Consider the following 56098-nt stretch of genomic DNA (forward strand, 5'->3'; position numbering starts at 1 on the left):
CGTCTCGATGGCCGCATGCCACATCGGCTGCAACTCGCGCGGCGGACCGGGCAACACGATCACCGCCGGATTGCCCGGCACGACGACGCCGGGAGCGGTCCCCACCGGGTCGAGCACCTGCGCCCCGGCCGGCACCATGGCCTGCTTGCGATTGGCGGCCCGCAGCGACTCGAAAGTGCCGGGGTCCAAAGCGGATTGGAATGCGGGGTTGCGCGCCATCAACTTCTTGAGGATGTTGGCGATCTTCTCCTCGACCTCGGCGTCCAACACCAACTCGCGTTCGCAGAACCGGGCCACCACCTCGACGGTCATGTCGTCGGCCGTCGGACCCAGGCCGCCGCTGGTGACGATCAGGTCCACACCCTGATCGGCGAGGAACCGAAGCTGCGCTTCGATGTCCGCGGGCCGGTCGCCGCAGATCGTGATGTGGGCCAACTCGACGCCCAGCTCCAGGAGACGGTCGGCGATCCAGGGGCCGTTCGCATCCTGGACCCGTCCGGTGAGGACCTCTGTTCCGGTGACAACGATTCCTGCGCGTGCGCTCACCGCCCCGAGCCTACTGGCAGTGTCACCCTTGCCGGGCCGCCTCCCCAGCCGGTTGAAGCCGCGATTTCAGCGACGCCCAGCCGTTTCGATCGGCGCTGCCGAGCTAGCTCTCGGCGAGGTAGCGCTCGACGGTGGCGACCTTCTGCGTCATCGCGTCGCTGGTTCCGGCGCGCCAATCCGCCTTGATCACCGTGCTGACCCTGGGCGCGCGGGCGGCCACCGCCTCGACCGCGCGCTGCACCACGGCCATCACCTCCGCCCAGGTTTCGCCCTCGATCACGGTGAACATCGCATCCGTCTTGTTGGGCAGCCCGGCGTCGCGAACCACTCGGACCGCTTCGGCGACAATCTCGCCGACGCCCTCGCCCACCCCCATCGGGGTGACGGAAAACGCGACGAGCACGGACACCCAACGAGCGTACCCAACCTCGGCAGCGCCAATCTGGCACCATCGACGCCCATGCGGGTATTGGTGCAGCGGGTCTCGTCGGCAACGGTCTCGGTCGCGGGCGCTGTGGTCGGCGCCATCCGTCCCGAAGGCCAGGGGCTGGTGGCATTTGTCGGCGTCACCCACAGCGACGATCGCGAAAAGGCGCAACGGATCGCCGAAAAGCTTTGGCAGCTAAGAATTCTCGCCGATGAGCGCTCCGCGTCCGATGTCAATGCTCCCGTTCTGGTCGTCAGTCAGTTCACGTTGTACGCCGACACCGCCAAGGGCCGCCGCCCATCATGGAATGCGGCCGCGCCAGGCGGGGTCGCCGAGCCTCTGGTGGCGGAGTTCGCCGAGGCGCTGCGGCAACTCGGCGCCGAAGTGCAGACCGGTGTGTTCGGCGCGAACATGCAAGTCGAATTGGTGAACGACGGCCCGGTCACGGTTTTGCTGGAGCTCTGAAATCAACTCGGCGGGTACCGTGGAAAGGTCGGCTTCAGCTCCGAGTCGCCGGGAGGGGCAACCATGAACACGACACCCGAATTCGGGTCGCTCCGTTCCGACGACGACACCTGGGACATCGTCAGCAGCGTCGGATATACCGCGCTGCTGGTGGCGGGATGGCGTGCGCTGCATGCCGTGAGCCCGCAGCCATTGGTGCGGGACGAATACGCGAAAGTGTTCATCGAAGCGTCGCGGGACCCGTATTTGGCGGGGGTGCTTGCCAATCCGGGTACCACCGACGACGAGACGGCGTTTCCCCGCCTGTACGGCGTTCAGACCCGCTTCTTCGACGACTTCTTCAATACCGCGGGTGCGGCGGGCATCCGGCAGGCGGTGATCGTGGCCGCCGGGCTGGATTCGCGGGCGTATCGGCTTGCGTGGCCAGATGGCACAAGGGTCTTCGAGGTCGATCTTCCGAAGGTCCTGGAATTCAAGGGTCGGGTCCTCGCAGAACACGGCGCTACCCCCAAGGCCCACCGGATCGAGGTCGGCGCCGATTTGCGCACCGACTGGTCGCGGCCCTTGGAAGTGGCCGGGTTCGACGTGGAGAGTCCGAGCGCCTGGTCGGTGGAAGGGGTGCTGCCCTACCTGACCGACGAGGCACAACACGCACTCTTCACCCGGATCAGCGGGCTCAGCGCACCCGGCAGCCGGATCGCCATCGGTGCGTTGGGATCGCGACTCGACCACGACCAGCTCAACGCTCTGGAGACGAATCACCCAGGGGTCAATATGGCGGGCAACGTGGACTTTTCGGCGCTGACGTACGAACCGCGGTCGGATCCGGCGGAGTGGCTCACGGCCCATGCGTGGGCCGTCGAACCCGTGCGCAACACCCTCGATCTGCAAGCCGGGTACGGCATGACGCCGCCGGATGTCGATGTGAAGATCGACAGTTTCATGCGGTCGCAATACATCACGGCGACCAGATGACGGGCTAGGGCTTCAGCAGAATCTTCACATCGTCGCCGGATCGTGACTCCGCGGTGGCGTAGCCCTTGGCGGCTTCGTCCAAAGGCATTGCGGTGGTGAAGATGCCGTCGACGTCGAGGCGGCCCGACTGCAGTAGCGGAATCAATTCCGGCCACGTGCGCTGCACCGGCGCAGTGGTGAATCGCATCGTCGTGCTGCGGATCAGGCAGCCCAGTGCGTTGAGCGGGAACGGATTCATGTCGTGCACACCGACGACCGAGACGGTGCCGCCGGGCCGTACCGCGTTGAGCGCATCGGTCAGGGAGGCATTTGTGGCGACGGCGTCGATGACCGCGTCCGCGCCACGGCCACCGGTGGCGGCGAGAATGGCCTCGAGCGCCGGGGCCTTCAGGGGTGTCGCACCCCATTTGGCGGCGCGCTCCAGCCGGCCATCGACCTGGTCGACGGCGAAAACCGTTGCCGCGCCGTGGAACAGCGCGCTGCGCAGTGAGCACAGGCCAACCGCGCCCAGGCCGATCACGGCCACCGTGCCGCCGAATGGGATATCGGCCCGCTGCGCCGCGGCCCAGCCGGTGGCCAGGTTGTCGGTGAGCAGCAGCGCCTGCTCGGTGCTGATTCCCTCGGGCATCTTGCGCAGCTGGAAATCCGCGGCGGGCACCGCGAGCAGGTCGGCCTGCGCGCCGCCGAGCACACCGCCGCCGAAGATCTGGAAGCCGGAGTGGCACATCACCGGATCGCGGGTCGCGCATCCGGCGCATGCGCCGCAGCCGGTCACCGACGACACCAGGACCTCGTCGCCGACTTTGACGTTGCGCACTTCCGGCCCGGCTTCGACGACGGTGCCGATGGCTTCGTGGCCGAGCGCGATCGGGTCGGGCATCGGAAAGTCGGCCTCGTAGAAGTGCAGGTCGGATCCGCAGATACCGGCGGCGGTCACCGCGACGACCGCCCCATTGGGTCCGGGCAGGGCCGGATCGGGGCGGGTGTCGACCCGGACGTTGCGCGGCCCATCGACGACTACAGTCCGCATTTCGGTTTGCTCACTTCCCTTGTCGCGCTGAATCTTTCGTTCGCACTACGAACTGTGACCAATCGGGCTCGCGCACCGCGGACCAGTATTCGTTGAGACGCCATGGGCTCACGGTGTGGATCTCCCCGTCGGCATTCTTGAAATACGAGTGCTTGACGGCCGGATGTGACCACACCATCTTCTTGATCTGCGTCTGGGTCCGCCGGTGCCACTCGGTGGCGGCTTCCGGCTTGGGTTCGAGGGAATGCACGTTGGTTTCGGCCAGTCGCGCCAGGCACTGGTCGACATAGCGCATCTGCAGTTCGGACTGGAAGATGAGGCTGCCGCCGTGGGCCAGGTGTGTTCCCGGCCCGTAGACGATGAAGAAGTTCGGGAATTCCGGGACGGTGATCCCGAGGTAGGCATACGGCCTGCTCCCCCACATCTCGTGCAGGTCGGTGCCGTTTCGCCCGGTGACTTTCAGCGGCCACAGCACGTCGGTGTGCCGAAACCCGGTGGCATACACGATGACGTCGACGTCATGGGTCACGCCGTCAACGGTGGCGATGCCCTGCGGCGTGATCTTCTCGATGGCCGTGCGCACCAAATCGACATTGTCGCGCTGCAGCGTTTGTAGCCAGCTGCCGTTGTCCTGCAGCGTCCGTTTGCCGCACGCGGGATAGTCGGGCATCACCTTGGCCAACAGGTCGGCATCTTCGGTGACCTGGCTGGTGATCCATTGCGAAAACATCAGGTGCGCGGCGGCATTGATGTCGCTGACGGCGTGATCCTGGTCGGCGTAGCCGGGGTCCCCTTCGGCGGCGTCCAGACCTTTGTCCGAGCCGGGCCACAGCACCAGGAAGCGGTACCACCTGCCATAGAACGGAAGGTGGCGCATCGCCCAGCGCACACCGTCGGCGACCTCGTCGTGATACATCGGGTTGGGAAACATCCACTGCGCGGTCCGCTGGAACACCGTGAGGTGCTCGACCTCATCGGCGATCGCCGGAGCGATTTGGAAACCACTGGCGCCCGCGCCGACAAGTGCGACCCGCTTGCCTTTCAGGTCTACCGAATGATCCCAGGCAGCCGAGTGAAAAGCCGGTCCCTGGAAGGTGTCGGCTCCGTCAAAACCGGGAAGGTTGGGACGGTTCAGTTGGCCCACCGCGGTGATGAGCGCGCGGGCCTGCACGACGGTCGTTTGGTCGTCGGCAGAGCGCAGCGAAACACTCCACGTACCGGCGTCGTCGTTCCATTCGGCAGCGAGAACCTCGGTGCGCCAACGCACGTGCCCAGCCAGGCCGTGTTTGTCGATGACCTTGGTGAAATAGTCCTGCAGCTCGTATTGCTCGGCGAAGAAGTGCGTCCAGTCGTTGTTGGGTTCGAAGCTGTAGCAGTAGAAGTGGTTGGCCACATCCACCCGTGCGCCGGGATACGTGTTCTCCCACCAAGTTCCGCCGGGGCCCGCGTTCTTCTCTACGATGGTGAAGGGAATGTTGGCCTGCTTGAGACGGACGCCGGCCAGGATGCCGGATTCGCCACACCCGACGACCAGGACCGGAAGCTCAGCGGCGCGCTCGGGCGGCAACGCGACGGGGCGCCGCAGGTCGACGCCGCCCAGGTCCAGCTCTTCGATGACCAGCGACAGATAGTCGTCCGGAACGTGCTCGCACGCCGCCCAATCCATCATTTCCCTGATGAGTTCGGGGCTCAGCGGCTGCGGTTCGGGGCAACCGCGGTCCCGGTACTCGGCGATCACCGACACGGCTTCGCTGCGGGCCCGCGCCTTGTCCTCCTCCGACATGAACCCCTGGACCTCGTTGAGGAAGATGCCCATCTGCTTGAAGTCGCGGATGAACCGTGGGTCGCCGGTGATATGGACAAGCGAGAGCAACAGCGTGGGGATGCTGACATCCTCTAGCGCGGCGGCGATCTCGGCGGTGGATGTGGTGAAGGGATCGCCGGCGTAACGGCTGCGCATCTGATCCTCTCGGTGGCCTGTACGCCAATTACGCTACGCATCGTTTCGTAATTGGCAGCACTACGCTACCCGCTGGCGCGGCCGCGGATCAAGGGATCCGACTCTACGGGCCGTCGTCGTCCTCGTCCGCCAATAGCTTTTCGGGGTGGTGGAAGGTGTTCACACGGGGCTGACCGCGGTCGAGGTGTGCGGGTGGGATCCACTGGGTGTCGCCGTTCGCGCGTTGTCGGGTGGTCCAGCCCTTCTCGAGCAGCCGGTGGTGGGGCCCGCAGGCCATGGCGAGTTGGTCGATGTCGGTGCGGTACGTCCTGGCCCAATCTTCGACATGGTGAATCTCGCATTTATAGCCGGAGACGTCGCAGCCGGGATGAGTACAGCCACGGTCCTTGGCGTACAGAACAATTCGCTGCCCCGGCGACGCGAGGCGCTTGGTGTGATACAGCGCTAACGCCTTGCCCTTGTCGAAGATCGCCAGATAGTGATGTGCGTGGCGAGCCAGCCGGATGACGTCGGACATCGGCAGGATGGTGCCACCGCCGGTCAAACCCTTTCCGGCCGCGGCTTCGAGCTCGGCGAGGGTGGTGGTCACGATGATGCTGGCCGGTAAGCCGTTGTGCTGACCGAGGTTTCCGCTGGCGAGGACGGCGCGTAGGGCGGCGTTGAGGCCGTCGTGGTTGCGCTGCCCGGTGCTGCGGGTGTCGCGGTGAATCGCATCTACCGAGGGGGTGCCGTCGACGACGGGTGTGTCGTCGTCGGGGTTGCACATGCCGGGCGCGGCCAGCTTGGCCAGCACCGCCTCCCAGCTGGCGCGTGCCTCCGGCGTCAGCCATCCACTCAGGCGCGACATGCCGTCGGCCTGCTGATTGCCGAGCACCACACCCCGCATCCGGGCCCGGTCTTCGTCGGTGTAGCTGCCGTCGGGGTTGAGGCAATCCATCAGGCGCCGGGCGAGTTTGGCGAGCTGATCGGGGCGGAATTCGGTGGCCTTGACCGCCAGCTGCTTTTCGGCATGCACACAAGTCTCGAGGTCGACGGACTCGGGCAACTGGTGGAAGAACCGCCGGATCACCGACACGTGGTCGGCACCGATTGCCCCATCGCGCTGGGCCGCCGCGGTCGCGGGCAATACCGGAGCCAACGGCTCCCCGGTCAACGCCCGGCGCGGACCCAGATCCGCCGCCTCGGCGATGCGCCGTCCGGCCTCGGCGCGAGTGATGTGCAGCCGGTCGGCCAACACCCAGGACAGCTTGCCGCCGAGCTCCGCTGAATCGCCTTGCTCACCAAGCTGATTGATGAGCTGATGACTCGGCGTCTGCAGTTTGCGTACCACGCATTCGAATTTCCCCAAGAGAGCCAGGCGTTCCGGGTTGGTCAGCGCCTCATAGGAATGCTCCCGCAAGCGGGAGGCCACAGTGCACAACGCATCAACGTCGCCCTGGATCTGCTCACGGTCCACGAAAGTCACGCGCGCCGCCTCTGAATCACTTTCCAACTTATCGAACGCACGTTCGAATACTACGTTTGCCCGCCGACAGAATCCGCCCAGATGAGAACACCGGGACATAAGTGGCACAAGTGATTTCAGCCCCGGCCACCGCGCCAGCCCTCGTCGGCCTGCCGCCTCTTGCGCTGCCGAGAACAATGGGTCCAAGCGGCCACCGCGCTGCGGCGCGGTTTCCTGGGATGGATCAAGAGGTGGGTGAGCGCCATGGCCTCGTTGCTCATGGCCTGCGGCGGGTTCCTCCTCGCCGTCTTGTGGATGGACTTGATTTTCGACGTTCAAGTTCTTCGATACCGGAAGGCCACGGCCGAACTCCCCGAGGCTGTGCTGGCTTCCCTCGCGGCGTACTACCACCGCGCGGCCACGACGTCTCGGCCGATGAACCGTTTGATCGTGCTCGTGATGCTCGCCCTGTTGGGCACGCTGGTGGTGCAGGCGGCCCGCGGACACGATCCGGGCTGGCTGCTGGTGACCTCTGCCCCGCTAGCGGGCATCCCGATCATGTTGGCCTTGACGCACACGGTCCCGGATGCGGTGCGACTCGGGCATCGCGCCGACAGTCCGTCCGAGCAGACGCGGCTGGCTCGCTCGGTCTGCCGGGACCATCTGCTCTGCGCCGCCTCCATGCTCGTGTTTCTCATCCTGTGGGTGGCGAACAGCATCGCGGCCTGACGGCAGTGACGGGTCGTAGTAATCACATCCAAATCAGGACCCGCTGGCCACGTCAATGAGCTCCGTACTAAACTAGAACACGTTTCAATTCGGCGAGCTCCCAGGAGTTGTAATGCACACCCCTATCTGCGACGAACTCGGCATCGAGTTCCCGATTTTCGCCTTCACCCACTGCCGCGACGTCGTCGTGGCGGTCAGCAAGGCCGGGGGGTTCGGCGTGCTCGGAGCGGTCGGCTTCACGCCCGAGCAGCTGGAGATCGAGCTGAAGTGGATCGACGAGAACATCGGCGACCACCCCTATGGCGTCGACATCGTGATCCCGAACAAATACGAGGGCATGGACTCCCACCTGTCCGCGGACGAGCTGGCCGACACGCTGCGCAAGATGGTGCCGCAGGAGCACCTCGACTTCGGCAAGAAGATCCTCGCCGACCACGGCGTGCCGGTCGAGGACAGCGACGGCGACACCCTGCAACTGCTCGGTTGGACCGAGGCCACGGCCACGCCCCAGGTCGAGGCCGCGCTCAAGCACCCCAAGGTCAAGATGATCGCCAACGCCCTCGGTACCCCGCCGGCGGAAATGATCAAGCACATTCACGACGCCGGACTCAAGGTGGCGGCGCTGTGCGGTTCGCCGTCGCAGGCTCGCAAGCATGCCGACGCGGGTGTCGACATCATCATCGCCCAGGGTGGCGAGGCCGGTGGGCACTGCGGCGAGGTCGGTTCGATCGTGCTGTGGCCCCAGGTCGTCAAGGAGGTCGCGCCGGTTCCGGTGCTGGCCGCCGGCGGCATCGGCAGCGGTGAGCAGATCGCGGCCGCGCTGGCGCTCGGCGCGCAAGGTGCCTGGACCGGGTCGCAATGGCTGATGGTCGAGGAGTCCTCGAACACCCCGGTTCAGCAGGAGGCCTACGTCAAGGCGGGAAGCCGCGACACCGTGCGAAGCCGCTCGTTCACCGGTAAGCCCGCGCGCATGCTGCGAAACGACTGGACCGAGGCATGGGAGGCGCCCGAAAACCCGAAGCCGCTAGGAATGCCGTTGCAGTACATGGTGTCCGGCATGGCCGTGCGGGCAACCAACCGCTACCCCAACGAGTCCGTCGACGTGGCGTTCAACCCGGTTGGTCAGGTCGTCGGGCAATTGACCAAGGTGGAGAAGACCTCAACGGTCATCGAACGCTGGGTGCAGGAGTACCTGGAAGCCACCAACCGGCTCGACGAGCTCAACGAGGCCGCCTCCGTTTAACGCGAAGGGCTCGCGCCTAGACGTCGTCGACTTCGTCGTGGCCGGTGAACGCTTCCTTTGTCCGGTCCAGCGCGTACGTTCCGATGTCGATCGAGTTCCGGACGATGCCGCTGGCGCCGCCGGCGACGTCGCCGCGGAGGATGTCGCTGGCGTGTTCGACGATGTCGGACGCTTTCTCGACGGCGTTGGTCGCGATGTCCCTCGCCGCGTCGACTGCATCTCTGGGATTGAAGGCCATCTGGAATCTCCTTTGTCGCAGGACGGTTGCTACGACTCTAGACGGGGCCGGGCGCCGTTTCTCGTCGGCATCGCGTCTCAGTAATGCACCAGCGTGCGCCAGTAATCTTCGGGAATCTCGGCCCCGGAGCGCATTATTCGGGCCAGCCCGACGGCCATCGCGATGCCCAGCAGCCCAAGCCAAAGCCCGGTCACTGCGATGACGACCCACAGCACGGCGGTGACTGCGGGCCAGGGTGAGAGCACGGCGAGCACGGGGGCGAAGAAAAACCCGGCGCCGATGTACCACGCCGACCCGGCGCGATCGGAGGCCAACACGAAACGCAGCCAGCGCGGCACGACCAGTTGGCCTGGCTCACTACGGTTCATGGCTGCACCAAGTTATCCGCTGGGCGGGAAAAATCCTGCCCCGGTGAACCATCCGGGCTGCCACCCCTGATCTCCCAGGCACAGCATGGGGAGTCCGTCCGGCGTCTGCGCCGCAGCCTGCGAGCCCGGGCATTTCGCGCCGGTCTGCTGGACTCCGTAGAGGGGGTAGGAAATCACCCAGTATCCGGTGGTCGCCGCGGGGAACTGATTCGGAGGCGGGAAATGACAGGCCTCGGCCTGGCCGCTGGTGCCGCGCCCGAAGATGAAGCGCTCGTAGTTGTCGCATGGCGCGCCCAGCGAGGCCTGGTAGTTCATCCCCGGTACGTCGCCGTCGTAACCGGCGGCCGCGCACGGGGCCAAGCCGATGGTGATGCCCGCTATCGAAGCGGCGCTGAGCAGTTCCCGAATCATGTCCTACCCCGCCTGTCGTCGCCGGTGACCTGCACCAAAGCATATCGGTCCGACAGTCGGCCACAAGACCGATTCGGCGTGCGACCGCGATCGCCGGGCGTGGACCCACCGCTAGGCGGCGAACCGCCGGTGAAGAACACGTTCCAATTCGCGCCCGGCGATCTTGCGTCAATGCTTCACAACCAAGGTGTGGCAGTGGTTTCCTTGCACAAAGACGACTAGACCACTTCGTCATCGAGGAGCGGGCAATGCCAACCGTCGAGCCAACCGCCAAGCCAACCGCCCAGCCGGTCCCCAATCTGCCCCCCGGGTTCGACTTCACCGACCCGGACATCCACGCCGAGCGACTGCCCGTGGAAGAACTGGCAGAGCTGCGCCGGACCGCGCCGATCTGGTGGAACGAACAGCCGAACGGCGTGGGCGGCTTCGATGACGGCGGCTTCTGGGTGGTGTCCAAGCACAAGGGCGTCAAAGAGATTTCGCGGCGCAGCGACGTGTTCTCCAGCCTGGAGAACACCGCGCTGCCCCGCTACAAAGAGGGCACCGTGCAAGAGCAGCGCGATACCGGCAAGTTCGTGCTGCTCAACATGGACGCCCCGCAGCACACCCACCTGCGCAAGATCATCTCCCGCGGTTTCACCCCGCGCGCCGTCGAGCGGCTACGCGACGACCTGAACGAGCGCGCCCGGAAGATCGTCGAAAATGCGGCTGCCGCGGGTGCGGGCGACTTCGTCGAGCAGGTTTCCTGCGAGCTGCCGTTGCAGGCCATCGCCGGTTTACTCGGAGTGCCCCAGGAAGACCGCATGAAGCTCTTTCACTGGTCGAATGAAATGGTGGGCGACCAGGATCCCGAGTTCGCGCGCAACGACGCGATGGGCGCCTCGGTCGAATTGATCACCTACGCCATGCAGATGGCCGCCGACCGGGCGAAGAATCCCGGCGAAGACATCGTCACCAAGTTGGTCGAGGCCGACGTCGACGGGCACAAGCTCTCCGACGACGAGTTCGGTTTCTTCGTCATCCTGCTGGCCGTGGCCGGCAACGAGACCACCCGCAACTCGATCACCCAGGGCATGATGGCCTTCACGGACTTCCCCGATCAGTGGGAGCTCTACAAGCGCGAGCGACCGGTCACGACGGCCGACGAGATCGTCCGCTGGGCCACCCCGGTCACTTCGTTCCAGCGGACCGCCCTGCAAGACTACGAGCTGTCCGGCGTTCAGATCAAAAAGGGTCAGCGCGTCGTAATGGTCTACCGCTCCGCCAATTTCGATGAGGAAGTGTTCGACGACCCGTTCACCTTCAACATCCTGCGTGATCCCAACCCCCACGTGGGGTTCGGCGGCACCGGCGCGCACTACTGCATCGGGGCCAACCTGGCGCGGATGACCATCGACCTGATGTTCAACGCGATCGCCGATGCCATGCCCGATCTGGAATCGGTCGGCAAGCCCGAACGCCTCCGATCGGGCTGGCTCAACGGAATCAAGCACTGGCAGGTCGACTACCACACCAACGGGGCCGGGAAATGCCCTGTCGCGCATCAGGCCCAGGGGTGACAAGCTAGGGGCATGCCCACTCATCGAGCCGTTCATGTCCCATCCGCAGGTGCAGCTTTGGAGCTGGTCGACGCCGAAACCACACCGCCGGGGCGCGACGAGGTACGCCTGACGGTCACCGCCTGCGGCATCTGCGGCACCGACGCGCACTTCGTCAACGGCGGGTTCCCCGGGATATCGTGGCCGCTGACTCCGGGACATGAAATCGCCGGCAGAATCGCCGAAATCGGCGACGGCGTACAGGGTTTCGCGGTCGGTGACCGCGTCGCGGTCGGCTGGTTCGGCGGATGCTGCTACCACTGCGACCAATGCCGTAAGGGCCTGTTCATCCACTGCGAGAACGGCAAGGTGCCGAGCTGGCAGTATCCCGGCGGCTACGCGGAGTCGGCGACCGTGCCGGTGAGCGCCCTGGCCCGAATCCCGGACGAGCTCTCCGACGCCGAAGCCGCCCCGATGGGTTGTGCGGGCGTGACTACCTATAACGCCTTGAGGCACACCAAGGCGCTGCCCGGCGATCGCGTCGCGATTCTCGGTGTCGGCGGACTGGGCCATCTCGGAGTGCAATTCGCGCGGGCGATGGGATTCGAGACGATCGCGATCAATCGCGGCACCGGTAAGGCTGACGATGCCCGGAAATTGGGCGCCCATCACTACATCGACTCCACGGCCAACGACCCCGCCGAGGCGCTGAAGGATCTTGGCGGCGCGACGGTTGTCCTGGCCACCGCGGGCAACTCGAAGGCGATGGCGGCCACGGTCGGCGGCATACTCCCCCAGGGTGAACTGGTCACCATCGGCGTCACGCCCGAGCCGCTGCCGATCAGCCCGGTTCAGCTCATCACGCCGGGCGTCAGCATCGTCGGCCATCCCTCCGGGACGGCGAAGGAAGTCGAAGACACAATGCAATTCGCGGTCCTGTCCGGCGTGCGGGCGTGGATCGAGGAATTGCCGTTGGAGCAAGCCGCGGAGGGCTACGCGGCCCTCGAAGAGGGCCGGGCGCACTATCGCACCGTTTTGACTATGTGACGGCCCGTGACTTTAGACAAAGACGCCATGTGGACGATCGGCCCGGCTGACGGTGAATTGTTGCTGCACACGGGTGTTGCCGGCAGGGCCGCTCGCATGGGCCATCGTCTCACCATCGCGATGACAACCTGGCGGGCCACTGTCCGCTGGGCCGGCTCGCGACCCGTCAGCGCGGAGCTTACGGTCGAGACCGATTCACTCGAAGTGCTGCGCGGAGACGGCGGTGTCAAGGGCCTGTCCGGGGCCGAGAAGGCGTTGGCGCGGTCCAACGCCCTGAAGTCGTTGTCGGCCAGCCGATTCCCGCAGATTCGCTACGTCGCAGACGCCATCGAGAAGACCGACGACGGCTACCGCCTCACCGGCGCGCTGCACATCCGGGGAAAGTCGCGCGACCACGTAATCGAGCTGTGCACAGAAGATCTCGAGGACTCGTGGCGAATGTCGGCAGAATCCACCGTCCGCCAGTCCGACTACGGTATCAAGCCCTACTCGTTGCTGATGGGTTCCGTTCAGGTCGCGGACGAGGTGTCGTTGACCTTCTGCGCGGTTCGCGCCCAAGGCGATTGAGCATCACCGCCCGAGCGGTGGCGGCGGATCAGGGCTGCGAGTCGGTCGCGGCGTGAGGGGCTGAATCGACCGCCGCATCGCCGGTGTCGCCGGGTATGTGCTCCAGCACCCGGGTCAAGTAGGGCTGCCTGCTCCCGCCATCCAACTGTCGTGCGCCATCGGTCCCGGGTTGATCTTCCGGAGCCGGCTCCGAAACCGGTTGCCCGGCAGGAGGCTTGGCCGCAGGAGCCACCTTGGGCTGTGGGGCCGCCGGAAGCGGCGCGACGGCGGGCGCCGCCTCGACGATTTGCGGTGGGGGCGAATGGGTCACGTGCGTGGGCGGTGCGGCCGCGCTGGCCGGGCCGACGTGGATCCCCACCGCCAGCGATACGGACCCGACGAAGGTGATGGCACCGGCCGCCAGCGCGGTGACGGCTCCGGCGTAGGACAACTGGCGTCTCTGAATGGGCGCTGGAACGAGTTCGCCGAGGTGCTCCACCAGCTGATCGTCGGTGAATTCGGTGCTACGCGCCGCGGACAGCGCCGCTCCGCGCGCGATGGTCACCTGTGCCATCGATTGCACGAAAACCGGTACCGGCAAAGTTCTTTCGAGTTGCCAGGAGAGCCCGTCGATGTCGTCGTCGGAGCCGACCACGACAACGCCCCCCGGCCGCCAGCCGTTGCGGTCGAACATGCCGGTCAGCCAGCGGGACAGACCGTCGAAGCCGCCGCGCACCTGCTTGGTCGCAATCTGGGCTTCCCCGTCGTGCGTGTCGACCATGACGACGGTTGCCCAGCCATCGTCGAGGACGCAGACCGCCGTCTGCTCATAGCCGATGACGGGCCCGATGGCCTGAGCCAACGTCTCGATGGCCTCCAGAAACCGGATCGGCACGACGTTGTCGAATCCCGCGTCGGTCAACGCCTCCAACACGAGCGCCGCCTGGGCGGATGCTTCGTCGTTCCACGTCACTCCGATGACCCGCAGGCGGTGATCGCTCGCGGCCGCCGCCGATTCGACCCGCGACACCTCTGCCACTACCTGCTCGGCGGTACCCGCGGCGTGCAGGCCGGCAGCTGCGTGCACCGCCAGCTCCCGGTGATCCAGGATGGTGCCGTCCGCGCCATGTCCTTCAGCGAGGACCCAGCCAACGGTGGATCGCGTCACTGACAGGCCAAGAACCGTGTCCAAATCTATGCCCCAATCGGTCCCGCGTCTCCGATGTTCTCAGCCACACCGACGCGCACCATGAAGCCGCAGGTGCGGTGATTCGTGAGGGCCGGAACAGACCCGGGATAGCGTGGTCTTCATCGGCTTGCTTCGAGAGAGCCTACGCGGTCGGCAAAAGTCCGGCCGCCCCGGTCAGGCCTCGCCCCGGAATCGCCAGACGAACGAGGCGGCGCCGCTCACCACGGCTGGTCCGCCGCTCACCACGGCTGGTCCGCCGCTCCCGGACGGTCGGGGCGGCGACCGAGCCGTCCTAGCCCAGGCGCCGATTTCGGCGGTGGTCCCTCGACCACGCAAGCCATAATCGCGATTTATCGGGCGAGAAAATAATTGCGGGCCCGGTCTGGGGGTTTGCCTTACGTGGCGAATCGGATGGGCACCGCGCCCTCGTGGCGCCCAAGGGGGGTCCTGCCTGGCCTTTTCGCACCCCACGGATTGGGTTGTCGCGGAGTGGGTATGCCTCGCCTGTCGCCGCCCTGCCGTGCCGGGTGGCGAAATTATGAAGCGAAAAGCGATGCCAAAAGGAGACGCGTTCGCGTCCTAATCGACATTTGACGGACTCACACGGTAAATTCCTGTGAGATCACGATCACACTGACCACAGCGACAAGGGGCAGGTATGACAGTTCTGAGCGAGAAGATCCGGGCCTGGAGGCGCCGGCTTTTGGTCGGCACAGCGGCGGCAGCCACGCTGCCGGGCCTGATCGGTCTTGCCGGCGGTGCCCCGACGGCGAATGCGTTTTCGCGGCCGGGTCTGCCCGTCGAATACCTGCAGGTGCCGTCCGCCGGCATGGGCCGCAACATCAAGGTCCAGTTCCAGAGCGGCGGCAGCGGATCTCCCGCGGTGTACTTGCTGGACGGTCTGCGGGCTCAAGATGACTACAACGGCTGGGACATCAACACCCCGGCGTTCGAGTGGTACTACCAGTCGGGCCTGTCGGTCGTCATGCCGGTCGGTGGCCAATCCAGCTTCTACAGCGACTGGTACAACCAGGCCTGCGGTAAGGCCGGCTGCCAGACGTACAAATGGGAGACCTTCCTCACCAGCGAGCTGCCGCAGTACCTGCAGTCCAACAAGAGTGTGAAGCCCAACGGAAGCGCCGCGGTCGGCATCTCGATGGCCGGTTCCTCGGCGATGATCCTTGCCGCCTACCACCCCGCGCAGTTCATCTACGCCGGCTCGCTGTCTGCCCTGCTGGACCCGTCGCAGGGAATGGGGCCGAGCCTGATCGGCCTGGCGATGGGCGACGCGGGTGGCTATAAGGCCAACGACATGTGGGGGCCGTCGAGCGACCCGGCGTGGGCGCGCAACGACCCGAGCATCCAGATCCCGAAGCTGGTCGGCAACAACACCCGGCTCTGGGTGTACTGCGGCAATGGCACGCCGTCCGAGCTCGGTGGGGCGAACATGCCGGCCGAATTCCTGGAGAACTTCGTGCGCAGCAGCAACCTGAAGTTCCGGGACGCCTACAACGGCGCCGGCGGGCACAACGCGGTGTTCAACTTCGACGCCAATGGCACCCACAGCTGGGAGTACTGGGGAGCGCAGCTCAACGCGATGAAGCCCGACCTGCAGGGCGCCCTCGGCGCCACTCAGGGCGGCGGCGGATAAGCAGCGCCTCGCACGTTCGGTCACTACTGCGCCTGACGACTCCGTCAGGCGCAGTAGTGCGTCCAGGGGCGATCGTTCGGCGACAACGATGGCTGTGGAGACATCTCGTCGGGGCGCTCTGGCCGGCGCGAGGCCACGGACGCGCCAGAATTGTCGTCATGCACCGCTGGGTCCCGTCGTTAGCCATGGTCTCCTGTGTCGTGGTCGGCGGCCTGGCGGTGCTCGTGGCGCCGGCTCGGGCCGACTCCACTAGTCCGCTAACCGCTTTGGTCGACGCCGCCGCCCAGCGGCTGCAGGTTGCGGAGCCGGTCGCTGCCTACAAATGGACCAAGCACGGCGCCGTTGACGACCCGGCCCGAGTGCAGCAGGAGCTGACGAAGCTGGGCGACGAAGCCGTCGCCGGACAGGTCGACCGCGACTACGTCGTCCGGGTGTTCGGTGACCAGATCAATGCCACTGAGGCCATCGAATACAGCCGGTTCGCGAATTGGAAGCTGAATCCGGCGGGCGCTCCGGGTGATTCGCCGGAGCTGTCGGCGTCGCGATCAACGATCGACACCCTGAACCAGACGATGCTGACTCAGATTTTCAGCAATTGGGGCCTGCTGCACTCGCCGGACTGTGGCGCGCAGCTCGACGCCGCGAGAGGCGGCGTCGCCCAAGGTCGGCAGCTCGACGACCTCTACCGACAGGCCCTGTTATCAGCGACGCAGTCCTATTGCCAGCAATAGCTTAATTTTTCCTCACCAATTTCTAACGGTCCCATTCTGGCCGTCAAAAAGGCGATTTCCGCAGATAGATGGCATATCTCGCGCCATTTTCGAATAGGTAACGCTTTGGCTACACGCGCCGAAATCCCGGGCATGAGAAATCTCTGCAAGCCTCTCGTTAAGGCCGTAATGGTCGGCGGGTTCGTTGCAGCGTCGATGACCTCGTCCACGGGTGTGGCGAACGCGGCCCCGACCCCCAACTGGGACGCGATCGCGCAATGCGAATCCGGTGGCAACTGGCACGCCAACACCGGCAACGGCGAATACGGTGGACTGCAATTCAAACCGGGCACCTGGGCCCAGTACGGTGGCGTCGGCAACCCCGCGGCCGCATCCAGGGAGCAGCAAATCGCTGTGGCCAACCGGGTTTTCGCCGAAGAGGGAGTGGAGCCCTGGCCAAAGTGTGGCGCCAACTCGGGCCTGCCGATCGGTTGGTACTCGCACCCCGCCCAGGGCATCAAGCAGATCATCAATGGGCTGATCCAGGCGGCCGTCCCGCGTTGATGAAACGCGACTGCGGTCTATGACCCAGCGCCGGGCTGTGTTTGGATCAGCCCATGGAAGGTTCGGCGACTGTTCACATGGCGGCTCCTGCGGCCAAGATCTGGGATTTGATCGCAGACGTCCGCAACACGGGGAAATTCTCCCCGGAAGTATTCGAAGCCGAGTGGCTCGGTGATTCGACCGGCCCGGCCCTCGGCGCGAAATTCCGCGGTCACGTCAAGCGCAACGAGATGGGGCCGGTGTACTGGACGACATGCAAGGTCACCGCTTGTGAACCCGGGCGCGAATTCGGCTTTGCGGTGCTCCTCGGTGACCGCGCGGTCAACAACTGGCATTACCGGTTGGCGCCCAGCGGAAGTGGGACCGACGTCACCGAGTCGTTTCGGCTCAACCCGGCACCGTGGCTCGGCGTGTACTGGCTGTTCGGCGGTTTTCTGCGCAAGCGCCGCAACATCCGCGACATGACCAAGACGCTCTACCGCATCAAAGACGTGGTCGAGGCGGGCTGACGCTCGTGAAATCGGTCTTCATCACCGGTGCGGGCAGTGGCATGGGTCGCGAGGGCGCAAAGCTGTTTCACGGCAAGGGATGGCGTGTCGGCGCCGTCGACCGCAACGATGCCGGCCTGGCGACGCTGAACGACGAACTCGGTGGCGACCGACTGTGGACCCGCGCCGTCGATGTGACGGACAAGGCGGCCCTCGACCGCGCCCTGGCCGATTTCTGCGCCGGCAACGCCGGCGGCGGCCTGGACATGATGTGGAACAACGCCGGGATCGGCGAGTCCGGCTGGTTCGAAGACGTGCCGTATGAGGCCGCGATGCGCGTCGTCGACATCAACTTCAAGGCGGTATTGACCGGCGCATACGCGTCACTGCCGTACCTCAAGAAGACCCCCGGCAGTCTGATGTTCTCGACGTCGTCGTCCTCGGGCACGTATGGCATGCCCCGCTTGGCCGTCTACTCTTCCACCAAGCACGCGGTCAAGGGTCTGACCGAAGCGCTGAGCGTGGAGTGGCAGCGGCACGGGGTGCGCGTCGCCGACGTGCTCCCCGGTCTGATCGACACCGCCATCCTCACGACGACGACCAACCACTCCGACGACGGCGGCGCGCCGATGACGGCTGAGCAACTGCGGGCCACCGCACCCAAGAAGGGCATGTTCCGGTTGATGCCGGCAGCCAGCGTGGCCGAGACGGCGTGGCAGGCCTACCACAATCAGAAGCGGTTGCACTGGTATGTACCGAGGAGCATCCGCCTGATTGACTTGTTCAAGGGTCTGAGTCCGGAATTCGTGCGACGCAGCATCGTCAAGTCCCTACCGGCCCTCGTGCCGAAGCGGCAGTAAGGAGGTCGGCTGATGCACAACCGTTTGCCCACATTCGCTGTGGCCCTGGCGGCTGTCGTCGTCAGCGCCGCGGGGTGCGGCTCGTCGCAGACGACGCCTCGCCGGGCCGCCCGCCTGACCATCGACGGCGCGACTCATACGACGCGGCCCCCGGCGTGCAGTCAGGATCAGATGTATCGCACCATCGACATCCCCGACCACGACGGCGGCGTCGAGGCGGTGGTGCTGCTCAGTGGTTACCGGGCGATGCCGCAGTGGGTGAAGATTCGCAACGTCGACGGTTTCACCGGCAGCTTCTGGCAAGGGGGCGTGGGAGACGCGCATGCTGACCTCGCCAACGACGCTTACACCATCACGGGCAGCGCGTATGGCATCAACAGCGGCAACCCCAACAAAGTGGTGACCACCGACTTCAAAATCGTCGCGCAGTGCTGATTCGAGAAGTGACAAGGGCCCAGACGCGAAACCACACCCGGGCGAGGGAGGGCCAGTGAAGGAACGAGTGCACTGGTTCGCGATGCACGGCTTCATCCGCGGCGCCGCATCGCTCGGGGCGCGCAGGGGCGACGTACAGGCCAGACTGATCGCCGATCCGGCGGTCGCCGCCGACCCGGTGCGGTACTACGACCAGGTCCGCGCCCAGGGCAGGCTGGTGAAGGGCCGCGTCGCCTATTTGACGGCCGATCACGCGCTCGCCCATGAACTGCTGCGGTCCGATGACTTCCGGGTGCTGATCTTCGGATCGAATCTGCCGGCGCCGTTGCGATGGCTGGAACGCCGCACCCGCGACGATGCGCTACACCCGCTGCGTGCACCGTCGCTGCTGGCCGTCGAGCCGCCCGACCACACCCGCTACCGCAAGACCGTGTCGGCGGTGTTCACCCCGAGGGCCGTTGCCGCGCTGCGAGATCGCGTAGAGCGGACCGCCGCCGAGCTGCTGGATCGACTGGCCGGCGAGTCGGGTGTGGTGGACATCGTCGAGCGGTACTGCTCGCAACTTCCGGTTTCGATCATCAGCGACATCCTCGGCGTGCCCGAGGCGGAGCGACCGCGCGTCCTTGAATTCGGTGAACTGGCCGCCCCGAGCCTGGACATCGGATTGCCTTGGCGGCAGTACCGCCGAGTGCAGGAAGGGATCTGCGGCTTCAGCTCCTGGCTCGACGAGCATCTGCGGCAGTTGCGGGTGGAACCCAGCGACAATCTGATGAGCCAACTGATTCAGATTTCCGAAAGTGGTTCTGCCGAAACATATCTCAATGACAAGGAGCTGCAGGCGATCGCCGGGCTGGTGTTGGCCGCCGGTTTCGAGACCACGGTCAATCTGCTGGGCAACGGGATTCGCATGCTGTTGGACACCCCCCAGCACCTCGACACCCTGAGACGGCGCCCCGAGCTGTGGCCCAACGCCGTCGAGGAGATCCTGCGGCTGGAATCGCCGGTGCAGCTGACCGCGCGGATCGCGCTCAATGACGTCGAGATAGCCGGTCGGCGATTACAGCGTGGCAACCTGGTGCTGGTGTATCTGGCCGCCGCCAACCGGGATCCGGCCGTGTTCCCCGACCCGCATCGCTTCGACATCGAAAGGCAAAACGCCGGAAGGCATCTCGCCTTCTCCGGCGGCCGGCACTTCTGCCTCGGCGCGGCCCTTGCCCGGGCCGAGGGCGAAGTCGGATTGCGGACATTTTTCGACCGCTTCCCCGAGGTGCGCGCGGCGGGCGCCGGGAGCAGGCGCGAAACCCGCGTGTTGCGCGGATGGTCGTCGTTGCCGGTGAACCTGGGGCCGGCCCGTTCGATGGCCGCGGTGGACGGTTGAAGCGTCGCGCGGTGCTGTAGCACGTGCTTTGGTACGCGGGCGAGCATGACCCGAGTGGTTGACACCGGGGCTGTGACAGAGTTTATTTGCCGCTATGACAGAGGTATCTATGATCGCGGTCGAGGATGTGGTCCGTGGGCTGTGGCAGGCGCTTTCGCGGCGAGATTGGGAGGCGATCAAGACCTTCCTGTCCGACGACTGCCTCTATGTCGACATGCCGGTCCCCGCGTTGGCGGCCCGTGGTCCGGACGACATCGTCAAACGCCTCAAGATGGGGCTCGAGCAGTTGGCCGGCTACGAGAACCACACCGGCGTGCTGGTGTCGAACGGCTCCGATGTGCTCTACGAGCACTCCGAGACGTGGACCTTCGCCACCGGCGAACAGGGAGTGCTGCGCTTCGTGACGGTCCACAAGGTCGTGGACGGCAAAGTGACTGTCTGGAAAGACTATTGGGACATGAACAGTTTGGTTGCCTTCGCTCCCCCGAACCACTTCGAGGGCCTGGCCGCTGGCGATGTCAGCTGGGTCTTCGACGCTTCGGCCCTGGTCTGACGATCCCTGTTCAGGCTACGACTCGGCCAATTTCCGGAGGCGTTTCAACGTATCCGCCAGGGTGCGTCCCACCTGACGCACGGCGATCCGGTCGGCGATGTAGCCGAGTATTCCGCCGGGAGCCTGATACGACAGCCGGAACGTCACCTTCGTGCAGCCGTCGCCTCTGTCGCGCAACCGCATCCGCCCGCGCAGCGTAACCCCGGTGATGCCCACCCAGGCGAGATCGCGGCCTTCGTCGAACTCGACCACCTCGATCAGGCCACCCACCGGCACGGAGCCGATCTTCCAGTGCACGGTGTAGCGCGCGCCGACACCGGCGGGAATCTCGTTCGACGACTCCCATCGCTCGAGGTTCGTCATGAACGAGGGGTAGCAATCCGGGTCGCTGACGATTTTCCAGACCGCGTCGCGGTCGGCGTTGATGATGCAGCGGCGTTCGACGCGCATCAGCCGATCACCGGGAATCGTCGTTCGGCGGCCAGCCGGTCGACGCCACCCTGCAGGGAGGCCATCACCTTGTCGTGCACCGCTTGATCGTCGCCGTCGACCTCGATCGGGTCCTGGACCTCGATCACGATCTTGGTGGGCAACGGAATGTGGCCCGCCAGATCGCTGATGTTGATGCCCCAAGGCAGCGCCAGTGATATCGGGATGCTCTTGAGCCGGAGCAACTTGTCCGCCATCAGCAGCTTGGCCAGCCACTGCCCCCGGTTGAGGAACAGCGCGCTTTCCTGGCCGCCCACACTGGCGACGGGGACGATCGGCACGCCGGTTTCGCGGGCCAACCGTACGTAGCCCATGCGGCCGCCGAAGTCGACCTTGTGGCGTTCCCACGTGGGGCGAAAGACCTCGTAGTCGCCGCCGGGGTAGACCAGCAGGGCAGCCCCGGATTCCAGTGCGAGGCGGGCGTTTTCGGGATTGGCCGCGACGGTTCCGAATTTGCGCAGCGAGCCGAGCGGTGGCGCGGAGACGACGAGGTCGTGCGCCAACTGGTAGAAGGGCCTCTCGACGCCGAAGTAGGAGCAAAAAGCGAGCGTGAAGACGAACGTGTCGGGCGGCACGTTGCCGCCGCTGTGGTTGCCGACCAGCAACACCGGGCCCTCGGCCGGGATCCGATGCAGGCTGCGCACGTCGGCCCTGAAGTACAGCGACGCCAGCAACCAGGTACCCGGCAGCTGGTCGCGGATGTAATCCGGATCCCGCTGATCGAGGTCGGCTTTGGGCACCCACGACACCACCTTGTCGCGGGCCCAGCCGAAGACGCCCTTCGCGGTCGCCATGACCGGAGGTGTACCCCGGGGCAACCGGGGGTCAAACGCGGTAGATGCGCGTGGCGTTCTGCCGGGCGATGAGATCGACCACCCGCATGGCGTCCGCCTCGCTCCAATCACCGCGGTCCACAAATTCCCGCAGCACGCGGTCAATGCCCCTGCGCCACAAGATCGCGCCGAGGAAATGCAGCTCCGGCGGACCGAATCCGTCCGACGAATACAGGATCTTGGAGAACGGCGCCATCTCCAGCAGACGCGCGAGGAACGCGGGTGACCGCGCCCCGAGGTGGTTCACGCTCAACCCGCCGTCGAGATAGACGTTGTGGAACGCCTGCGCCAGGTAGCCCGCCTCACGCTCGTAGGGATAGCAGTGCAGCAGCACGATCGGGACGTCCGCCGCGTGTCGTAGAAAGTCAACCAGGAGAAGAGGATTCGCGTTGGACAGCTCGGAATCGCGGTCGCCGAACCCGACGTGGAATTGCAGCGGCTTGCCCAGCCGCAGCGCCTGGTGCAGTCCGAACCGCAAGAGGATCCGATCCCGCAACCGAGCACCGCCGCGATCGCGCCACCGGCTGGCCGCATCGGCGACCTCCGTCGCCGATGGCTCACTGAGATCGCCGCCGAATCCGCCGCGGTAGGCCAGGATCGATTTGGTCCCGACCGCGCCGTCCGCACGCCGGCGCAGGATCTCCTCGAAGGCCGCCGCATAGTCACCCGGCGATTGCGCGGCCTGCTCGGCTACCTCTTCGAGGCGAACGATCTCGTGCGCGTGGTTGCCGGACAGCTCGGCCATGCTGGCCACCCCGGCGACCTCGTCGCTGCCGATTCCGGTGTCCACCAGCCAGTCGCTCACCCCGGCGACCGGTAAGAACAGGCGGGCCAGTCCGTCCTCGCTGAATTGGCTCCGGCGCTCCCAATAGGTGTGCGGATCACTGTGTTTGGGCAGCCCCAGAACCGGGGCGCAATGAGCCCGCACCGCGAACCCGAGCTGTGAGTCGAAACCCGGATACCTGATGGGCTCGGTGTCGGCCTCGTTGAGCGCGTTCTCGAATCGAGACCGGTCTCCCAGCGTCAGCCAGCAGCCGTGGACATGCTGGTCGATCAGCGCAACTTCGTCGATGTGTCGGGTCAGAGTGTCGGAGACCATAACCGGCGCGTCACAGGCTCCAGGCCATGCGGAACTTGTCCGCAAGCTGCTCGGGCCCCAGGTCGCCGTAGCGCTCCTGCTCCATGCGCCGGACCGCGACCACCATGTCGACCACCGGATCGCCCAGGATGCGGCGCATCGCTTCCGAGCCGTCGAGTGCCGCAATGGCTTCGGCCTGCGAGTCGGTCAGGCGCGCGATGCCGTCTTGCTCGCGGTCGGAATCGGAAAGTTGGGCCGGGTCGACGGTGATCTCGGGCGGAAGTGCCAACTGGCATTTGATCCCATCGAGGGCCAGGCCGAGGATGGCCGCCGACGCCAGGTACGGGTTCGCCGACGGGTCGACGATCTTCACCTCGACATTGCCGCCCCGGGGACTTCCCGGTCCGCCGGTGACGAATCGCACCGCGGCCTCGCGATTTTCGGTGCCCCAGCACGCATAGGCGCCGGCCCAGTTGCCGGGCCGCATCCGCAAGGCGGAGACGATCGACCCGCACAGCACGCCGTGGGCCTCCGGCAGGCCGCGAACGACGCCCGCTATCGCGCTCTCCCCCGTCGTCGTCATGCCCCGGGATTCGGGGCCGTCGGAGAACAACGGCACGTCGGACGCCGATAGCGAAAAGTGTTGGTGCGCCCCGGATCCGACGCCGTCGGCGAAGGGTGCGGGTGACAGGCTGATGCGCAGCCCATGGCGACGGGCCGCGCGGCCGATGATGAGCCGCATCAGTATCAGCTGATCGGCGGCGGCAACCGGGGGCTGTGGGGACAGCGAGATCTCGAACTGGTTGGCGCCGTACTCCGGGTGAAACTGTTCGATCGAAATGCCGGCTCCCGTGGCCGATCCGATCACGTCCCGCACGAACTCCTCGTGCTCGAGCACACCGGCCAGGCCGTATTGCGCCCACAAGGTCGACGGGAGCCGCTCGCCGTTCGGTCCAACCAGGAGGAATTCGATTTCGTGCCCGATCGAGGCCTCGACGCCGGCTTCGGTGAGCGCGGCCTCGATGCGACGCAACGTTCCCCGGCCACACGTGGGAACGGGGGTGCCGTCCTGTTCGAAAAACGCGGCGGGCGCCCAGGCCAGACCGTCACCGACGATGCGTAACGCGGACAAGTCGATACGGAGGCGCTGGTCCCCCACCACGCCGACGTCGGGGGTGAAGGCGATGCCGGTCTGATCGATGGCGAACGCGTGCCAGGACGGGCTGGCCCCCAGCCCCGGATCCGCGAATGTGTTCGTACGCCGAATCGGAACGGTCTTGGCCAGGGTCAGCCCGGCGGGATTCACCACCGTGCCGATGACCGTGTCGACGCCCTCGGCCTCCAGCTGGGCAATGGCCGCGGCGGCGAGCGGTGTGCCGGTCATGCGAGCCATTCTCCCAATCCCGGACCGCTCCGGCACGGCAAACGGCGTCAGCGGTGTCGCTCAGTTCTGCCGGGCGACGAGTTCGGTGACGAACCGATCCAAAAAGCCATCCACCGGCGCTTTGCCCACCGGCCGGATGACGAACTTCGTCAATCCCGCCTCGATGTAGGCGTCGAGTTGCCGGTGCAGCTGATCCCACCCGGCGGCGATCAGTTCGCCGGGGTCTCGGTCCGGGCGGCGCCGGCGCACCGCCGCGGCCAATTCCGCGGGCAATACTCCGTCCTCCGCAACGGCCAATGAGATGCCGAAGTGGTCGGGGTCGATGCTGCGCCCTGCTTGCGCCGCCGCCCGCTCGATCGCTTCTCGCCCGTCCCGCGCCTCCGCCGGGGTAAGGAAGCTGCCCAGCCAGCCGTCGCCCAGCGCGCCGATGCGCCGAAACGCCGCCTCCGCCGATCCGCCAACCCAAATGTCCAGCGGCGGTGTCGGTCTCGGGGCAACGGCAACATCGGTGACGCTGAAATACCGGCCGGCGAACGTCGCCGACTCCTCGACGAGTGCCGCTCGCAGCAACCGCAGCGACTCGTCGAACACCGCCGCGCGCTCGCCGTCGGGGACCACGAAGACTTCGCGTTCGGCCGGTATGGCCGAGCGGAGACCGAAGACGGGGAGGACCCGCTTCGGCGCGACCGCCGCCAGGGACGCCAATTGCTTTGCCACCAGCACCGGGTGCCGGCCCGGCAGCACCGCCACCGACGTCCCCACCTTCAACCGGGTCGTCCGCGCGAGTGCATACGCCATGCCGACCACCGGATCGACCGCCGGGGAATACACCAGCTCGGAAAACCACAGCGAGTCCGCCCCGGCGGCCTCGAGGTGATCGACGATGGCCGCCAGCTGATCCGGGGCGGTGTCGGCGCCGAGCCCAACGCCGAATCGAATCTTCACGGCTTCACCCTCCATGCCCGTCGTTGCGTTCGTATCGCAACACGGCGGCGGCGCCGTTTGTGCCCGCGAACGTGGGCGACTATGCGCGGCTGGGGATGGTGAGCTTGCAGGCCTGGCCGATGTCGAGGGTCCGCAGCACTCGGCCCATGCCGACCCACAGCGCGCAGGACAGGGCGAGGTCAGCTAGCAACTCATCGGAGAAGTGTTCGGCGCAACGGCTCCAGAAGTCTTCGTCGTCGCGGAGCGCCGTGTGGTCGGTGGCGAAGCGGTCCGCGAATTCGGCGGCCAGCCGCTCCTGTTCGCTGTACCCGGGCCAGGTGCGCCACTCGGGGGCGTGGTCGTAGAGCTCCTCGTCGACGCCTGCGGCGGGTCCGTCCTCGTCTCGGGTGTTGACGCAGACGACGCATTCGTTGCGGTGGGCGATCACGGCGCGGGCAAGTTCGCGCGTGCGCAACGGCAACCGGTTCTTGGTGTAGACCGCCTGGCTGAAGCCGCCGAGCGCGCCGCCGATGTCCGGAGACTTCGCAAACCAGCCGGCCAGGTCGTCGTCAGCAAATGTTCCGATTCGGCTCATGGCGTGATGGTACGCCCGGGTCGGACCTAGGGGCGGGGATGTCGGCGAATGGGTATGGACACCGGTTAGTGAGCGGCCGCCGGGATCGCCATCGTCGGTTGTTCATCCTGCCAATCACGTTGCGCCAGAAGACGATGCGCAACGCGGTCCAGCGCCGCTTCCACGGCGCGGCGGTCCGGGCGACCTTGGAAGTCGGGCGACCGGGACAGCTTGTCGACCAGCCAGGCCAACAGCAGCGAGTGCACGTAGGCGACTTGTTGCCCCCCGGCCGGCGTGAGCCAGATCTGCTCGCCGTCGCGCTGCGCATAACCCGCGGAGACCAAGTGCGCGAAGGTCGGCTCGAGAACCTCGAACGGTACCCGTAGGTAGTCCGCCATATCGGTGACCCGGGCGGTGCCGTACATCTGTGTGTAGCGGTTGATTCGCAGGACTCCCCAGAGCCCGGCGACGTCGAGTCGGCAATCGGGTCGCATCGCGATGCTGCGCAATCGCATGCCGGGAACGCCACGCATCGTCCGTGCGATCGCATTCTCCAGCATCTGGTCCGGTGTCTCGCTGGTCGGCATCCCGAACGCGTCGCCGAGATCGACTGTGCTGTCGTGGAATTCCCGAAGAGGGACCTGTTTGAGGAACAACGCCAGCACGAAACCCACCAGCGCTACCGGAACCGCCCATCCGAACACGTGGGTGAGCGACTCGGCGTAGGCGGCGACGATCGGGGCGGCCGCCTCGTGTGGCAGCCGGTGCAACGCCTCCGGCGACGCGGCGGCCGCGGCGGGCGCGCGGCTTGCCGCCATCGCCGGGCCGATCCGGCTGTGCAGAAAGTTGGTGAACAGCGAACCGAAGATGGCCGCTCCGAACGAGCTGCCGATCGTGCGGAAGAAGGTGACGCCGGAGGTCGCGACGCCGAGATCGTCGAAGCTCGAGGTGTTCTGCACGATCAGGACCAGGGTCTGCATGCACATCCCGATCCCGGCGCCGAGGATGACGAGGAACAACGACTGGACCAAAGTGGATGTCGACGGGTCCATGCGCGACATCAGAAAGAACGCCACCGCCATGACGGCGGTGCCGGCGACGGGAAAGACCTTGTATCTGCCCGTGCGGCCGACGATGACACCGCTGCCCATCGAGGTCGTCAGCATCCCGATCACCATCGGCAAGGTGCGCAGGCCCGACGTGGTGGCCGAGACGCCGTCGACGAACTGCATGTACGTCGGCAGGAACGTCAGGGCGCCCAGCATCGCGAACCCGACCACGAAAGACAGCACACAGCAGACGGTGAACACCGAACTCCCGAACAACCGGATCGGCAGGATCGGCTCGGGGGCGCGGCTCTCCACCCAGGCGAAGACGCACAACGCGATGACCGAACCGACGAACAGGCCGATGATCGTGGGCGATCCCCACGGATAGGTGGTCCCGCCCCAACTGGTGGCCAGCGTCAGGCCGGTCGCGCCCAGGCCGACGAACACGATTCCGGTGTAGTCGATGACCGGTTTGGTCCGGTTGGTCAGCGCCGGTATGGCGGCGGCGGCCACGAAGAAGACCACGACGGAGATCGGCACGTTGATCCAGAACGCCCACCGCCAGGTGAAGTGGTCGGTGAAGTAGCCGCCGAGCAGCGGACCGATCACGGTGGTGACGCCGAACACCGCTCCCATGGCCCCTTGGTAGCGGCCGCGGTCCCGCAGCGGGATCACCTCGCCGATCAGGGCCATGGCGGTCACCATGAGCCCGCCGCCGCCGACGCCCTGCAGCGCCCGCGACGCGACCAGCATGCCCATCGAACTGGAGAGGCCGCACAGCACCGATCCCGTGACGAAGAACACGACCGCCGACTGAAACACCCGCTTGCGGCCGAAGAGGTCACCGAACTTGCCGACGAGGGCGGTGATGATGGTCGAGGCGAGGAGGTAACTGGTGACGACCCACGATTGATGGCCTGCGCCACCGAGATTGGCGACGATAGTCGGCAACGCGGTCGCCACGATCGTCTGGTCCAGTGCGGCCATCAGCATGCCCAGCAGGATCGCCACGAAGATGAAGTTGCGACGCTGCGGGTCGACCGCGACATTGCCGGGCTGCGAATCCGGAGCGTGGCCGGCCGGAGCCGCTGTTGGTGTCGCCCTCGTCATGCCTGCCTTCCCACGGCGTTCGATGGTAATGAGTGCCCACGGTCAACCGGTGGCAACCAAAACCCCGCGGGGCGGCGCCCGAGAGTCAGCTGGGTGGCCGCGACACGCACTGCGCCGAGTACAACTCCACGCCCAACTTGTCCATCAATTCCAGCTGGGTCTCGAGGTAGTCGATGTGCTTTTCCTCGTCGGCCACGATGTCCTCGAAAAGGTTCGCCGTGGTGGAGTCCTGCTTTTCCCGGCACAGGATGATCGCCGGCTTGAGCCGCTCCATCACCTCGTATTCGATGGCCAGGTCGGCCTCGAACTGCTCGCGTAGCGTCTGGCCGATGCGCAGTGAGAACAGCCGCTGGTAGTTCGGTAAGCCGTCGAGCAACAGGATGCGGTCGGTGATCGCCTCGGCGTGGCGCATCTCGTCGAAAGACTCGGCCCGGGTGTGCTCAGCTAACTCGGTGAACCCCCAGTTGTCCTGCATCTTGGAGTGCAGGAAGTATTGGTTGATCGCGGTGAGCTCGCTGGTCAACTGTTCGTTGAGCAGACGCAAAACTTCCGGATCCCCTTGCATTGTCACTCCTACGGTGTGAGCGGCTGTCGTGTGTGGCCGCGGCGGGTGCGCTGGGCTGTCGCGCACAAACCCGGGCGCTAGCAGCACTTTGCCACGGCCCCTGGGAATGTTCCAGCAAGGTTTGGCTGCACTCAGTGACGTGCCGAGTGAAGTAAGTCGCGCCTTGGTTAGGTTAGACTGGGCTTACGAACTTAGGTTAGACTCCACTAATAAGCGGCACGCGTATTCGGCCTCATCACCATGGTGCTCGATGCCTCGGCCGGGGACGAGTCGCAGACGCTGGACCAACGACGAAGGGGACGCGGACGTGCAGGAGGTGCGCTGATGTACGTGTGCCTCTGTGTTGGGGCCACCAACCAGACCGTGTGCGACGTCGTCGCTCAGGGCGCATCGACCTCCAAAGAGATAGCAGCCGCATGTGGCGCCGGCGGTGACTGCGGCCGCTGCCGGCGCACGCTGCGTGCCATCCTGGCCGACGCGGCCAGATTGCAAACGGCGCAGTCGGTTTAGGCGCCGCCTCAGCGTTTGTTGAAGTCGGCCAGGGCCGCCGCATTGGCTTGCGCACCCATGAGTTCGGCGAAGTGCGCGTTTTCCCGACCGGTGGCCGCCACGATTTCCGGGCGGACCGGTTCCATCATCGTGTGCTTGACGGCCATCAGGCTCGAAATCGGCCGGGAGGCAAGGATTTCGGCGTGCCGGCGGGCCTGGGCCAACAGCTCGTCGGGCTCGCAGACACGCCACACGAGGCCCATGCGCAACGCCTCGTCGGCGCCGACCCATTCCGACGACATCAGCAGCCAGGCCGCGTTCTGCCGGCCGACCAGCTGGGGCAACAGATATGACGAAGCCGCTTCGGGCGCCACGCCCAGGCTGGTGAACGGGCACTTCAGGCGCGCGGTCGACGACATGAACGCCAGATCGGCGTAGCCGAGGATGGTGGCGCCGATCCCGACGCCCACGCCGTTCACCGCGCAGATCAGCGGCTTGGGAAACGCGCTGAGCGCGTTGATCAGTCCGATGAAGCCGTGCTTACCGGGCGTGAAGCCGGGATCGGCGATGCGAGCCTGCATCTCGGCCAGGTCGGTGCCGGCGCTGAAGCCACGACCGGCGCCGGTCAGCAGCACGACGGCGACCTCGGGGTCTTCGGCGGCGGCGAGCAGCGCCTCGGCGGTGGCGTCGTAGAGGGCTTCGTTGAACGCGTTGAGCGCCTCGGGCCGGTTCAGCGTGAGGGTGCGCACCCGGTTCTCGTCATCGATCTGCAGCGTCACGCCAGCAGCCTAGTGGGGATCGCAAGCGCGGCGCAGCCGGGCGCAGCGGGTCACCACGCCAGCAGCCCCGAGGCTAGCCGTTGCTGTAGACCCGGGTTGGGGCGATCAGCACGACGGCGCGCCCTTCGGACGCCATCACCCGGTCGTACTCGTCCCAGTCGTCGTGGCTGCCGCCCGCGGCGGTGAACACGTCGCGGAGCAGCAACCGCAGCTGATCCGCTCCCGTCAGCCAGGGCTGGCGATCGTCGGGGCCGATTAGTTCGGCGCGGCCCTCGACGGTCGCCCACTGCCATCCGTTGCGGAAAGTCACGGCCAGCTGCGGCCGGGCGCGCAGGTTGGCCAGCTTGACCTTGCCGTAGGTGGTGAAGCCGAGGACTTGCTCGCCGGTCGACGGGTGCGCCAGCAGGCCCACGTTGACCAGCGAAGCCTGCACCGTCCCGTCGGCGCGAACGGTGGAGATCACCGCCAGCCCGCTTTCCCCCTTGGCCAGGGTCACTGCCTCGTCGAGTGATGTCATGATCGGACCTCAATCCCGGAACGGTGTCGCGAATACGTAGCGGCTGGTCGGCACGGTGTCGATGTTCTCGTTGGCACCGAATGCCGTTGTGCTGGCGACCATTCGGCCCAATCGGTCCTGCAGGTCGTCATCATCGACGGCTCCGAAGAAAGCCTTGAGGTCGGTGATGGCCTCCGGTGGGAACAACTCCTCGACGATGCCCGCGATTCCCGGTGCATCGGGGGTAAGCGCCCGCACCACCCAATTCTGGGTGTAGCCGAACGTCGACTGCGTTTCGATGGCCACCGACGTGTGATCACGCTGCCAACGGTGCAGCCAGGTCGCCTCGTCCATGCCGTCAGGACGGCGCAGCAGCGCGATGTTGGCCAAACCTGGTGTGCGAGTGCCGGGTTCGGATGGTGGAGCGACCATCGGGACCGACTCGGTCACCAGGTACGCGGCCAGCTGCTCACATTCCTGGCCGAGGAATTTGAGTGCCGCCGTCGTCTGGTCGCCGTAGCACTGCTGGGTCCACATGCTCACCACCGCTGCCACGGGCGGCTTCAAGGTCGTCAGTGTCATCAGCGAATGACGCACGTTGCTGTCACGAACGTTCATCTGCAGCCCGGCGACGCCCAGTTGCAGCAGCGCATCGGCGACGTGTCCACGTTGCCGGGCGCACCACGCGTCGTCCGGCTCGGCACGTCTGAGCACTGCGATGACCTTCTCCATACGCAGAACCTACAGGCGATCGCCTACTTCACCATCCGCACTTGATGCTGGCTGCTGATCAGTTCGCCGATGAGCCCGGCCAGCCGGCGGTAGGACTCGTCGCGCCCGCTCGACGAGCGGAAAACCAAACCGATCCGCCGGCCGGGGCGAGGCGCCGCGAACTGCGCGAGGCCCAGGCGGCTTCGGGACGCCTCGACCGGCACCGCGCTCTGGGGAATGAGCGTCACGCCCAGGCCGCCGGTCACACATTGCACCGCGGTCGCCAGCGACGCGGCCCGGGTATTGGCCAGTTCCGCTCGTACGCCCGCCTTGTGGCAGACGTCGAGCGCCTGATCACGCAGGCAGTGGCCCTCGTCCAGCAGCAGCAGCGGCAGGTCGGCCAGGGCGGTGGCCGGCACCCGGCGCTTACCTGCCAGCGGATGGCCCGGCGGCAGGGCTAGTACGAAATCTTCGTCGTAGATCGGGATAGCGGTCAGGCCGGCGCCCTCGGCAGGCAGGGCGATGAGGGCCGCGTCCAACGCGCCCTCCCGCAAGACCGCCAACAGCCGTTCGGTTTGGTCTTCGGTCACCCGCAGCGTCAGCTCCGGCAGTTGCTCGGCAACACCGGCCAGCACCGTCGGCAGCACGTAGGGGGCCACGGTGGGTATCAGGCCCAGGCGCATGTCTGCCCTCAGCGGGTCCGACGAACCCGCCGCCGCTGCGCTGAACGCGTCCGCCGCCTCGACGACGGCCTGGGCGCGTGGCAGCAGCTGCCTGCCCTCCGGTGTCAAGAAGACACGCCGGGTGGAGCGCTCAACCAGCTGGGTGCCCAACCCGGCTTCCAGTGCCGCCAGCGCTTGCGACAGCGTCGACTGGCTAAGACCGAGAGCCGTTGCCGCACTGCTGAATTGCCGCTTCTCGGCGACCGCGACGAATGCGCGTAGGCCGGCGATCGTGGGTTGATAACTCTTATCGGACATACCTATAACTCTAGTGGGAAATATCACCTTTACTTCAATTAGAGTACCCGGCACTATTGGGAAGGAAAGCTAATCTTGATTAAATCCAGACAAGGAGCGATATGCCTCTGCTGACCATCGGCGACCAGTTCCCCGCCTACGAGCTCACTGCGTTGATCGCGGGCGATCTGTCCAAGGTCGACGCCAAGCAGCCTGGGGACTACTTCACCACCATCACCAACGAGGACCACGCCGGCAAGTGGCGCGTGGTGTTCTTCTGGCCGAAGGACTTCACGTTCGTGTGCCCGACCGAGATCGCCGCGTTCGGCAAGCTCAACGACGAATTCGAGGACCGCGACGCGCAGGTGCTCGGCGTATCGATCGACAGCGAGTTCGTGCACTTCAACTGGCGTGCGCAGCACGAGGACCTGAAGAAGCTGCCGTTCCCCATGCTCTCGGACATCAAGCGGGAGCTGAGCTTGGGCACCGGCGTGCTGAACGCCGACGGCGTGGCGGACCGGGCGACCTTCCTCGTCGACCCGAACAACGAGATCCAGTTCGTCTCGGTCACCGCGGGCTCCGTGGGCCGCAACGTCGAAGAAGTGCTGCGGGTGCTGGACGCACTGCAGTCCGACGAGCTGTGCGCCTGCAACTGGCGCAAGGGTGACCCGACGCTGGACGCCACCGAGCTGCTCAAGCAGTCGGCTTAAGTCGGGCCCGGACGGGTACAAGGCTTGATTAGGAGGCGAGATGAGCGTCGACAACCTCAAAGAAGCGCTACCGGAGTACGCCAAGGATCTCAAGCTCAACCTGGGCTCGATCACCCGCACGACCGAGCTCAATGAGGAGCAGCTGTGGGGCACGCTGCTGGCCAGCGCCGCGGCGACCCGAAACACCCAGGTGCTCACCGAGATCGGGGCCGAGGCGGCCGACATCCTGTCCGCGGAGGCATACAACGCGGCGCTGGGAGCCGCGTCGATCATGGGCATGAACAACGTGTTCTACCGTGGCCGCGGCTTCCTGGACGGCAAGTACGACGACCTGCGCGCGGGATTGCGGATGAACATCATCGCCAATCCCGGCGTGGAGAAGGTCAACTTCGAACTGTGGTCGTTCGCCGTGTCGTCGATCAACGGCTGCCCGGATTGCGTGGCCGCTCACGAGCACACGCTGCGCGAGGCCGGTGTCAGCCGGGAAACGATCCAGGAGGCGTTGAAGGCCGCGGCGATCATTTCCGGTGTGGCACAAGCGATCGTCACCGCCCAAACGCTGGCAGCGGTCGGCTGACCGCGCCGTCGTGACCGCCGTGACCGAGCCCGCCTGGGTCCAGCACGCGATCTGGTGGCAGGTCTACCCCCTGGGGTTCGTGGGAGCATTCCCCACGCCGCAGTCAAACGAGCCGCCGCAACCGGAGCAACACCGGTTGCGGCGGCTCGTCGACTGGTTGGACCACGCCATCGAACTCGGCGCATCGGGCATTGCGCTCGGTCCCATCTTCGCCTCGCGCACACACGGTTACGACACCACCGACCACTACCGCATCGATCCCCGACTGGGTGATGACACCGACTTCGACCACCTGGTCGCCGAGGCGCATCGCCGCGGGCTGCGCGTGCTTCTCGACGGCGTGTTCAATCACGTCGGGCAGGATTTCGCGCGCTACCGGCAGGCTGCCGACGACGACGGCGCCGCGCGCTGGTTTCGCGGACGTCCCGGCCGTTTCCACACCTTCGAAGGCCACTCCGGGCTGATCACCCTCAACCACGACAACCCCGAAGTCGCCGACTACACCGTCGACGTGATGGCGCACTGGCTGGGGCGCGGCGCCGACGGTTGGCGTCTCGATGCCGCTTACGCGGTGCCACAACACTTCTGGGCCGCAACGCTGCCGCGGGTGCGCGAGCGCTACCCGAACGCATGGTTCGTCGGCGAACTCATTCACGGCGACTACGCCGCTTACGTCCGGGCCGCCACCTTCGACTCGGCCACGCAATACGAGCTGTGGAAGGCGATCTGGAGCAGCCTCAACGACGGCAACTTCTTCGAACTCGACTGGGCGATGCAGCGCCACAACGATTTCCTGACCGCCTTCTCACCGCTGACGTTCATCGGCAACCACGACGTCACGCGCATCGCCAGCCGGCTGGACACACCCGAACACGTGGCCCACGCGCTGGTGCTGTTGCTGACCATCGGCGGGGTGCCCAGCGTGTATGCCGGCGACGAACTCGGGTTTGCCGGAGTCAAGGAAGAACGGTACGGCGGCGACGACGCGGTACGGCCCGAGTTCGGTTCTCCCCCAATGCAACTGGATGAATTCGGGGTCAAGACCTGGCGGTTGCACCAGTATCTGGTCGGGCTGCGGCGCCGCTACCCCTGGCTGCACGCGGCAGCTACCACGGCACGGCTGCTGAAAAACCGGCAGTACGTGTACGAGACGCGCAACGGTGACGATGCGCTGCTGGTGGTGCTCAATATCGACGACGAGCCGCTGCGCGTCTCGCTACCGGAGCTCGGCACGCCGCGCGCACAGGTGATCGGCGGATCGGCGGCCCCGCCGCCCGACGTCGTCGACTCCGTCGAGGTCGAGGCGCGGGGCTGGCGGATCCTGAGCCCGGCCTAGGGCGGGATTCATTGCGCCGCCTACGGCGCGCCAAGCCATTCCAGCGTCAGCCGGTCTTGGTGGCCGTCGTAATACTTGTCGAGCACCGCGACGAAGTCCTGGTTGTCCTCGGTGGCGCGGGCGAACAGCGTCATCGACGAGCGCAGTTTGAGATCATCCGGCGAGCCGAAAATCTGGCCGATCGATCGCCCCTGCACCGCGGTGACCAACCGAGAACACTCGTGCAACCGCGGCCCCAGCAACTCATGGCGCAGGTAGGCGCCGGCTTCGTCGAGCGAGGCGATGCCGAACCGGGCCGCCATGGCGCTGCCGCCCAGCCCGCGCAACTGGGGGAAGACGAACCACATCCAGTGACTGCGTTTGCGTCCGGCGCGCAGCTCGTCGACGACATCGCCGTACACCGGCTCCTGGGCGTCCACGAAGCGTTTGAGATCGAAGGGGTCGCCTGCCGATGCCATGTGACTACGGTTGCACACATGGCAGTCCGACGACGAGTGCCCAAAGTGCGCGACCTGGCACCGCTGATGCAATTCAAGCGGCCCCGGTTCAACCCGACCAGGCGCCGCCTCGACGCCGCGTACACCATCGAGGATCTGCGAGCCGTCGCCAAACGCCGCACCCCCAAGGCCGCGTTCGACTACACCGACGGCGCCGCCGAAGACGAGCTGTCGATCGAACGTGCTCGACAAGCGTTCCGCGACATCGAATTTCATCCGACCATCCTGCGCGACGTCTCCCAAGTCACCGCGGGCTGGGACGTACTGGGCCGGCCGGTGGTGTTGCCATTCGCGATCGCGCCCACCGGTTTCACCCGTTTGATGCACACCGAGGGCGAGATCGCCGGCGCGCAAGCGGCGGCCCGCGCGGGCATCCCGTTCTCGCTGTCCACACTGGGCACCTGCGCGATCGAAGATCTGGTCACCGCCGTCCCGCAGGGCCGAAAGTGGTTCCAGCTCTACATGTGGCGCGATCGCGAGCGCTCGATGGCGCTGGTGCGGCGCGCCGCCGCCGCGGGATTCGACACCCTGCTGGCGACCGTCGACGTTCCGGTCTCCGGTGCGCGGCTGCGGGACAACCGCAACGGCATGACGATCCCGCCCACCCTGACACTGCGCACGGTGCTCGACGCGGTGCCGCACCCGAAATGGTGGTTCGATCTGCTGACCACCGAGCCGCTGGCCTTCGCCTCGCTGGATCGCTGGCCGGGCACCGTCTCCGAATACTTGAGCACCATGTTCGACCCGAGCCTCACCTTCGACGACCTGGAATGGATCAAGGAGCAGTGGCCCGGCAAGCTCGTCGTGAAGGGGATTCAGACGCTCGAGGATGCGCGCGCCGTCGTCGACCGCGGCGTCGACGGCCTGGTGTTGTCGAACCATGGTGGGCGCCAACTGGACCGGGCCCCGGTGCCCTTCCACCTGCTGCCCGTCGTCGCGCGCGAGCTTGGTAAACACACCGAGATCTTGGTGGACACCGGCATCATGTCGGGCGCCGACATCGTCGCCGCGATCGCGCTGGGGGCCCGCTGCACGCTGGTGGGGCGGGCCTACCTGTACGGCCTGATGGCCGGTGGCGAGGCGGGCGTCGCGCGGGCGATCGACATCCTTGCCGGCGGGATTGTGCGGACCATGGCGCTGCTGGGCGTCACCTGCCTGGAAGAGCTGTCGCCGAAGCACGTCACGCAGCTCAAACGGCTGGGTCCCATGTCGCCGCGGTGAGCGGCCTCACGCTCACGGCGAAACCTGATTCGGGAACAATCCGGCGGCGTGCTGGGTTAAGCGCATCAGACTCAACTTTTGGAGGATTTGATGGCTGAAGCCAAGTCGGTGCCGGTGCTGTTTGTCACTGACACCATCGTGTTGCCCGGAATGGTGGTGCCGATCGCGCTGGACGAGGCCGCGCGCGCGGCGATCGACGCCGCACAGGCGAGCGACTCCGGGCAGCTGCTGATCGCCCCCCGGCTCGAGGACAGGTATCCGTCGCACGGCGTGATAGCGAAGATCTTGCAGGTCGGACGCATCGCCGGCGGCGGCACCGCGGCGGTGGTGCGCGGTGAGCGCAGGGCCCAGATCGGGGCAGGAGCATCCGGACCGGGTGCGGCGCTGTGGGTCGAGGTGACCGAGGTCCCCGAGACCGAGACGACGGACGAGATCAAAGCCATGACGGCGGAGTACAGAAAGCTGCTGCTGGCCATGCTGCAACGGCGCGAGGCCTGGGAGATCATCGACTACGTCAACCGGTTGACCGACCCGTCGGCGCTGGCGGACACCTCCGGCTACGCGTCCTACCTGACCAATGCCCAGAAGCGGCAGCTGCTGGAGACCGTCGATGTCGCCGAGCGGTTGCGCGTGCTGATCGATTGGACCAGCTCGCATCTGGCCGAGGTCGAGGTGAGCGACAAGATCGCCGAGGACGTGCGCGAGGGCATGGAGAAGACGCAGAAGGAGTTCTTGCTGCGTCAACAATTGGCGGCCATCCGCAAGGAATTGGGCGAGGGCGAGCCCGATGGATCCGACGACTACCGGGCCCGCGTCGAGGCCGCCGAGCTGCCCGAAAAGGTGCGCGTGGCCGCGCTTCGCGAGGTCGGCAAGCTGGAACGTTCCAGCGACCAGAGCCCGGAAAGCGGCTGGATCCGCACCTGGCTGGACACGGTGCTCGACCTGCCCTGGAACGCGCGCACCGAGGACTCCACCGACCTCAAGGCCGCACGCGAAGTTTTGGACGCCGACCACCACGGGCTGGACGACGTCAAGGACCGCATTGTCGAGTACCTGGCCGTGCGGGCCCGCCGCGCGCAGCGCGGATTGCAGGTCGTCGGCGGACGCGGCTCCGGCGCGGTGATGGTGCTGGCCGGTCCTCCCGGCGTCGGCAAGACGTCCCTGGGCGAAAGCGTGGCCAGGGCGTTGGGTCGCAAGTTCGTGCGCGTCGCCCTGGGCGGTGTGCGCGACGAGGCCGAAATCCGCGGGCACCGTCGCACCTACGTGGGGGCCTTGCCCGGCCGGATCGTGCGCGCCATCGGCGAGGCGGGATCGATGAATCCCGTTGTGCTGCTTGACGAAATCGACAAGGTCGGTTCCGACTATCGCGGCGACCCGAGTGCGGCGTTGCTCGAGGTGCTCGACCCGGCGCAGAACCACACGTTCCGCGACCACTACCTGGATCTGGACCTGGACCTGTCCGACGTCGTGTTCCTGGCCACCGCCAACGTCATCGAGAACATCCCGTCGGCGCTGCTGGACCGCATGGAGTTGGTGCAGATCGACGGTTACACCGAAGACGACAAGGTCGCCATCGCGCGCGATTACCTGCTGCCCCGGCAGCGCGAGCGCGCGGCGCTGACCGAGGAGGAGGTCGCGGTGACCGACGATGCGCTGCGCAAGATCGCCGCCGACTACACCCGCGAGCCGGGGGTGCGGCAGTTCGAACGGCTGCTGGCCAAGGCGTTGCGCAAGGTGACCACCAAGCTGGCCGAGGGTCCGGCCGCGCTGACCATCGACGAGCCGGATCTGGTTGATTACCTTGGCCGCCCGCGGTTTATGCCGGAGTCGGCCGAGCGCACGGCGGTGCCCGGCGTGGCCACCGGCCTGGCCGTGACAGGCCTGGGCGGCGACGTGCTCTACATCGAAGCGGGCGCCACCGACGGCGAGCCGGGTTTGCAGTTGACCGGTCAGTTGGGCGACGTGATGAAGGAGTCGGCGCAGATCGCGCTGTCCTACGTGCGTTCCCACGCCGCCGAGCTGGGCGTCGACCCCAAGGCGCTGGACCGGCGTATCCACGTGCACGTGCCGGCTGGCGCGGTGCCCAAGGACGGGCCGTCGGCCGGCGTCACCATGGTGACCGCGCTGGTGTCGATGGCCACCGGACGCCAGGTGCGCTCCGACGTCGGCATGACCGGCGAGGTCACGCTGAACGGGCGGGTGCTGCCGATCGGCGGCGTGAAGCAGAAGCTGCTGGCGGCCCAGCGTGCCGGCTTGTCAACGGTTTTCATCCCGTCGCGCAACGAGCCGGACCTGGACGACGTCCCGGCGGAGGTGCTCGAGGCGCTGGACGTGCGGCCGATGACCGACGTCGCCCAGATCGTGGCCCAGGCGCTGGAACCAGCGGCGCAGACGGCCACCGTGGCCGCCTGAGGATCTGTCAAACGCCGGTCTGATGAGCCGTCGAAGTGGTGCCCGGGGATTGCCAAGGGTTTTGGCTTCCCCGGGCCGGGGGTAACCGCGAGGGCAGAGGCAAAGCCAGCCGAGGGGGGTTTGACCTCCACCCGACGTCAAAGGACGCGGGTGACGGACAACAAATCATGTCGCGAGCCGCCGAACGGCGGTGAGCGGCCGGACAAGGAGTTCATCGTGAGGTTGAACAGAATAGCTGCTAGCGCCGCGATCGCGGGCGCGTTGACGTCGGGCGCGCTCGGGGTTGGCGTGGGGTTCGCGCAGGCCGACCCCAATGGCCCCAACGTGCCGGGGCCCGGGCCGAACGTTCCGGGGCCAAACGTGCCGGGTCCGAACGTTCCCGACCGGAATGGACCGGGACAGGGGCCGTGGGTGCCGCAGCCGATTTGTAACGGCGGTCCTGGTGTCAACTGCAACGGCCCGGGCACACCGCTGCCGCCCGGGCAGCACGGCTTCCCGCCGCCGGGACACTACAACGACCCGGGCAGCTATGGGTATCCGGCCCGCTGGGCGCCGATGGGCCAGCCGGGCGACTATCCGGTTGTGTTCAACCCGGCGGTAAACCAGTGGGGCGTTTTCTTGCCCGACGGTAACTTCGTTGCGGCGCCGCCGGTCTAAACAGCGCGTCAGAGACAGCCGCCACCAGCATGGTGGCGGCTGTTCTCGTCTACGGCAGAATCGCAGGCTATGAGCGACTTGCGCGACCTTAAACGGCGAGTGGTCCACCGCGTTCAACGGCTGTTGGTCAATCCGGTGGGCCGTCAGTTGCCCATGACGATGCTCGAAACCACTGGACGCAAGAGCGGACAGGCGCGGCGTACCGCGGTGGGCGGGCGCGTCGTCGACAACCAGTTCTGGATGGTTTCCGAACACGGCGAGCACTCGGACTATGTGCGCAACATCAAGGCAAATCCCGCTGTCCGGGTGCGGGTCGGCGGACGGTGGCGCAACGGCACCGCGCACCTGCTGCCCGACGACGATGCCCTGCAGCGGCTGGGTAACCTGCCGCGAATGAACAGCGCGATGGTGCGGCTGATGGGCAGCGACCTGCTGACCATCCGCGTCGATCTGGACTGACGCCTCCGCATCTGTCGGTCGCCGGGATTAGGGTCGGCCCATGGCCTACGACGAAGACCTGGCCAACCGGATCCGGGAACTCCTCGGCTCAGAGCGCGGCGTCGAGGAGAAACGCATGTTCGGCGGTCTGGCATTCCTGATCAACGGCGACATGTCCGTGGCCGCCAGCGGCCAGGGCGGGCTCTTGGTGCGGGTGCCGCCGGAGGACACCGACAAGCTCGCTGAGCGCGCCCATGTGAGCCCGATGGTGATGGCCGGCCGGGAAGCCCGGGGCTGGCTACGCGTCGACGCCGCCGGTGTGCGAAATAAACGCCAGCTTCAGGGCTGGGTGAACCACGGAGTCGGCTACGCCCGCAGCCTGCCTCCCAAGTAGCGCCCGTTTTGCTGGCCCGGGGCGCGGGTACGCGGGTGCCTATGGACAAGCGGGTGCGTCGACTGCTCGACGTCGCGGGCACGACGTACGCGTCGCAGGCGCGTATTGCCTTGAGAGACAAGCCGATGCCGCTGTTTCAGCTCTTGGTGCTGTGCATGCTGGCCAGCAAGCCGATCGACGCGGGCATAGCCATGGCCGCCGCGCGCGAACTGTTCAAGGTCGGTCTGCGGACACCGAAAGCCGTGCAAGCCGCCGACCGGCGGACCATGATCGAGGCGTTCGGCCGCGCGCACTACGTGCGCTACGACGAGAGCTCTGCGACCCGCCTCGTCGAAATGGCCGACCGCGTTCGTGACGACTACGCCGGTGATCTACGCCGGCTGGCCGATCGCAGTCGGCGCGACGCGCCCACGGCCAAACGAATGCTCAAGGAGTTCAAGGGAATCGGCGATACGGGCGCAGACATCTACCTGCGCGAAGTTCAGGACGTCTGGACCTGGGTGCGTCCATACTTCGACGACCGCGCCACCGGAACCGCCAAGCAATTGAACCTGCCCGCCGCGCCTGAACAGTTCGAATCGCTTGCGCCGCAAGCCAATGCGCGGCTCGCCGCCGCGCTGGTCAGGGCGTCGCTCGACGATGATGTGCGTCGGCGGGTGACCGGCTGAGCGAATAGTGACCATACGCATCGGTACCTCGGGGTGGTCATACAACCACTGGGTGGACGTGCTGTATCCGACCGGAACGCCGTCGGCGCGCCGGCTCGCCCGCTACATCGAAGTATTCGATACCGTCGAGCTGAACGCGAGTTTCTACCGCTGGCCCCAGGATTCGACCTTCACGGGCTGGCGCCAGCAGCTGCCGGAGGGCTTCACCATGTCGGTCAAGGCCCACCGCGGATTAACGCACTACCGCCGGCTGGCCTCACCCGAGCCGTGGATCGAACGGTTCGAACGTTGTTGGCGTCTGCTGGGTGATCGGCACGGGGTCTTGCTCGTGCAATTACACCCCGAGCAGCAGCGCGACGACGCGCGCCTGGATGCGTTCTTGGCCCTCGTGCCCGAGACGATCCGCGTCGCCGTCGAATTGCGTCACCCATCGTGGAACGACCCCGCCGTATTCGACATACTGGAACACCGTCGCGCCGCCTACGTCGTGATGAGCGGGCTCGGTCTCGAGTGCATCCCCCGGGCGACCACCGACCTGGTGTACATCCGGATGCACGGCCCGGATCCCGAAGCCAACTACGCCGGCTCGTATTCCGACCACGACTTGCGGAGATGGGCCGATCGCATCGCCGAGTGGGACGGCGACGGCAGGGACGTGTGGATGTATTTCAACAACGACCTGGGTGGCCACGCGGTCCGCAATGCGGTGGCCTTGCGCGAACTCCTGGGGTGAGCGCTGACGGGCAGGCCGCACACCCGGTCGACATCGACATCTGCGCGCTGGCCGTCTCGGGACCGTCAGCTGACAGCTTGCCCGGCGCTGGGGTGGTCAGCGCTGCGCCGCACCGGAGTCCACGTTCCGTCGATGACGTCAGGTGGGCATTGCACCTGCAACCGTTCCCGTTCGGTGCGGCGGCGTTTGATCCGCAACCGCGCATCTCCGGGCAAGGTGACCAGTTCATTGCAGGTCAAGTAGTACATGTCCTCGACGTCGTCGATCAGGTCCGCCTCGACGCGCAGGAATCCCAAGGCGCGCAACGTCATTCGGAGCTCATGCGTGAAGCGCATGGTGGCGTCGTGGGCCAGCGCCCGCGAGCCGCGGGCGGCCGACCGTTCGTCCTGCGTCAGCACCGGGGCGGGCTGCGCGGCGGCGGCAGCCGCGGCGATCAGCAGCATCGTCGGGTCGTCGGCGAAGGTCGCGCTGGCCAGCTCGGCCTCCCCCGGGCCGCGGTGCCCGATCCGCGCGACAGCGGCATCCACGGCGGCCGCCGTCGCCGGCGACAACGCGCGAATGCTCGCGAGGTTGCCCTCCTCCGCCAGTGCACACAACGGCGGGTCGGCCCGCAGCGTGGCCGCCAACTCGGCGATCTCCGTGGTGACCAGATCGCTGTCGGCGATCATGCCCACCCCGGGGACACCGCGGCGCGCCTGACTACGCACCGGCGCCGCGGCGCTGATGCCGGCCTCGATCAACCACAGCGCGTTGAGGATCCAGCCCTGATGAATGCGGTCGCGCAACAGCCGCAGCCGAACTTCCAGCGCCGCCTCCGGGAGCAACCGCAGCCGGCCGGCATCGAGGTTTTCGGCGGCCGCGGCCGCGCCGTAGGCCCGGGTGTCGGCCCGCAAATGGCGCAATGCCGCCACCGACCGTCCGGCAGCAAGCGCCTTGGCGACCGAGCCCAGCGCTCCGCCCGCCAGGGCCGGCTCACCGAACGGCAGTGGGTCCCCGACGTGGGGCTGGCCGACCAGGGCGTCGCGGACGATGGCCTCCTGGTCCCAACCGGGCAGCTGGGAGGCGGCGATCAAGTTGACCGACACCCCGACGTAGGGGCGATGGCCGAACACCGCGATGGCCCTGTTGCCCCATTCCTCGTCGACCGCGCCGCCGAGCGCGAGCACCTGACCCAGGACCCGGTTCGCGGCGCGCAGCCCACTCAGCTGCACGTCGAGCGTGATCGGCGTGAGCGGTCCAGGAAGCGCCTCGTTGAGGGCAGAGCCGCTGAAGACCGGAAACCGCGGGTCGATCTGGTCGTCGAATTCGCCCTCGGCGCCTTCGGGTGCCGCGCTGTGGGCTTCGTCGGCCTTCCGCCGGGGGTGCGCCAGCACCTCCACCGGCAGGGCCAGCCGTCCGCCGTGGTTGATCGCGCCCGCGGTGTCGAGCCGGCGGCCGACGAGTCCGCGGGCGGTGTCGGCGACCGCGTCCAGCGCGTGCCAGCCGAATTCGAATAACCAATCCTCTTGTGCGGCACAGACATTCATTTGCGGCATCAGTTGTGACCAGCTACGCACCCGATGCAGCCGGGACCGCGGGTCGGTCGACCGCAACACCCGCCACGCGGTGATCAGATTGACGGTGTCGGGGCTGGCGAGGTCCACGACACCGGTGCGGTCGGTGTTCAACGCCCGAACCAGAAAGCGCATCAGGTCGTCGAGATGCAGCACATGCATGGGCTGGGCCGAGACCTTGGCGCGCAACAGCGTGGCCACGGTACGGCACACCATCCAGTCCAGCTGGCGACCGACCGGTGGTGCGATCCGGACGACAACCGTCGGGCCCCAGCTCGAGGCCACCAGGTCCTCGGCGGGCCGATATAGCTCCGGCCGGCCGGCAGCCTGCGACACGAACAGCAGCCGGGAGCCGGCGCGGGCGGCCGCGTCGGTCACCCGCGCAAGCCCGTCCATGTCGGCGCTGCCGGGGACGGACGGATCGATGGGCGCCAGGTGGATCACCGCGTCGGCTTCGTCGGTCAGCTCCCGAAGGACCCGGTCCCGCAGCGAAGCGCAAACAAATTCGACGTTGCGGTCCAGGCATGGATGGAAAAGCTCAGCAATGCCGGTGACCGTGTGTCCGGCAGCGATCAGCTGTCCAGCGACCAGCCGCCCGAGTGCGCCGGTGGCGTCGGTAACCAGGATGTGCACCTGGGCTCACCTCCCCCAACCCTCAGTACTCAACAATAGGCAAGCAGGCATGGGCTACGCGACCGTTAGTCCGGTAACGGTTCGGCCACCTCGCGTGATGGGGGCGGCCGGGTTAGTGCAGCGTCGCGCTACCGTCCGCGGCGACGGCAACCTTGGCGCCACCGATATCGTCACGCACCGATGCCTGCGCCGCGGCGCGATCGGTGACCACGGCCAGCGCACGCGACCCGTCGGGCGTACGCACGGCCAGGAATGCCTTCTCGGGCCGGCCGTCACGGTCGAACGGCGTCGTCCAGGCCTCGACGATGCCGACGCCTTCCCACTCGACCACCGCGTCGGTGGTCGGCTCCCGGTCGACGGCCGGTTGCGTGTCTTCCCAACGGAATTCGGCAGGCGGCTCGGTGCCGTAGACCCCGAAGCTGTGTTTGGTCAGGTAGCCGCCGTTGGCGGTGATCAGGCCACGCCGGCCCGGATTGGCCACCAGCAACTCCGCCATGGTCGCAATGGAGTGCATCACGTAGTTGCTCCACGGTCCGCCCGCGAACGTCAGCCCGCCGGTGACCGTCAGCGGACGGGCGGGGTCGTCGACGCGCAACCCGAGCTCGGACGCGGCGACCTGAACCGCGGAGGGAAAGCAGGAGTACAAGTCGACGTAGTCGATGTCGTCGATCCCCACGCCGGCCAGTTCGAGTGCCCGGGCACCGGCGATCCGGATCGCCGTCGAGCGGTGCAGTTCGTGGCGTTCGGCGATGGACGGGGTGTCGTGGGCGTCGGTACCCGCGTGCGGGAACACCCACCGCTCGGCGGGGACCTTCAGCCGCGTCGCCTCCCCGACCGAGGTCAGGACGAGCGCGGCGCCCTGGTCGACCATGTTGTTGGAGTTCATCAGCTTGGTGTAGGGCCAACTGATCATCCGGTTGTGCGGGCCCGGCTGGCTGATGTCGTCGGCGCTTGACGGCTTGCGGATCCAGGCGTTCGGGTTGTCCACCGCCACAGCGTTGAACCGTGCCCACAGCGCTGCGATGCGCTCGAGGTGATCGTCGATCGACTCGCCGTTCGCGATCCGAAGTGCCTCCTCGAACATCGGATAGACGTAGGCGGGCCGATCGAGGGAGATCCTGATCTCGGCGTCACCGGCCATCGGGACGTCGTCGCCGCTGACCTCGGCCATCGGGACGGACTGGTCCTGCTCGGTCCAGACCAGCTTGGCGCCCTTGGCCCGCAGACCGCGCCTGGTGCGCCACGTTTCGGCGCCGGCCAGCAGCACCACCTTGGCGTGGCCCCGCTGGATGTCCAGGCAGGCCTGGTTGACCAGTGACTGCGGCACGTTGCCGCCGACGGGGCTGTACAGCGTGGTGAAGTCGGAAGCACCGATTCGCTGGCCGAGCAACAGGCCCGGGTCGCGGTACTGCGCCGACAGGATGTTCACGATGCGGATGGAATCCACCGCCTCGATCACCGCGGCAGCGGCCGCTTGCCGGGCCGCCGCCACCATCAGGTCCATCGGCTCGACCGAGCGGGTTGCCGGGTCGATCTCGTCGCGATGATTGACCTGGCCGTAGCCGATCAGCACCGGGGTCCTGGGGTCGACGCTCATGCGAACGAATTTAGCGTGGCTACGGATCCGGCCGCCCCGCCGGCCCTCGACCGCTAAGCGGTGTCGGGCGGGATCGACAGCACGCCGTCGTCGATCAGCCGCTGGATGTCCCCGGGGTTCATGCCCAGCAGGCTTCGGCAGATCTCCACGGTGTCCTGGCCCGGCAGCGGCGCCGGGGCCTGCCGGGCCGCCGGGATGTGCCGAAACGGCGCCGGGCCCGTCTCGGCCGGCAACGGGCTTTCGATCAGCGGATGCACCATGGGGCTGTAGACGTGTCGCGCGGTCAGCTGCGGGTCCTCGAGTACGTCCGGCGGACGATTCATCGGCCCGGCCGGGACGCCGGCCGACTGCAGTAGCTCGGCCGCCCGCAGCGGCGTTCGCGTGCGGGTCCAGCCGGAGACCAGCTCCACCAGCTCACCGCGATGGGCCAGCCGCCCTTCGCCGGTGGCGAAGCGGGGATCGTCGGCCCACCCCGCGTGGTCGAAAACCGCAGTGGCCCGGCGCCATTCATCGTCGGATCGAATCGAGATGACGCACCACTCGTCGTCACCCGCGCAGGGGTAGACCGCATGCAGGGCGGTGTCCTCGCGGATCTGAGCGACGCCCGCGGCCCGCGCGGCCTCGGTGACATACAGCGTGTCGAGCTGGTTGACCACGACTTCGGCCTGTGAGACATGCACATGGGCTCCGTGGCCCGTCCGGTCGCGGTGGATCAGCGCGGCCAGCGCCGCGATCGCGGTGACCCGGCCCACCACATGGTCGGGAAAGACGGTCGTCGCGTCGTAGAACCCGTGCCTGCCCGGGCCGGCCTGGCCCTCGGCGCCGTCGGACGTCCAGAGCCGGGTGACCCCCGTGGTGGCGCGGACCAGCGGGCCGTAGCCCAACCGTGCGCTCCACGGCCCCGTGTCGCCGAACGCGCTGCTTTCGGCCAGCACAATCCGCGGGTTGATGGCGCGCAGCTCGTCGTAGGAAAAGCCCAGTGCCGCAAGTGTGCCCGGCTTGAAGTTGGCGAACACCGCGTCGGCCTCGGCCACCAGGCGCCCGAAGATCTTTTTGCCTTCGGCGCTGCGCAGATCCAGTCCCAGCCCCCGGTTGTTGCGGTGCGTCCAGGCGAACGACTCGCTCATGGCGTCGCCGATCCGGGCCTGCCGCAACCCGTCCGGATAATCAACGCTTTCGACCTTGATGACATCGGCGCCCAGGTCGCCGAACAGGCGACTCAACTCGCCTCCGGCGACGATGATGCCCAGGTCGAGGATCCGCAGCCCGGCAAACGGATACTCGCCGAGCCGGCCCGACGACGACGGCACCACCGAAGGGCTTCCGCGCCAATAGGGTTCGTCGGATCCCGCGGCCGGCACCGGCGTTCGAAAACCCGCACGCCGACCGTCGACGACGAAATATCCGGTCGGCACGCTGGTGCGCACGCCTGGGACGAGTTCGGCGTCGGTGATGGCGCCCACCGCCCGGAAGTGTTCGCTCTCCAGGATCCGCGCGGGCGTCAGCACCGCGGCGATCGGCACCCCGTGCGCCTGGCCGGCGGCCACCAGGTCCTTCATGGTCTGTCCGGCGAACAACTCCTCGATCAGCCGGCTGATCTGCGGCCAGGCCGCGAACCGCGCGCCGATCGCGTCGTACTTGGGGTCCTGAAACTCCGCCGGCTCCCCCAGCCAGCGCCGCAGGCCGCGCCATTGCCGCGGCGCCATCACACACAGCCGTACGTAACCGTCCTGGCACGGATAGATCGGGTAGGCGTCCTGGTTCTTCGGCCGGCCCCGCCACCGCCCGCTGCGGCGGACGCCTGCGGCCGCCTGTCCGTGCGCGCCGAACGCGGGATCGAGGGCCATGACGACGGCGTCGAACCAGGAGAAGTCGATGTAATCGCCTGTGTTACAGCGTAATCGGTTGTAGTACGCCGCGAGTGCCGCCCATGCCGCCTGGGCAGCGGCGGTCGCCGACGCGATACCGTCCGGCGGCAGCACCGGGGTGCCGGTGGTGGGGCCCGACCGCGACAGCGCGCCGCACATCGCGTACAACACGGGATCGGTGGCGCGCCATGACGACCGCGAACCCGTCGCGCCGAAGTCGGTGATCGACAGCACCACCAGGTGCGGATAGCGGGCCGCCAGCTCCTCGCCCGAGGTCCCGAACATGGCCCCGCGCTCGTCGGCGCCGGTGTCCACGACGATGTCGGCCTCGGCGGCCAGGTCCAGAAAGCGGGCGCAATCCTCGTCGTCGAACGGGTCGAGCACCGCACTGCGCTTGTTGGCGTTGTGCACGGCGAACGGAATGCTGGTTCCGCGCAGCGTGGGTGCGGCGTCGCGGCCAAGGCAACCGCCTGGCGGCTCCACCTTGAGGACGTCGGCCCCCAGGTCGGCGAACAGCCGGGTTACCGCGTCCGCATCGCCGCTCGACAAGTCGAGAACGCGCACGGCGTCGAGCAACCCGTCGGCCATCTGCACACCGTACCTGCCTGGTCAGGCCGCTGCGCGACGGCCTTTCCCTTCGTCGGCCGACCACCGCGACGGCCAAATTGCCAGGCAGGCAAGCCGATTCGGCGGACGCGCCGTCGGCCCTGAAGCAACGCTCAGTCGAAGGTCCGCGCCGGCGCGGCGTCGGCTATCGTCACAGGCCAATCCGCCAGGCCCTACCCGTCGTCTCATGGAGGCTTCCCTATGACCGCGCACCTGAGCTACGTCGAGGCCGTCGTGGTCGGCGCGTTCCAAGGTGTCACCGAGCTGTTCCCGGTCTCCAGCCTGGGGCATGCGGTGCTGGTGCCGGCGCTGGTCGGCGGTCGATGGGCCCAGGACCTCAGCGTGTCCGCCCCCAAATCGCCCTACCTCGCGTTCATCGTGGGCCTGCATGTGGCCACCGCCGCCGCGCTGCTGGTGTTCTTCTGGCGCGACTGGGTCCGCATCCTGACGGGGTTCTTCACGTCGCTGCGTCATCGGCGGATCGAGACGCCCGACGAACGGCTGGCGTGGCTGATCGTGGCGGGCACCATCCCGGTGGGTCTGGCCGGGCTGGCACTCGAACAACTGTTCCGCACCACGCTGGGCAAGCCCGTCCCCGCGGCGGCCTTCCTGTTACTCAACGGCATCGCGCTCTACGTCGGCGAGGTGCTGCGCCGGCGCATCGCGCCGGCACCGGATGAGGCCGCGATGGGCGGGGTGGAACTCGAACATGGTGACGAGGCCGCCGACCACCGACTCGCCCAGCTCCCCCTGCCCCGCGGCGTGGTGATCGGTGCGGCGCAAATCCTGGCGCTGCTGCCCGGCATCAGCCGCTCGGGGATCACCATCGTGGCCGGCCTGTGGCGCGGCTTGTCACACGAAGACGCCGCCCGGTTCTCCTTTCTGCTTGCGACACCGATCATCCTGGCGGCGGGGGTGTACAAGATCCCGGAACTGTTCGGGCCGCTCGGCGCCGGAATCGGTGGCCAGGTGCTGGCCGGCAGTGTCGCCTCGTTCGTGTGCGCCTACCTCGCCGTGCGCTTCCTGACGCGGTATTTCGAAACTCGCACCTTGACGCCGTTCGCGGTCTACTGCGCCCTGGCCGGCGGGGCCAGCCTGGTCTGGTTTGCCGTGAGCTGAACCGTCGAGCGCCGGTCACAGGCGATTGTTGCGCGGGGCGGCTCCGAGTGCTGTGCTTAGCCGGTCGTCTGAGTTGACACCCGTCAAGAATTTGGAGGGGACCGGCATGGCAGACACGGCTGCGATTGGCCTGAAGGGCGAGGGCCGGCTGAAAGGCAAGGTCGTGGTGATCACCGGTGGGGCCCGGGGAATCGGGCTGGCCACCGCGACCGCGCTGCACAAACTGGGTGCCAAGGTCGCCATCGGCGATGTCGACGAGGCCACGGTCAAGGAATCGGGCGCCGACCTGGGCCTCGAGGTGTACGGCAAACTCGATGTCACCGACCACAATTCGTTCTCGGATTTCCTGGATCGGGTCGAACGCCAACTCGGCCCGATCGACGTGCTGATCAACAACGCCGGCATCATGCCCGTCGGCAGGATCGTCGACGAGCCGGACGCGGTTACCCGTCGCATTCTGGACATCAACGTCTACGGCGTGATCCTGGGCAGCAAGCTGGCCGCCCAGCGCATGGTGCCGCGCGGCAAGGGGCACGTCATCAACGTCGCCTCGCTGGCCGGTGAGCTCTACATCGTCGGCCTGGCCACCTACTGCGCCAGCAAGCACGCGGTGGTCGCGTTCACCGACTCGGCCCGGCTCGAATACCGGTCGGCCGGGGTCAAGTTCTCCACCGTGTTGCCGACGTTCGTCAACACGGAGCTGGTCGCCGGGACTCCGGGGATGAAGGGGTTCCGCAACGCCGAGCCCGGCGAGATCGCCGACGCGATCGTCAACCTGGTGGCACACCCCAAGCCGCGGGTGCGGGTCACCAAAGCCGCGGGCGCAATGGTGGTGTCGCAGAGGTTCTGGCCGCGCCGGCTCGCCGAGGCGCTCAACCGGATGCTCGGCGGTGATCACGTCTTCACCGACGACGTCGACGTCGCCAAGCGCCGGGCGTATGAAGCCCGCGCCCGCGGCGAGGAGTAGCAAGACGGATCGGTGGGAACAATCGGTGAGATGACCGACGCAACCGCGCTCTCCGACGACGAACTCGCCCTGATCGACAAGTACTGGCGCGCCGCCAATTACTTGTCGGTCGGCCAGATCTATCTGCTGGACAACCCCCTGCTTCGCGAGCCGCTGGCCACCGAGCACGTCAAACCGCGCTTGCTGGGGCACTGGGGCACGACGCCCGGGCTCAACCTCGTCTATGCCCATCTCAACCGGATCATCCGCAACCGCGACGCCGACGTCATCTACGTGACCGGCCCGGGCCACGGCGGCCCCGGGCTGGTGGCCAACGCCTACCTAGAGGGCACCTACAGCGAGGTGTACACCGGCATCGAGGAGGACGCCGAGGGCCTGCGCAAGCTGTTCCGTCAATTCTCTTTCCCCGGCGGCATCCCCAGCCACGTGGCGGCCCAGACGCCGGGATCCATCCACGAGGGCGGTGAGCTCGGCTACGCGCTGGTGCACGCCTACGGCGCCGCCCTGGACAACCCCTACCTGGTGGTCGCGTGCGTCGTCGGCGACGGCGAGGCCGAGACCGGGCCGCTGGCCGCCAGCTGGCATTCCAACAAGTTCCTCAACCCGGTGACCGACGGCGCGGTGCTGCCCATCCTGGCGCTCAACGGCTACAAGATCGCCAACCCGACGGTGCTGGCCCGCATCCCGCACGACGAGCTGGAATCGCTGCTGCGCGGCTACGGCTACCGGCCGATCACGGTCGCCGGGGACGATCCGGCCGACGTGCACCGGCAACTGGCAGCCGCGCTCGACGACGCCTTCGACGACATCGCGGCCATCCAGGCCGCGGCCCGCGGCGGCGATCAGGCGCAGCGACCGGTGTGGCCGATGATCGTGCTGCGCACGCCCAAGGGCTGGACCGGGCCCGAGGTGGTGGACGGCAAGAAGGTCGAGGGCACCTGGCGTTCGCATCAGGTGCCGCTGTCCGAGACGCACGACAATCCCGAGCACCGCGCCCAGCTCGAGCAGTGGCTGCGCAGCTACTCCCCCGAGCAGCTCTTCGACGAAAACGGCAGGCTGCGTGACGAATTGCGGGCGCTCGCACCCACCGGAGATCGCCGGATGAGCGCCAACCCGCACGCCAACGGCGGCCTGTTGCTGCACGACCTGGACCTGCCGGACTTTCGCGACTACGCCGTCGCCGTCGAGCGGCCGGCGGCCACCGCGCATGAGGCCACCCGGGTGCTCGGCGCGTTCCTGCGCGACGTGATCGCCCGCAACTCCGACCGCTTCCGGCTGATGGGGCCCGACGAGACGGCGTCGAATCGGCTCGACGCCGTCTACGGATCGACCGACAAGGTGTGGCTCTCGGAGGTCGAGCCCGACGACGAGCACCTCGCGCCCGACGGCCGGGTGATGGAGGTGCTCTCCGAGCACCTGTGCCAGGGCTGGCTGGAGGGCTACCTGCTGACCGGCCGTCACGGGTTGTTCAACTGCTACGAGGCATTCGTGCACATCGTCGACTCGATGCTCAACCAGCACGCGAAATGGCTTGCCACCAGCCGCGAATTGCCGTGGCGCCGCCCGATCGCGTCGCTCAACTACCTGCTGAGCTCGCACGTCTGGCGCCAGGACCACAACGGCGCGTCCCACCAGGATCCGGGCTTCATCGACCTCGTCGCCAACAAGCGTCCCGAGCTGACCCGCGTCTACCTGCCGCCGGACGGCAACACGCTGCTCTCGGTGGCCGATCACTGCCTGCGCAGCCGCGACTACATCAACGTCATCGTGGCCGGCAAGCAGCCCGCGCTGACCTACCTGGACATGGACGACGCGGTCGCGCACTGCACCCGCGGCCTGGGCATCTGGGATTGGGCGAGTACGGCCGCCGACGAACCCGACGTGGTGCTGGCCTGCGCCGGCGACATCCCCACCCTTGAGACGCTGGCCGCCGCCGACATCCTGCGCCGCGAGCTGCCGGAGCTGGGCGTCCGGGTGATCAACGTCGTCGATTTGATGCGGCTGCAGCCGGATTCCGAGCACCCGCACGGTCTGCCGGACCGCGAGTTCGACGCGCTGTTCACCCGCGACAAGCCGGTCATCTTCGCCTACCACGGCTATCCCTGGCTGATCCACCGGCTCACCTACAGCCGCGCCAACCACGCCCACCTGCACGTGCGCGGCTTCAAAGAACGCGGCACCACGACCACGCCCTTTGACATGGTGATGCTCAACGATCTGGACCGCTTCCACCTGGTGATGGACGTCATCGACCGGGTGGACGGGTTGGCCAGTCGCGCGGCCATGCTGCGTCAGCGCATGGTCGACGCCCGCCTCGCGGCGCGGATGTACACCCGCGAGCACGGCGAGGACGACCCGAAGATCGCCGGCTGGACCTGGGAGTCGAGCGAGCAGAACGAACGCAGTGAGTGATGGGAGCGAGACGACCCATCGGACCTGGACGGCCGAGTGAGCAGACGCCGAGTTTGCCGTGATGGCTGCGCTCAGGGCGCCGACCACAACCGTGATGGCAATCTCGTTGGGCTGTCGGGCCGTCGGCCGCCGGTAAACTGGTCGGATGCTTGACGCCACCGCGACAGCCGACATTCGGATGTCCGAGCTCTCGGCGTTGCACCGCTACCGGATCCACCTCGACATCGCCGTCGTCGTAGTCGTGCTGGTGGTGACCAACCTGGTCGCCCACTTCACCACCCCGTGGGCGAGCATCGCCACGGTCCCGGCAGCGGCTGTCGGGCTGGTCATCTTGATGCGTTGGCGGGGCTTGGGCTGGGCGGACCTCGGCCTGGGTCGCGAGCACTGGAGGCCTGGCGTCGGTTACGCGCTGGCCGCCGTGGCCGTCGTGGCGTCGGTGATCGCGCTGGGCGTGCTGCTGCCGGAGACCCGGCCGATGTTCATGAACAACCGCTACGCGACGATCTCCGGCGCGATGGTCGCCTCGATGGTGGTCATCCCGCTGCAGACCGTCATCCCCGAGGAGCTGGCCTTTCGGGGTGCCCTGCACGGCGCACTCAATCGGGCCTGGGGCTTTCGCGGCGTCGCGCTGGCGGGTTCGTTGTTGTTCGGGTTGTGGCATGTCGCGACGTCGTTCGGGCTGACCAGCAGCAATGTGGGTTTCACCCGGCTGTTCGGCGGCGGGCTGGTGGGCATGATGATCGGCGTGACGGGAGCCGTCCTCGCGACAGGGGCCGCCGGATTCGTCTTCAGCTGGCTGCGCCGGCGCAGCGGCAGCCTGATCGCGCCCATCGCGTTGCACTGGTCGCTGAACGGGCTCGGTGCGCTGGCCGCCGCGTTGGTCTGGCACCTGTCCACCTGACGCCGAATCAGACCAGCAGCACCGCTGCACCCGCGATACGGCCGGCGCTCAGATCGGCCAGCGCCCGATCCGCCTGTCCCAGTGGGTATTCCGGCGTCGTCACCTCGATGTGGTGATTGCTTGCGAAGTCGAGGAAGGCCCGCGCGTCGGCCCGGGTGTTGGACGTGACCGACCGGACCTGGCGTTCCTGGAACAGGTGACGCTGGTAGTTCAGGGCCGGGATGTCGGACAGGTGGATCCCGGCGATCGCCAGGGTGCCGCCGCGATCCAGCGCTTCCAGCGCGGGCAGCACCAGATCACCCACGGGTGCAAAAAGGATGGCGGCATCCAGCGGCGCCGGGGGCGGATCGGCGGCGCCTTGTGCCGACGCCGCGCCGAGCTGCAACGCCAGTTCTTGCGCCCGGGATCCGCGGGTCATCACGTGCACCTCGGCGCCTTGCGCCAGCGCCACCTGGGCGGTGATGTGCGCGCTGCCGCCGAAGCCGTACAGGCCCAGGCGCCCGCCGGGCGGCAGCTCGGCGCGCAGCAGCGAGCGATAGCCGATGATGCCCGCGCACAACAACGGGGCCAGCTCGCTATCGCTGTAGCCGCTGGGCAGGGGGTGCGCGAAAGCGGCCGGGACAGTGGTGAATTCGGCGTAGCCGCCGTCGGCGTCCCAACCGGTGTAACGGGAGTGCGGGCATAGGTTCTCGTCACCACGGCGGCAGTATTTGCACACGCCGCAGGTGTGGCGCAGCCAGGCGATGCCCACCCGGTCCCCCACCTGGAATTCGCCACCGGCCTCAGAACCCATCTGGATGACCTCACCGACCACTTCATGGCCCGGGGTGACCCGGTCCCGGTGGACCGGAAGGTCACCTTCGGCGACGTGCAGGTCGGTGCGGCAGACGCCGCAAGCGCGCACGGCCACAAGGAGTTCGGAGGGTCCTGGGCGTGGCACCTCTGCGGTGACTTGCTCCAGCGGGCCGCTGTTCATCGGCCCGGGGCGACGTACGCGCCACGCGCGCATTGCCGTGGTGGTCACCGGCGGAGGCATCAATCCATCATGCCGCTAACCACCACGGCCGCAACGGGATAAGCCGGTTACGTCCTGCGCACCATCCCGACGACCCAGAGCAGCAGCAGGGCGCCGAGCAGCGCAGTGAAGAACGTGAAGATGATGCCGCCACCAGCGGTGTTGACGAAGAAGCTCAGGATGAAGCCACCGATCAGGGCGCCGATGATCCCGATGATTATGTCCATCACGATGCCGGCGCCGCTGCCCCTGATGATCCTGCTGGCGAGGGCTCCGGCGAGCCCGCCGATGATGATGTAACCGATCCAGCCGACGCTGGTCAAAGTGCTGGAGCGGGCAAGAAATTCAGTAGCTGCCATGACGGTCATGAAAGTCTCCTCGCAATCACTGGCAAAGCCCAGCTGTTTGCTGGGCCGTCACTCCGGTATACCCGGCTTGGGTCACGAAACGAGTGCCGAATTGGAGACGGTTGACCAGTCGGTTTCGCGTCCCTCGAGCCGCTCGGTCAGGTCGAGAGCGTCTGCTGCGGTGTCGGTGTGGGGGGCGGGCTGACCTCGGAGGCCGGCGCGCCCGGAACCGGCGCGGGTGCGCCCGGTGCCGCGGGCGCTCCCGGTGCCGCAGGCGCTCCCGGTGCCGCAGGCGCTCCCGGTGCCGCGGGTGCTCCCGGTGCCGCGGGTGCGCCAGGAGCCGGCGCACCGGGGGCCGCCGGCGCTCCCGGCGCGGCGGGTGCTCCCGGAGCGGCGGGGCCGCCTGGAGCCGCAGCCGGTGTCCACGCCTGGATCGACTCGGCGAGCGCCTTGGCCGCGCCCCTGTCCACCGGGTCGTTCGAGGTTCCGAGCCACACCACGAACCAGCGTTGGGCGGTCCCGCCGTTAGCCGAACCGATGACGCCCGTCCAGATCTGGCCGTTCGGCTTGGACGCGTCGCTGAACTTCACTTCGTAGTACGACGCGCTGCCGGTGCTTCCGTTACTTCCGTTGAGCGGGGTCGCGTCCTGGTTGATCCGGGTGCCGGGATAGGGCATGAAGAACTCGCCCATGTCCGACCCCAGCCGCACCGCGGCCTTGGCATTATTGGCTTCCGCACTGGCGTACAGCTTCTGGTCCAGGCGGCCCATCACGATGCGCGTGTCGTTGGCGACCGCTGGCGGCTGATCGGGCGCCGGCGCCGGGCCGGTGACCTTGCTCAGCAGCGCCGAGCCGTAGTCGAGGTGCGACGCGTCCGACTCCACCCAGCCGGCCGGCAGGACATAGCTGAATCCGCCGACCGCGTTGGTGACCCGCCCGGCGTTAGGGTCGGCCGGCGGTGGTGGCGGTGCATTCGGGTCGACGGGCGGTGGCGGCGCCCCGTTGGGGTTGAGCGGCGGCGGCGGGACCGCGTTGGGATCGCCCGGCGCCGGTTGCGCATTCGGCGCCGGAGCGGCCGGCGGAGCGTTGGTAGCCGGCGCCCCCGGCGGCGCCGTGGCCGTGCTCGGCGGCACCGGCGTGGGCACCTCGGGATCGGCGTTGGAAGCCGCCGGCAACGCGATGGCGAATGCGCTGGCACCGGT

The 56098-nt window shown here is 67.2% G+C and carries 58 protein-coding genes (2 of these 58 only partly in view); 30 read left to right on the forward strand and 28 right to left on the reverse strand.

The window, feature by feature from the left end:
• Positions 1–546 carry the 5' end (the start) of a competence/damage-inducible protein A gene (locus AC5Y4T_RS06315; RefSeq protein ID WP_499952455.1) on the reverse strand. The gene continues 741 nt to the left of window position 1, outside the view, so the window shows 546 of its 1287 coding nt (coding positions 1–546); the start codon lies at positions 544–546; its stop codon lies beyond the left edge, outside the window.
• 103 nt (positions 547–649) lie between these two features.
• On the reverse strand, positions 650–955 hold the full coding sequence (locus AC5Y4T_RS06320; RefSeq protein ID WP_499952456.1) for an MTH1187 family thiamine-binding protein: 306 nt from the start codon (positions 953–955) through the stop codon (positions 650–652).
• A 51-nt stretch (positions 956–1006) separates the two neighbouring features.
• Here AC5Y4T_RS06320 and dtd point away from each other — a divergent pair, with 51 nt between their 5' ends.
• Positions 1007–1438, forward strand: a complete 432-nt coding sequence (gene dtd, locus AC5Y4T_RS06325; protein WP_499916473.1) for a D-aminoacyl-tRNA deacylase — start codon at positions 1007–1009, stop codon at positions 1436–1438.
• Positions 1439–1501: 63 nt separating this feature from the next.
• On the forward strand, positions 1502–2413 hold the full coding sequence (locus AC5Y4T_RS06330) for a class I SAM-dependent methyltransferase (protein WP_499952457.1): 912 nt from the start codon (positions 1502–1504) through the stop codon (positions 2411–2413).
• A 4-nt stretch (positions 2414–2417) separates the two neighbouring features.
• On the opposite strand, the gene AC5Y4T_RS06335 is transcribed toward AC5Y4T_RS06330, so the two are convergent.
• The 3 genes from AC5Y4T_RS06335 to AC5Y4T_RS06345 all read right to left on the reverse strand — a co-directional run bounded on the left by AC5Y4T_RS06335 (position 2418) and on the right by AC5Y4T_RS06345 (position 6868).
• The gene (locus AC5Y4T_RS06335) at positions 2418–3443 is read right to left on the reverse strand and encodes an alcohol dehydrogenase catalytic domain-containing protein (protein WP_499952458.1); all 1026 of its coding nucleotides are present in this window, start codon (positions 3441–3443) and stop codon (positions 2418–2420) included.
• A gap of 10 nt (positions 3444–3453) precedes the next feature.
• Entirely contained in the window at positions 3454–5403 is a 1950-nt protein-coding gene (locus AC5Y4T_RS06340) for a flavin-containing monooxygenase (protein ID WP_499952459.1), read from the reverse strand.
• Positions 5404–5506: 103 nt separating this feature from the next.
• Positions 5507–6868 carry an HNH endonuclease signature motif containing protein gene (locus AC5Y4T_RS06345; protein WP_499952460.1) on the reverse strand — a complete coding sequence of 454 codons (1362 nt, stop codon included), beginning with the start codon at positions 6866–6868 and terminating at the stop codon, positions 5507–5509.
• Positions 6869–7111: 243 nt separating this feature from the next.
• Between AC5Y4T_RS06345 and AC5Y4T_RS06350 the strand changes: the two genes are divergently transcribed.
• Positions 7112–7576, forward strand: a complete 465-nt coding sequence (locus AC5Y4T_RS06350) for a hypothetical protein (protein ID WP_499949490.1) — start codon at positions 7112–7114, stop codon at positions 7574–7576.
• A 112-nt stretch (positions 7577–7688) separates the two neighbouring features.
• Positions 7689–8819: a nitronate monooxygenase gene (locus AC5Y4T_RS06355; RefSeq protein WP_499952461.1), complete on the forward strand. Its 1131-nt coding sequence runs from the start codon at positions 7689–7691 to the stop codon at positions 8817–8819.
• 16 nt (positions 8820–8835) lie between these two features.
• On the opposite strand, the gene AC5Y4T_RS06360 is transcribed toward AC5Y4T_RS06355, so the two are convergent.
• From AC5Y4T_RS06360 to AC5Y4T_RS06370, 3 genes are all read right to left on the reverse strand, one after another.
• The gene (locus tag AC5Y4T_RS06360) at positions 8836–9057 is read right to left on the reverse strand and encodes an Rv1893 family protein (RefSeq protein ID WP_499916487.1); all 222 of its coding nucleotides are present in this window, start codon (positions 9055–9057) and stop codon (positions 8836–8838) included.
• Positions 9058–9134: 77 nt separating this feature from the next.
• A complete protein-coding gene (locus AC5Y4T_RS06365; protein WP_499916489.1) occupies positions 9135–9425 on the reverse strand; it encodes a hypothetical protein in 291 nt (96 codons plus the stop codon).
• A 12-nt stretch (positions 9426–9437) separates the two neighbouring features.
• Positions 9438–9836 (reverse strand): hypothetical protein, encoded by a 399-nt coding sequence (locus tag AC5Y4T_RS06370; protein ID WP_499916491.1) that lies wholly within the window; start codon positions 9834–9836, stop codon positions 9438–9440.
• Positions 9837–10084: 248 nt separating this feature from the next.
• Here AC5Y4T_RS06370 and AC5Y4T_RS06375 point away from each other — a divergent pair, with 248 nt between their 5' ends.
• The 3 genes from AC5Y4T_RS06375 to AC5Y4T_RS06385 are packed head-to-tail and all read left to right on the forward strand — an operon-like array spanning position 10085 to position 12988.
• Entirely contained in the window at positions 10085–11395 is a 1311-nt protein-coding gene (locus tag AC5Y4T_RS06375; protein ID WP_499952462.1) for a cytochrome P450, read from the forward strand.
• A gap of 12 nt (positions 11396–11407) precedes the next feature.
• Complete coding sequence (locus tag AC5Y4T_RS06380; RefSeq protein ID WP_499916495.1) at positions 11408–12421, forward strand: alcohol dehydrogenase; 1014 nt, start codon at positions 11408–11410, stop codon at positions 12419–12421.
• 27 nt (positions 12422–12448) lie between these two features.
• Positions 12449–12988: a YceI family protein gene (locus AC5Y4T_RS06385; RefSeq protein WP_499952491.1), complete on the forward strand. Its 540-nt coding sequence runs from the start codon at positions 12449–12451 to the stop codon at positions 12986–12988.
• Positions 12989–13016: 28 nt separating this feature from the next.
• Here AC5Y4T_RS06385 and AC5Y4T_RS06390 read toward each other — a convergent pair whose 3' ends face one another.
• Positions 13017–14159 (reverse strand): DUF7159 family protein, encoded by a 1143-nt coding sequence (locus tag AC5Y4T_RS06390; RefSeq protein ID WP_499952463.1) that lies wholly within the window; start codon positions 14157–14159, stop codon positions 13017–13019.
• 655 nt (positions 14160–14814) lie between these two features.
• On the opposite strand from AC5Y4T_RS06390, the gene ag85B reads away from it, so the two are divergent.
• The 8 genes from ag85B (at position 14815) to AC5Y4T_RS06430 (ending at position 20795) form a co-directional block, all read left to right on the forward strand.
• The gene (ag85B, locus tag AC5Y4T_RS06395) at positions 14815–15807 is read left to right on the forward strand and encodes a diacylglycerol acyltransferase/mycolyltransferase Ag85B (protein WP_499916501.1); all 993 of its coding nucleotides are present in this window, start codon (positions 14815–14817) and stop codon (positions 15805–15807) included.
• A gap of 158 nt (positions 15808–15965) precedes the next feature.
• Positions 15966–16538 (forward strand): chorismate mutase, encoded by a 573-nt coding sequence (locus AC5Y4T_RS06400; RefSeq protein WP_499916503.1) that lies wholly within the window; start codon positions 15966–15968, stop codon positions 16536–16538.
• A gap of 132 nt (positions 16539–16670) precedes the next feature.
• Positions 16671–17081, forward strand: a complete 411-nt coding sequence (rpfC, locus tag AC5Y4T_RS06405; RefSeq protein ID WP_499952464.1) for a resuscitation-promoting factor RpfC — start codon at positions 16671–16673, stop codon at positions 17079–17081.
• Between the two features lie 35 nt (positions 17082–17116).
• Entirely contained in the window at positions 17117–17590 is a 474-nt protein-coding gene (locus AC5Y4T_RS06410) for an SRPBCC family protein (RefSeq protein WP_499952492.1), read from the forward strand.
• 5 nt (positions 17591–17595) lie between these two features.
• Complete coding sequence (locus AC5Y4T_RS06415) at positions 17596–18429, forward strand: SDR family oxidoreductase (RefSeq protein ID WP_499916505.1); 834 nt, start codon at positions 17596–17598, stop codon at positions 18427–18429.
• A gap of 12 nt (positions 18430–18441) precedes the next feature.
• Complete coding sequence (locus AC5Y4T_RS06420) at positions 18442–18864, forward strand: lipoprotein LpqH (protein WP_499952465.1); 423 nt, start codon at positions 18442–18444, stop codon at positions 18862–18864.
• Positions 18865–18919: 55 nt separating this feature from the next.
• The gene (locus tag AC5Y4T_RS06425; RefSeq protein WP_499916509.1) at positions 18920–20242 is read left to right on the forward strand and encodes a cytochrome P450; all 1323 of its coding nucleotides are present in this window, start codon (positions 18920–18922) and stop codon (positions 20240–20242) included.
• A 109-nt stretch (positions 20243–20351) separates the two neighbouring features.
• Positions 20352–20795, forward strand: coding sequence for a nuclear transport factor 2 family protein (locus AC5Y4T_RS06430; protein WP_499916791.1), 444 nt, complete (start codon positions 20352–20354; stop codon positions 20793–20795).
• A 15-nt stretch (positions 20796–20810) separates the two neighbouring features.
• On the opposite strand, the gene AC5Y4T_RS06435 is transcribed toward AC5Y4T_RS06430, so the two are convergent.
• The 8 genes from AC5Y4T_RS06435 to bfr form a co-directional block, all read right to left on the reverse strand.
• The gene (locus AC5Y4T_RS06435; protein WP_499916511.1) at positions 20811–21245 is read right to left on the reverse strand and encodes an SRPBCC family protein; all 435 of its coding nucleotides are present in this window, start codon (positions 21243–21245) and stop codon (positions 20811–20813) included.
• Positions 21245–22078, reverse strand: coding sequence for a lysophospholipid acyltransferase family protein (locus AC5Y4T_RS06440; protein ID WP_499916513.1), 834 nt, complete (start codon positions 22076–22078; stop codon positions 21245–21247). Before AC5Y4T_RS06440 ends, AC5Y4T_RS06435 begins: the two co-directional genes overlap by 1 nt.
• A gap of 31 nt (positions 22079–22109) precedes the next feature.
• The gene (locus AC5Y4T_RS06445) at positions 22110–23216 is read right to left on the reverse strand and encodes an amidohydrolase family protein (RefSeq protein WP_499949486.1); all 1107 of its coding nucleotides are present in this window, start codon (positions 23214–23216) and stop codon (positions 22110–22112) included.
• Between the two features lie 10 nt (positions 23217–23226).
• Entirely contained in the window at positions 23227–24579 is a 1353-nt protein-coding gene (locus AC5Y4T_RS06450) for a type I glutamate--ammonia ligase (RefSeq protein WP_499949485.1), read from the reverse strand.
• Between the two features lie 60 nt (positions 24580–24639).
• Positions 24640–25524, reverse strand: coding sequence for a TIGR03854 family LLM class F420-dependent oxidoreductase (locus AC5Y4T_RS06455; protein ID WP_499916519.1), 885 nt, complete (start codon positions 25522–25524; stop codon positions 24640–24642).
• A 79-nt stretch (positions 25525–25603) separates the two neighbouring features.
• On the reverse strand, positions 25604–26098 hold the full coding sequence (locus AC5Y4T_RS06460) for a carboxymuconolactone decarboxylase family protein (RefSeq protein WP_499916521.1): 495 nt from the start codon (positions 26096–26098) through the stop codon (positions 25604–25606).
• Positions 26099–26163: 65 nt separating this feature from the next.
• Entirely contained in the window at positions 26164–28236 is a 2073-nt protein-coding gene (locus tag AC5Y4T_RS06465; protein WP_499916523.1) for an MDR family MFS transporter, read from the reverse strand.
• 85 nt (positions 28237–28321) lie between these two features.
• Complete coding sequence (bfr, locus tag AC5Y4T_RS06470; protein ID WP_067358580.1) at positions 28322–28801, reverse strand: bacterioferritin; 480 nt, start codon at positions 28799–28801, stop codon at positions 28322–28324.
• A gap of 324 nt (positions 28802–29125) precedes the next feature.
• On the opposite strand from bfr, the gene AC5Y4T_RS06475 reads away from it, so the two are divergent.
• Positions 29126–29311, forward strand: coding sequence for a (2Fe-2S)-binding protein (locus AC5Y4T_RS06475; protein WP_499952493.1), 186 nt, complete (start codon positions 29126–29128; stop codon positions 29309–29311).
• Between the two features lie 8 nt (positions 29312–29319).
• Here AC5Y4T_RS06475 and AC5Y4T_RS06480 read toward each other — a convergent pair whose 3' ends face one another.
• The 4 genes from AC5Y4T_RS06480 to AC5Y4T_RS06495 form a co-directional block, all read right to left on the reverse strand.
• Positions 29320–30069 carry an enoyl-CoA hydratase/isomerase family protein gene (locus tag AC5Y4T_RS06480; protein WP_499952466.1) on the reverse strand — a complete coding sequence of 250 codons (750 nt, stop codon included), beginning with the start codon at positions 30067–30069 and terminating at the stop codon, positions 29320–29322.
• 73 nt (positions 30070–30142) lie between these two features.
• Positions 30143–30586 (reverse strand): PPOX class F420-dependent oxidoreductase, encoded by a 444-nt coding sequence (locus tag AC5Y4T_RS06485; protein WP_499916529.1) that lies wholly within the window; start codon positions 30584–30586, stop codon positions 30143–30145.
• Positions 30587–30595: 9 nt separating this feature from the next.
• Complete coding sequence (locus AC5Y4T_RS06490) at positions 30596–31297, reverse strand: EthD domain-containing protein (protein WP_499952467.1); 702 nt, start codon at positions 31295–31297, stop codon at positions 30596–30598.
• A gap of 23 nt (positions 31298–31320) precedes the next feature.
• Positions 31321–32256, reverse strand: a complete 936-nt coding sequence (locus AC5Y4T_RS06495; RefSeq protein ID WP_499916534.1) for a hydrogen peroxide-inducible genes activator — start codon at positions 32254–32256, stop codon at positions 31321–31323.
• A 101-nt stretch (positions 32257–32357) separates the two neighbouring features.
• Here AC5Y4T_RS06495 and AC5Y4T_RS06500 point away from each other — a divergent pair, with 101 nt between their 5' ends.
• The 3 genes from AC5Y4T_RS06500 to AC5Y4T_RS06510 are packed head-to-tail and all read left to right on the forward strand — an operon-like array spanning position 32358 to position 34858.
• Positions 32358–32945, forward strand: a complete 588-nt coding sequence (locus AC5Y4T_RS06500) for a peroxiredoxin (RefSeq protein ID WP_067358595.1) — start codon at positions 32358–32360, stop codon at positions 32943–32945.
• 40 nt (positions 32946–32985) lie between these two features.
• Positions 32986–33522, forward strand: a complete 537-nt coding sequence (locus AC5Y4T_RS06505; protein WP_499916537.1) for an alkyl hydroperoxide reductase — start codon at positions 32986–32988, stop codon at positions 33520–33522.
• Between the two features lie 19 nt (positions 33523–33541).
• Positions 33542–34858, forward strand: coding sequence for an alpha-amylase family protein (locus tag AC5Y4T_RS06510; RefSeq protein WP_499952494.1), 1317 nt, complete (start codon positions 33542–33544; stop codon positions 34856–34858).
• A gap of 20 nt (positions 34859–34878) precedes the next feature.
• Here the strand turns inward: AC5Y4T_RS06510 and AC5Y4T_RS06515 are convergent, their stop codons facing one another.
• Positions 34879–35316, reverse strand: coding sequence for a DUF1810 domain-containing protein (locus AC5Y4T_RS06515; RefSeq protein WP_499952468.1), 438 nt, complete (start codon positions 35314–35316; stop codon positions 34879–34881).
• A gap of 18 nt (positions 35317–35334) precedes the next feature.
• Here AC5Y4T_RS06515 and AC5Y4T_RS06520 point away from each other — a divergent pair, with 18 nt between their 5' ends.
• From AC5Y4T_RS06520 to AC5Y4T_RS06550, 7 genes are all read left to right on the forward strand, one after another.
• A complete protein-coding gene (locus AC5Y4T_RS06520) occupies positions 35335–36576 on the forward strand; it encodes an alpha-hydroxy acid oxidase (RefSeq protein ID WP_499916541.1) in 1242 nt (413 codons plus the stop codon).
• Between the two features lie 90 nt (positions 36577–36666).
• Complete coding sequence (gene lon, locus AC5Y4T_RS06525) at positions 36667–38988, forward strand: endopeptidase La (RefSeq protein ID WP_499952469.1); 2322 nt, start codon at positions 36667–36669, stop codon at positions 38986–38988.
• Between the two features lie 216 nt (positions 38989–39204).
• The gene (locus AC5Y4T_RS06530) at positions 39205–39645 is read left to right on the forward strand and encodes a hypothetical protein (RefSeq protein WP_499952470.1); all 441 of its coding nucleotides are present in this window, start codon (positions 39205–39207) and stop codon (positions 39643–39645) included.
• Positions 39646–39714: 69 nt separating this feature from the next.
• A complete protein-coding gene (locus AC5Y4T_RS06535; RefSeq protein ID WP_499916547.1) occupies positions 39715–40104 on the forward strand; it encodes a nitroreductase family deazaflavin-dependent oxidoreductase in 390 nt (129 codons plus the stop codon).
• A 40-nt stretch (positions 40105–40144) separates the two neighbouring features.
• Positions 40145–40477 (forward strand): TfoX/Sxy family protein, encoded by a 333-nt coding sequence (locus tag AC5Y4T_RS06540; RefSeq protein ID WP_499952471.1) that lies wholly within the window; start codon positions 40145–40147, stop codon positions 40475–40477.
• 41 nt (positions 40478–40518) lie between these two features.
• On the forward strand, positions 40519–41145 hold the full coding sequence (locus AC5Y4T_RS06545) for an HhH-GDP family DNA glycosylase (protein ID WP_499952472.1): 627 nt from the start codon (positions 40519–40521) through the stop codon (positions 41143–41145).
• Between the two features lie 7 nt (positions 41146–41152).
• Positions 41153–41878 carry a DUF72 domain-containing protein gene (locus AC5Y4T_RS06550; RefSeq protein ID WP_499952473.1) on the forward strand — a complete coding sequence of 242 codons (726 nt, stop codon included), beginning with the start codon at positions 41153–41155 and terminating at the stop codon, positions 41876–41878.
• 65 nt (positions 41879–41943) lie between these two features.
• Here AC5Y4T_RS06550 and AC5Y4T_RS06555 read toward each other — a convergent pair whose 3' ends face one another.
• From AC5Y4T_RS06555 to AC5Y4T_RS06565, 3 genes are all read right to left on the reverse strand, one after another.
• A complete protein-coding gene (locus tag AC5Y4T_RS06555) occupies positions 41944–44064 on the reverse strand; it encodes an NAD-dependent epimerase/dehydratase family protein (protein WP_499952474.1) in 2121 nt (706 codons plus the stop codon).
• Positions 44065–44176: 112 nt separating this feature from the next.
• Positions 44177–45661, reverse strand: a complete 1485-nt coding sequence (locus AC5Y4T_RS06560; protein ID WP_499952475.1) for an acetyl-CoA acetyltransferase — start codon at positions 45659–45661, stop codon at positions 44177–44179.
• A 53-nt stretch (positions 45662–45714) separates the two neighbouring features.
• A complete protein-coding gene (locus AC5Y4T_RS06565; RefSeq protein WP_499952476.1) occupies positions 45715–48123 on the reverse strand; it encodes a CaiB/BaiF CoA-transferase family protein in 2409 nt (802 codons plus the stop codon).
• Between the two features lie 213 nt (positions 48124–48336).
• Here AC5Y4T_RS06565 and AC5Y4T_RS06570 point away from each other — a divergent pair, with 213 nt between their 5' ends.
• From AC5Y4T_RS06570 to AC5Y4T_RS06585, 4 genes are all read left to right on the forward strand, one after another.
• Positions 48337–49254, forward strand: a complete 918-nt coding sequence (locus AC5Y4T_RS06570) for an undecaprenyl-diphosphate phosphatase (protein WP_499952477.1) — start codon at positions 48337–48339, stop codon at positions 49252–49254.
• Positions 49255–49360: 106 nt separating this feature from the next.
• Positions 49361–50221, forward strand: a complete 861-nt coding sequence (locus tag AC5Y4T_RS06575; RefSeq protein WP_499916563.1) for an SDR family oxidoreductase — start codon at positions 49361–49363, stop codon at positions 50219–50221.
• A 30-nt stretch (positions 50222–50251) separates the two neighbouring features.
• Positions 50252–52633, forward strand: a complete 2382-nt coding sequence (locus AC5Y4T_RS06580) for a phosphoketolase family protein (RefSeq protein ID WP_499916565.1) — start codon at positions 50252–50254, stop codon at positions 52631–52633.
• A gap of 145 nt (positions 52634–52778) precedes the next feature.
• A complete protein-coding gene (locus AC5Y4T_RS06585) occupies positions 52779–53534 on the forward strand; it encodes a CPBP family intramembrane glutamic endopeptidase (RefSeq protein WP_499916567.1) in 756 nt (251 codons plus the stop codon).
• A 7-nt stretch (positions 53535–53541) separates the two neighbouring features.
• Here AC5Y4T_RS06585 and AC5Y4T_RS06590 read toward each other — a convergent pair whose 3' ends face one another.
• From AC5Y4T_RS06590 to AC5Y4T_RS06600, 3 genes are all read right to left on the reverse strand, one after another.
• A complete protein-coding gene (locus AC5Y4T_RS06590; protein WP_499952478.1) occupies positions 53542–54570 on the reverse strand; it encodes a zinc-binding alcohol dehydrogenase family protein in 1029 nt (342 codons plus the stop codon).
• Between the two features lie 47 nt (positions 54571–54617).
• Positions 54618–54917 carry a GlsB/YeaQ/YmgE family stress response membrane protein gene (locus AC5Y4T_RS06595; protein ID WP_499916571.1) on the reverse strand — a complete coding sequence of 100 codons (300 nt, stop codon included), beginning with the start codon at positions 54915–54917 and terminating at the stop codon, positions 54618–54620.
• Positions 54918–55054: 137 nt separating this feature from the next.
• Positions 55055–56098 carry the 3' portion of an alanine and proline-rich secreted protein Apa gene (locus AC5Y4T_RS06600; RefSeq protein ID WP_499916572.1) on the reverse strand. The gene runs 69 nt beyond the window's last position, so 1044 of the gene's 1113 nt are visible here — the last part of the coding sequence; the start codon falls outside the window, past its right edge; it ends in the stop codon at positions 55055–55057.

This window comes from Mycobacterium sp. NGS11, from assembly GCF_059813315.1.

Bases quoted from the DNA above. Each gene is read 5' to 3' on its own strand.
- AC5Y4T_RS06490 (WP_499952467.1), bottom strand. From the start codon at position 31,297: ATGGAGAAGGTCATCGCAGTGCTCAGACGTGCCGAGCCGGACGACGCG.
- AC5Y4T_RS06355 (WP_499952461.1), top strand. From the start codon at position 7,689: ATGCACACCCCTATCTGCGACGAACTCGGCATCGAGTTCCCGATTTTC.
- AC5Y4T_RS06520 (WP_499916541.1), top strand. From the start codon at position 35,335: ATGGCAGTCCGACGACGAGTGCCCAAAGTGCGCGACCTGGCACCGCTG.
- AC5Y4T_RS06375 (WP_499952462.1), top strand. From the start codon at position 10,085: ATGCCAACCGTCGAGCCAACCGCCAAGCCAACCGCCCAGCCGGTCCCC.
- AC5Y4T_RS06495 (WP_499916534.1), bottom strand. From the start codon at position 32,256: ATGTCCGATAAGAGTTATCAACCCACGATCGCCGGCCTACGCGCATTC.
- AC5Y4T_RS06570 (WP_499952477.1), top strand. From the start codon at position 48,337: ATGACCGCGCACCTGAGCTACGTCGAGGCCGTCGTGGTCGGCGCGTTC.
- AC5Y4T_RS06370 (WP_499916491.1), bottom strand. From the start codon at position 9,836: ATGATTCGGGAACTGCTCAGCGCCGCTTCGATAGCGGGCATCACCATC.
- AC5Y4T_RS06590 (WP_499952478.1), bottom strand. From the start codon at position 54,570: ATGCCTCCGCCGGTGACCACCACGGCAATGCGCGCGTGGCGCGTACGT.
- AC5Y4T_RS06385 (WP_499952491.1), top strand. From the start codon at position 12,449: ATGTGGACGATCGGCCCGGCTGACGGTGAATTGTTGCTGCACACGGGT.
- AC5Y4T_RS06460 (WP_499916521.1), bottom strand. From the start codon at position 26,098: ATGAGCCGAATCGGAACATTTGCTGACGACGACCTGGCCGGCTGGTTT.
- AC5Y4T_RS06365 (WP_499916489.1), bottom strand. From the start codon at position 9,425: ATGAACCGTAGTGAGCCAGGCCAACTGGTCGTGCCGCGCTGGCTGCGT.
- AC5Y4T_RS06500 (WP_067358595.1), top strand. From the start codon at position 32,358: ATGCCTCTGCTGACCATCGGCGACCAGTTCCCCGCCTACGAGCTCACT.
- AC5Y4T_RS06445 (WP_499949486.1), bottom strand. From the start codon at position 23,216: ATGGTCTCCGACACTCTGACCCGACACATCGACGAAGTTGCGCTGATC.
- rpfC (WP_499952464.1), top strand. From the start codon at position 16,671: ATGAGAAATCTCTGCAAGCCTCTCGTTAAGGCCGTAATGGTCGGCGGG.
- AC5Y4T_RS06465 (WP_499916523.1), bottom strand. From the start codon at position 28,236: ATGACGAGGGCGACACCAACAGCGGCTCCGGCCGGCCACGCTCCGGAT.
- AC5Y4T_RS06350 (WP_499949490.1), top strand. From the start codon at position 7,112: ATGGCCTCGTTGCTCATGGCCTGCGGCGGGTTCCTCCTCGCCGTCTTG.
- AC5Y4T_RS06400 (WP_499916503.1), top strand. From the start codon at position 15,966: ATGCACCGCTGGGTCCCGTCGTTAGCCATGGTCTCCTGTGTCGTGGTC.
- AC5Y4T_RS06575 (WP_499916563.1), top strand. From the start codon at position 49,361: ATGGCAGACACGGCTGCGATTGGCCTGAAGGGCGAGGGCCGGCTGAAA.
- AC5Y4T_RS06505 (WP_499916537.1), top strand. From the start codon at position 32,986: ATGAGCGTCGACAACCTCAAAGAAGCGCTACCGGAGTACGCCAAGGAT.
- AC5Y4T_RS06435 (WP_499916511.1), bottom strand. From the start codon at position 21,245: ATGCGCGTCGAACGCCGCTGCATCATCAACGCCGACCGCGACGCGGTC.
- AC5Y4T_RS06330 (WP_499952457.1), top strand. From the start codon at position 1,502: ATGAACACGACACCCGAATTCGGGTCGCTCCGTTCCGACGACGACACC.
- AC5Y4T_RS06340 (WP_499952459.1), bottom strand. From the start codon at position 5,403: ATGCGCAGCCGTTACGCCGGCGATCCCTTCACCACATCCACCGCCGAG.
- AC5Y4T_RS06540 (WP_499952471.1), top strand. From the start codon at position 40,145: ATGGCCTACGACGAAGACCTGGCCAACCGGATCCGGGAACTCCTCGGC.
- AC5Y4T_RS06535 (WP_499916547.1), top strand. From the start codon at position 39,715: ATGAGCGACTTGCGCGACCTTAAACGGCGAGTGGTCCACCGCGTTCAA.
- AC5Y4T_RS06450 (WP_499949485.1), bottom strand. From the start codon at position 24,579: ATGACCGGCACACCGCTCGCCGCCGCGGCCATTGCCCAGCTGGAGGCC.
- AC5Y4T_RS06475 (WP_499952493.1), top strand. From the start codon at position 29,126: ATGTACGTGTGCCTCTGTGTTGGGGCCACCAACCAGACCGTGTGCGAC.
- AC5Y4T_RS06420 (WP_499952465.1), top strand. From the start codon at position 18,442: ATGCACAACCGTTTGCCCACATTCGCTGTGGCCCTGGCGGCTGTCGTC.
- AC5Y4T_RS06580 (WP_499916565.1), top strand. From the start codon at position 50,252: ATGACCGACGCAACCGCGCTCTCCGACGACGAACTCGCCCTGATCGAC.
- AC5Y4T_RS06485 (WP_499916529.1), bottom strand. From the start codon at position 30,586: ATGACATCACTCGACGAGGCAGTGACCCTGGCCAAGGGGGAAAGCGGG.
- AC5Y4T_RS06440 (WP_499916513.1), bottom strand. From the start codon at position 22,078: ATGGCGACCGCGAAGGGCGTCTTCGGCTGGGCCCGCGACAAGGTGGTG.
- dtd (WP_499916473.1), top strand. From the start codon at position 1,007: ATGCGGGTATTGGTGCAGCGGGTCTCGTCGGCAACGGTCTCGGTCGCG.
- bfr (WP_067358580.1), bottom strand. From the start codon at position 28,801: ATGCAAGGGGATCCGGAAGTTTTGCGTCTGCTCAACGAACAGTTGACC.
- AC5Y4T_RS06545 (WP_499952472.1), top strand. From the start codon at position 40,519: ATGGACAAGCGGGTGCGTCGACTGCTCGACGTCGCGGGCACGACGTAC.
- AC5Y4T_RS06380 (WP_499916495.1), top strand. From the start codon at position 11,408: ATGCCCACTCATCGAGCCGTTCATGTCCCATCCGCAGGTGCAGCTTTG.
- AC5Y4T_RS06515 (WP_499952468.1), bottom strand. From the start codon at position 35,316: ATGGCATCGGCAGGCGACCCCTTCGATCTCAAACGCTTCGTGGACGCC.
- AC5Y4T_RS06585 (WP_499916567.1), top strand. From the start codon at position 52,779: ATGCTTGACGCCACCGCGACAGCCGACATTCGGATGTCCGAGCTCTCG.
- AC5Y4T_RS06335 (WP_499952458.1), bottom strand. From the start codon at position 3,443: ATGCGGACTGTAGTCGTCGATGGGCCGCGCAACGTCCGGGTCGACACC.
- AC5Y4T_RS06430 (WP_499916791.1), top strand. From the start codon at position 20,352: ATGATCGCGGTCGAGGATGTGGTCCGTGGGCTGTGGCAGGCGCTTTCG.
- AC5Y4T_RS06595 (WP_499916571.1), bottom strand. From the start codon at position 54,917: ATGACCGTCATGGCAGCTACTGAATTTCTTGCCCGCTCCAGCACTTTG.
- ag85B (WP_499916501.1), top strand. From the start codon at position 14,815: ATGACAGTTCTGAGCGAGAAGATCCGGGCCTGGAGGCGCCGGCTTTTG.
- AC5Y4T_RS06360 (WP_499916487.1), bottom strand. From the start codon at position 9,057: ATGGCCTTCAATCCCAGAGATGCAGTCGACGCGGCGAGGGACATCGCG.
- AC5Y4T_RS06560 (WP_499952475.1), bottom strand. From the start codon at position 45,661: ATGAGCGTCGACCCCAGGACCCCGGTGCTGATCGGCTACGGCCAGGTC.
- lon (WP_499952469.1), top strand. From the start codon at position 36,667: ATGGCTGAAGCCAAGTCGGTGCCGGTGCTGTTTGTCACTGACACCATC.